The sequence below is a fragment of the Methanofastidiosum sp. genome (genome assembly GCA_035362715.1).
GTDB lineage: Archaea > Methanobacteriota_B > Thermococci > Methanofastidiosales > Methanofastidiosaceae > Methanofastidiosum.
The window spans coordinates 57,672-112,662 of the sequence record DAOSDU010000001.1 but is presented as its reverse complement, the minus strand read 5'-3'; the positions used below and the strand labels follow the sequence as shown (position 1 = coordinate 112,662).

Sequence of the window (54,991 nt, the reverse complement as noted above, 5' to 3'; positions counted from 1 at the left end):
ATAATCTCTATTGCAGTGCCCGCGGCTACCACTTTATGGGATACTTTTCCAGCAGTTATCGAATCAATTATTTCTAGAGTAACGTGAGAGCCTTCAGATATTGAAAATGTATCTTTAGCCTGTATCGCATAGCCATCCATTGCAGATCTATCAAAACCTGGTGAATCAAAAGGCGAATATATATCCTCAGAGATTATCCTATCCAAAGAATCATTAAGGGCAATGATTTCAGAATCAAAGACTTTTGAATGAGCTTTAACTAGTTCTAACGCCTTGTTGTAGGATAGCAATGATTTGAACTCTTTCATTTAGTCCCTCAGATGTTTTATCATATGCGCTGCTTCAGAAAGAATAATGTCTGTTCCAAGTTTTACCGCATTAAGGCTCCCAGGAAGGCAGAATATAACTTTTTCATCAATTGTGCCACAGATGGCTCCAGATATAATTCCGGGGTAACTTATTTCCCTAAAGCTTAAGTACCTAAATATCTCGCCGAAACCAGGTATCTCTTTGTTAAAATGCGGCCTTAGGGTCTGTATTGTAATGTCTCTTTTTGTTATCCCCGTCCCGCCTGTTGTAACAATGCAATCAACATCAGGGAGCATATCATACAAAGCCTTTTCTATAAGCTCCTTCTCGTCTGGAACGATGGCAGTCTTTACCACTATATTGTTCTTGGATAACTTCTCTTTTATGTGATTACCTGATTTGTCCTCGGCCGCTCCTTTATAACAGGAGTCTGATATGGTGATTATCCCGTAATTCAGGCTCTTTGGGGCGGTACTTTTGTGTTTTTCAGATGACATATTCACTTCTCCTTTTTTAGAACTCTTATGCCATATACCTCAGTCGAGGGGTACTGGCCCAAAGTGTCCTTTTCGTTCGATTTCACCATGTCCCATATTGTCAGAAGCGCCACAGAAACTCCGGTAAGTGCCTCCATCTCGACTCCTGTCTTGGACTCAGTCTTTACCATACATATAGCCTTTATAGAATCCTCATAGATCTCAAAATCGATATCAACCTTATTTATAGGAAGCCCGTGGCATAGCGGGATTAAGGCAGGCGTTCTCTTCACAGCTTGGATTGCTGCAATCTGCGCCGTCGTCAGGACGCTTCCCTTAGTTATCTTATTCTCTCTTATTAACCGGATAGTTTCTTTCTTTAGCTCTATTTTTCCCTCGGCAACTGCTGTCCTAACTGTTACATCCTTCGATGTTATATCCACCATTTTTACCCCTTTATCGGATAAATGTGAAAACATGACTATATCCCTCCATGCCAAAATACATTGTCTTCCATATATTCTTTTTTAAATATCGGCACTTCCTCTTTTAGCCTTTCAAGAATGTATTTACAAGCTTCAAATGATTTTGTCCTATCGATTGATTTGACTATTATTAAGACTATATTGTTTCCTACAATCAGTTCCCCATATCTGTGGATAATTGAACTTTCTATAATATCATATTTTTTCGTTGCATCAGTTTCAATTTCCCTTAATTTTTTCTCAGCCATTTCAGCGTAAACATCAAGTTCCATTTTCATAACTTTTTTTCCATCCATTTCTGATTTAACTGATCCTAAAAAAATAACTGAAGCTCCGCACTTGTCATTCTTTATTTTTTTTAATTCTTCATCAACGCTGAAATCTTCTCTTTGAAGTCTAATCATATTACCCCCCGCTTGAAGGTGTCATTAGGGCCACCTCATCGCCATCTTGTAATGGAACATCATCCTTAACATATTCTTGATTTAGTGATAAAACAATATTCTCTTTATTTTGTAGATTATATTTTTCAATAATTATTTTTAAAAGTTCAGCTATAGTTTTACCATTGCCCATTTCAATGCATTCTTGATTAACTCCCGTCTTCTCTTTAAAAAATGCAAAATACTTCACTAATATCCTCATTTTAGCACCAGTAGGGAGTTTTTGTTTTAATGGATTTAATTAGAGTATCTTTTAGTTTTTCGTGATCTGAAAAATCTTTTACTTTTATTAGATTATCATTTCTGAAGAGACAATTTTTGATTTCCCCTTCGCTTGTTAACCTGATACTTGTGCAATTTTTACAGAACACGGTGTTATGCATTGACCTTACAACTTCAATTTCTTGGGGAACAAAGTATTTTTTCCTGCGCTGCTTTTCTCTTTCGATTATTTTAATTGAATGGGATTCTAGGTGCTCCTCTATTGGTAAAAGGCTTGCATAGTTCTCTTTGTAAAAATCAGAATTAAGATCGTCTTTTGCGGATATAAGTTCAATTAACTGGAGGACCATCCCTTCTTTTGTGTAATTTATCATATCTTTTATTTCACGATAATTCCTTTGCATTACCACCATGTTGACTTTAATTGGGAATATTTTTTCCTCGTATGTCTTTTCAATCCCTTCCAATACATCTTTGAGTGCATCCTTACCCGTTATGCTCTTGTATACTTCATTGTTCATAGTATTTAGAGTAATATTGAATCTAGATATTCCCGCCTCTTTTAGATCTGATACCTTTTCAGACAAAAGAGTTCCATTGGTAGAAATTGATATATCTCCCATATACTTTGATGCAATTTCAACGATTTCAACTATGTCTTTCCTTAAGAGCGGTTCTCCGCCAGTAAACCTAACCTTTTTGATGCCCAAATCCTTTGACACTTTAAGGAGATCTTCAATATCTTCTTTCGTTATTTCTTTTCTACCGTTATCTGAATGAGAGCATTCGCCTTCGTGGTGGCAGTATATACAGTTTAAATTGCAACGTTGAGTTAATGCAACTCTAAGTACTTTTACAGGTATTTCAGACATTTTAATCTTCCAACAATAATACTTCTAATTCCTCACCTTTATCGACGAATTCAGTATTCTCGTCAATTATGGCAATACCTTCTGCTTTTAAAAAACTTGATATTGCACCGCTACCTCGAAATACTGAGGCAACTTCATTCTCTTTGATGGCAATAGGCAGGAAATCCTTCCTACCTCTTGTGGAATAAATCCTTTCACTTGAAATAAATTTCTTCATTTCAATTTTTTTCTCTAGTCCAGCCATTTTATATATAAAAGGTAATACTAAGATGTTGAACAGCACAAATGAAGATGTAGGGTGTCCGGGAAGCCCAAAAATAAGTTTGTTATCTTTTAGACCCACTAAAGTTGGTTTTCCTGGTTTTATGCTTATACCATGAATTATTAAGCTACCAAAACTATTGATTGCTTCCTCTACAAAATCCCTTTCACCTTTTGAGGCCCCAGCAGAAAGAATTATCATATCGAATTTTTTTGCTTCATTTAACTTTGAAAAAATCTCCTCTTTACTATCTTTTGCAATACCGAGATTATATGCATCGCAACCTAATTTTTCTAATTTTGAAGAGATATAAAATGAATTAACGTCATACGTTTTTCCATACTCTAGATCCTCCCAAGGGGTTATAATTTCGTTCCCTGTTGAAAAGATTCCGATTTTTAATTTTTTATATACTTTGACCTTTTTAATACCTAGGCCTGATAGCAATCCGACTATCCTGGGGGTAATAAGGGTATTTTTGGGCAGTATATGATTTCCCTTTTTTATGTCATATCCCAACTTCATTATATTTTCTCCTGGAGCAACACCTCTATTAAGCGTGATAAAATTTCCTTGAAGTTGCGTATTTTCTATCATGACAACAGAATCTGCACCTTCTGGGACAGGCGCTCCAGTTGCTACATATGAACAAGTATTATTTTTTATAGGATACCTAGGGGCGCTGCCTGCATTTACACTTTCAATTAATTTTAGTTTTACGGGAGAAGTTTCACTAGCTTCAAAGGTATCTTCTGACCTCACTGCATATCCATCCATTTGAGACTTGGGATACCCGGGAACATTAATTGGTGAAATTAGATCCTCTGATAAAATTCTGTTTAAAGAAGATGAGATGGGGATTTCCTCCGATTTTAACTCAAAGGATACGCTACCTTCAATTTTTTTTATAGCCTCTTCATAAGTATCAAGTTTTAAGAACTTCACAAAATCACTGTATCAATAATTATCTCTTAATTACCTGAAGTGCAGTAGCTTTAAAAAATATATTGATATCAGCGCCCTCTTTGATATTTAGATTCTCAATAGATTGTTTTGTGACGGCAGCTTCAACTTGAAATCCGCAGTCGATTCTTACTATGTTGTAAAATCCATGTTTTATTACATCGGTAACTTTTCCTTTGAACTCGTTTCTAGCACTTGTATTGCCCTTGCCTATCAGGATATCCTCTGGTCTTATAATTAATCTAACCTCCTCACCAACTTTAAAGTGGTCAGACAAAGCAATGATTTTTTTACCCTTTAAGTCGATAGTCATTTCATCGCCTTTTCTCTCTATTACTTTGCCTTCCCAGATGTTTTCGATTTTAACAAAGCTGGCTATCTCTTTAGTTATTGGCTTGTAGAAAATATCATCGGGAGTTCCAATTTGGACTATAGTTCCGTTCATCATTATACCGATTCTATCTGCAAGAAGTATAGCTTCTTCTTGGCTGTGGGTAACATGAATGAATGTTATGCCTTCTTTCCTGTGTAGATCTTTCATATCGGATATTAGTTTAGCTTTTGTATTCTCGTCTAATGCAGAGAAAGGTTCGTCAAGAAGTAATACCTTGGGGTTAATGGCAAGAGCTCTAGCGAGAGCCACTCTTTGCTGTTCCCCCCCACTTAACGTTGTTACATCTCTATGCATCAAATTTTGAATCTTAAACATTTTTGTTAGTTCCTTCATTTTTTCATTAATTTCTTCTTTAGATGCATTTCTAAGCTTCATTCCATATTCAATATTTTTTTTAACTGAAAAATGAGGAAAGAGTGAATAATCTTGATATAAGAATCCAAGATTCCTTTTTTCTGGAACGTCATAGGTAATATCTTTTTCGTCTATCAAAATTTTCCCCTCATTGGGGATATATAAGCCCACAATAAGTTCAAGTAATAATGTTTTTCCTGCTCCAGTTGGACCTAATATGACAAAGTATTCGCCTTGTTTAACCTCTAGTGAAACATTTTTTAGTTCAAATTCTCCCCAGTTATTGCTTAAATTTTCAACTTTTATCATATCATCACTTTTTTCTAGAAATTAGTCTTAAAAATAGAAATACAACGAAGCATAATAATATTAAAAGAACTGCAATAGGTTGTGATTCCTTAAGTCCACCTGTATTAAATCTATAGAAAATCATAGTTGAAGCGATCATAGGGTAATATGCAATTACGACAACTGCTCCGAACTCACTTATCCCCCTTGCCCAGCTCATAATTGCACCAGAAATTAGATGATGATAAGAAAGGGGAAGTGCTATTTGATAAAATGATTTGAATTGGGAGGCCCCAAGAGTTCTCGCAACACGTTCATAATTTGGATTAACACTCTTGAAACCCTCTTTTGCTGAATTTACAAATAAGGGATAACTTACAAAAAACATTGCAATAACTATTCCCCATAATGAGTCTTGAAATACTATTCCAAGATTTCCAAAGATAGTTCCTACTGTACCTCTCCTGGATAGAAGAGAAAATAAGGCAATTCCTGCAACTGTATGGGGGATTATGACTGGAATATCTATTATTGATTCGATTATATTTTTACCATAAAATTGGTTTCTTGCAATTGCATATGCAAGGGGTATTCCAAGTAATACCGCCAAGATAGTTGCAAGAAAAGATGCATATAATGTCAATCCAATTGATTTTAGAACATAAGTATCTTTTAATATCGCGATAAAATTAGACGGGCTAACAACTAGTTGTTTATATAGCATATTAAAAAGTGTTCCAACTACGAATATTATTATAAAGAATCCTATAAAGAAAAAAATGAAGGAAATAGGATTCCTTCTAAATTCAAGTTTAACTCTTTTTTCCATTAATTATCCGCCACATATTGTTGTAATATTTGTGGTACTTTTGATTTACCATTTGATTGCGCTGGAACTACTGGTGGCTGACCATCAGTAGTAAAGACTTGTTGTCCATTCTCATCAATAACATATTTAACGAATTCATTTGCAAGGTCTTTATTTGGTGCGTTTAGAGGAACTGTAATACCGTATACTATTGGACTAGCCTTTTGTGTCTTTCCATCTATGGTTTTAACTTGTACTTTCTTGTAAGTGTCTGCATAAGCTACATCGCTTAGATTGATAGATGCAGGTAATCTTACATATTTCATATTATTTTGTACTGCAACTGAAATGTATTCCCAAGCGTAATCAATTCCACCTTCTTGTACCATTGAAACTAGTTCCACTGATTTGTTTCTTATAGTTAACTTGTTTGTAGCCGGAGCTAGATCTTCTGGAGTTGTTATTACATAAGTTCCATTCACGTCGGCTATTGTTATCTTTGACTTAGAAGAAATTAGTTTTTCAAAAATTGTATCATCATTGTATGCTAGTTCGGCTAATTGTATTGTCATTGGTGTTCTGTATCCACATGGATCTAGATTTGGATTTGAAAATGCCCATACAACATCTGGTTTGTCAAGGATCTTGTACCAGTTATTTTCATTTACAATACTTGCATACTTGCTTTTATCTGAATATGTCAAAACCATTTCATTTTTTGCGAATAGTACGTACCAGTCTGCATATTTTGGAACCATCATTGAAGGTATCAAACTATAGTCTGCAGATGCAAGAACATCGGCTTCAACACCAAGTTCAGTTACTTTCTTAACACATTCTATGCTCCCAGCAGGCTCTAATTGTACATCAACGTTTGGATGGTCTGTTTCAAACTTCTGCTCTATTTTTCCCATAGGTGAAGCAAGACTTCCAGCTATAAGTACTTTTAAAACTGTTTTTTGCCCTGTAGTTTGTGTATCTTTACCTGTTGGACTTGTACAGCCTGCAAATACAAGAGCAGACACAAGGACTACTAAAAGGGCAGCTCCATAAATCTTTTTATTCAAATTATCACCTCGTTATGATTAAATAAAGATAACGTTTTATAAATATTACGAATTATTATTCAATTGGAGTAATAATTCGCTTTTTAGCTTAAAGAATATTAAATTATTCTTCGATAGAAATTATGTTTGCGGGACAGGAATTCTCTGCAGATTTTGCACATTGAGCCATATTTTCGCCAATTTCACCTTCAAATTCACTATCTAACTGGAATTCTTCTGCAATAGTTGCATTTCCGTCAGAATCAGGAACGAATACTTCAGGACATTGCTTGAAGCAAACTCCGCATTTTGTACATCCTTCAGCAATACAAATCTTCATTTAATCATCGATATGATTTATAAAACATAACGCTTAAAAGGTTTTCTAGGCTATCCCATAAAATTTATATAGATGCCTAATATAATAAAATATAGAGTTAACGGATAGTGAATTGATGAATATTGAAGGTGGAAGTTTCACACTGTGGGAAGAATTTTACAACGCGTCTATTAGGCAATTGAAGATGGAGAAATACGCAGAAGCAAAAAGACTGGCAAAAAAATCACTGAATGAAGCTATTGATATTTATGGTCCATCACATTCAACTTCTGGCATGAGTCTGTTTTTGTTAGGATTGATATCCCAATATCAGGCACAGTTTCCTGAAGCAGAATCTTTTTATGAAAAAGCGCTTTCAATATTCGAGAGAATATTCTCTAAAAATGATACCGTTGTTTTGAATGTCTTACAAAATCTTGCATTTGTTTATCAGTCACAAGGGAAATACTCGGAAGCAGAACAGCTTTACAAAAGGGTATTAAGGATTAAAGAAGAAGACTACGGAAAAGAGAATTCTCAGATTATCTCTATATTGTGTTCACTTGCCAATCTCTTAAAGCAAATGAAGAAGTTCGGTGAATCAGAGGAGCTATACACAAGAGCACTTCAAATTTTAATACATGAGTACGGTCCGGATCACCCTCAAATCGGGGATATTTACATTAATCTTCACAATATATATTCAATACTCAATAAGAGAGAAGAAGACAAGCAACTTTACAATTTCTTAAAAAAGCACTCTGACTATTTCTAAGTTATATTTTCAAATATACTTATAAAAAATATCTAAAAAATACATTCATGAAAAAAATCTGTTATTCTCCTATCGGAATTGTTCATTCAGAATTTAAAGAGAAGATTAACGTCCCAATCCAATCTGTGTTTTCTAACAAAAAAGGCATAATAGAAATATATCCTGAATTTTCCGGTGGATTAAAAGATCTAGACGGATTCTCGCATATTTTCTTGATATATCATTTTCATCTTTCTAAGGGATTTACATTAAAAGTAAAGCCTTTTCTTGACGATGTTGAAAGAGGAATATTTTCAACTAGAGCGCCTAAAAGACCGAATAATATAGGACTATCAATTCTCAGCATTGAAAGAATAGAAAATAATATGGTATATGTGTCAGACATAGATATTATTGATAATACGCCAGTATTAGACATTAAACCTTATGTGCCTGATTTTGATCAAAGACAAAATGTAAAAGATGGTTGGTTTTCTAATAAAATTGATAGAAAAGAATATCTATCCGATAACAGATTTTCGTTTTAGATAATATGAGAATAAGAGAATTTGAGTTTAACTTAAGAGAGCTCGCCGGATCAATGGGCGACTTTGGAACGCTTTTACCTTTGGCTATAAGTTATATTGTTGTAAATGGCCTTAATCCTGCAGGATTTCTTATCATGATGGGCATTGTCAATATTTTTTTGGGATTAGTTTACAAACTTCCTATGCCGTTACAACCGAAAAAAACTGTTGCAACAGTTGCAATTGCCCAAGGGTGGACACCTTCCCTTATTTACTCAACTGGATTTGGTTTGGGTATTGTATGGTTATTCCTTTATTTTACAAATCTGATTCAAATAATAGTGAAGTATACCCCTAAATCTGTTACCAGAGGGATTACTCTCGCATTGGGATTTACCCTTTTTTTAACAGGATTTGAATTCTTTAGAACTGATGTTTTAATTGGAATTATGGCTCTTTTGATAATATTAGTTTTTAGAAAAAATACCCGACTTCCGGCAGCAATACTTTTGTTTTTGTTTGGATTTGCTTTAATAATTTTTAAAGGACAACTTAATGGCATAATTGATATAGGATTCACACTTCCACCTATCACTACAGTGTCTCTCAAAGATATCTACAAAGGCATGATTTTAGTAGGGATAGCCCAAATTCCCCTTACTTTGACAAATGCTGTTATAGCAGTAACTGCATTAATCAAGGATTATTTTCCAGAGAAACCAGTAGTATCTGAGAGGAAGTTATTGCTCAATATGGGAATTGTTAATACAATAGTCCCATTTTTTGGTGGGTTTCCTATGTGCCATGGAGCAGGAGGATTGGCTGGCCAGTATACTTTCGGTGCAAGAACTGGAGGGGCAAATATCTTAGAGGGAACAGTAGAAATTTGCCTAGGATTATTTTTGTCAAAATCAATTCTAAATTTATTTACTGTGTTTCCCATGAGTATAGTTGGGGCAATGTTGTTCTATGTATCATATGAGCTTGCTAAGTTGGCTAGAGACATTAAATCTAATTCTGAGATATTTGTAATGATTCTTACGGCAGTTGTTTCTGTAATATCAAATATGGCTATAGGATTTGCAGCGGGGATTATTACGTTTAATCTAATTAAAAAATTAAGTTTATAAAATATTTTAATATTATACTTCTTTTGCTTATCAGGTATACCCCTAATATACTATACGTTTTTACAAAATAATCATAACTTTTATAAGGATATGATTTAGAACTCATATCGGTGATATCTTGAAAAAAATAATACCTTTTTTTGTATGTTCTCTTTTAGTTTTGTCAATGTTCGCTGGGTGTATCGGACAAGGTACTGATACAAAGACAGTGACAGAAGATACGAGAGATATAGTTGACATGGCCGGAAGAACTGTAACTATCCCAAAAAATATTGAGAGAGTTGCTATTTTCGGTGGGCCAATCGGACAAGTTCCATATATATTGGGCGTTGAAGACAAACTATGCGCAGTATCTAAGGGACATCAAACATCAGCTTTACTTTCAACAATGGATCCAAGAATAAGTACACTCCCTGCACCAAGAACCGTAAACGGAGTCATAAATATTGAAGAGTTATTGGCTTCGAATCCTCAATTTGTCATTGCAGGAGATGTAGATGGGGAAATAGTAACTAAAAATACAAAAATACCAGTTGTTCAATTTTTTGCTAGTTCCGATGGTAACTTTGCCCAGACAAAAAGGGAAGTTACTTTCTTGGGAGAAATTTTTGAAAGACCAGAGAAGGCAAAGAAATTCTGTGACTATCTAGACAACACTCTTAAATTTTTAGATGAAAGATTAGCAGATTTACCCGAGAATGAAAGAGTACTTGTATTTAACGGATTTGATAGCAATCACCTAGTTACATATGGTACCGGATCCTACATGGAAGAGAGGATTGAAGCTGCCGGTTGTATAAATGCAGCAAGTGATGTATCTACAGCAGGTAAGAAAGAAGGAATACACGCAGGATTGGACCAGATTTCAATGGAACAGTTGATAGCATGGAATCCAGAGATAGTCGTAATTGATTACGGAACACCTGAAGATCTATACAACGATCCAAAATGGGCAAATATTTCTGCAATTCAAAATAAAAAAGTCTACAGACTACCAAGCGCTGTTTTTATCTGGAACAGACCTTCTGCAGAGTCAGCTGTTTTACACCCCTTATGGTTAGCTAAGATTGCACACCCTGACCGATTTGAAGATGTTAACATCAGAACAGAAATTAAAAAATTCTACCGTGAAATATTTGAATATGAATTGAGCGAAGAACAAGTCGATAAAATATTGGCTGGTGAATATGCAGCTGCTGTTGGCGGATTAAGCGGTGGATATGCTGGTGGGCAACAACAGGGCGGACAACAAGGCAGTAACCAGAATAAATAATAATATTTAATTTTTTTTATTTTTTGGGGTGTTAATTTGAGTGCGCATTCAACTGAGAAAATTTTAGTTAAAACTTTAGATATTTTAGATAATTTGTACCAAGAAAATAAGATTGAAAGACCTAGAGTAAAAAAAATAATTTTAAAACAAGAGTGGAATGTAATCTTTGGAACAAATAATCTATGCGGGATGGTAATTAATTTCACTGGGGTTCACGCAGTGCATGGTGAACAAAAACTTAGGGATAGAATTGATGCAATAAAGGAATTAATAGGTAAAGATCTATTTGACCTTGCTTCAGATTACATTACTTCTAATGATATCCAAGAAAGATCTCTAGCTGTTGGCTCAATTAGCTGTATATCACAGCCTTTCTTATCATCTAATCAGATAAAAAAAAGAGGATTCAACGAATGTAGGGATATAATGGATATGCTAAAACCAACTGATACCGTTGCAATTGTTGGCTATGGGGGGTTTGTGAGAAAACTGCTAGGCAAATGCAAAGAGATTCATGTAACTGAAATGAGGCCAAGAGAAAGATTTGAATCTGTTATTATTGGAGAAAATGTTGATTTTGGGCCCAAGGAGATTTACATTCATACTGAAATAGATAATAAAAAAGTTTTATCTAAATCAGATATAGTTATGATAACTGCATCAACACTAGTCAACGGAACTTTTGATGAAGTAATAGATTATTCTAAAAATGCTAGGATAAGGGGATTGTATGGCCCAAGCGGATCAATAATTCCAGATGTACTCTTTGAGAATGGATTAAATTATCAGAGAGCTTATGAAATAACAAACACTCCTAGATTTGAGTATGATTCAATAAATGACGCTTCTTTAGAAGTTGCTTTAAAAGAAAGCCAAACTTTACATTGCATAAGCCCAAGGTCGATTTAAATGTCAGAAAAAATAAAAGAAGGCAAAATCTCTAGAAAAAATCTATTTTCAAATTCTATTAATATTTTTCTTCTATTACTACCTTTTGTCATATTGCTGTTTTCAATGTTTGTAGGGCGATATGTCATCTCGCCTATAGTTGTTATAAAAATTTTCCTTTCAAAGATTATCTACATAGAACCAACTTGGCTTCCAACTATGGAGAGCGTCATATTTGAGGTTAGACTTCCCCGAGCCATCGCAGCGATGCTTGTTGGGGCCGGGCTTTCTGTTTCCGGAGCTTCATTTCAAGGCCTTTTCAAGAACCCATTAGTTTCTCCTCAAATACTAGGAGTTTCAGCGGGTGCTGGATTTGGCGCAGCAATAGCTTTACTTCTTTTAAATAAACTTGTTTTGGTACAAATAAGTGCTTTTGTGGGAGGAATTATTGCAGTTGCATTTACATATAAAATTAGTAAAATATACAAAACAACACCTTTGCTGATGCTTGTGTTATCGGGAATGGTTACAGCGGCCTTGTTTTCTGCACTAACTTCTCTAATAAAATATGTTGCGGACCCTTTGAATAAATTACCTGCAATTGTTTTTTGGTTGATGGGATCTTTTAATGCCGTTTCTAGAAGAGATATATTATTCCTCGGGCCTTTTATAGTAATCGGACTTACAATATTAATTTTAGTAAGATGGAGGATTAACGTATTATCTTTGGGTGAAGAAGAAGCTCGCTCAATGGGTGTAAACACAGAACAACTAAAATTTATTATTATCTCTAGTGCAACAATAATAACGGCCGCTTGTGTATGTATGAGTGGGATTATAGGGTGGGTAGGCCTAGTAATACCTCATGTTGGAAGGATATTAGTTGGGCCTGACCATAAAAAACTTATACCTGTTTCATTAGTCCTAGGGGCTTCTTATTTGCTCATCGTAGATGACATTGCAAGGTCCGTTATTTCAACTGAAATTCCAATTGGAATACTTACCGCAATTTTAGGGGCACCTTTTTTCGCTTATTTAATTAGAAAATCTAAATCGGGGTGGAATTATTGAAATCAATACTCCAAATGAAAAAAGGTAGCTTTAGCTATATTGATGGCACTTACATATTTCAAGATATTGATTTCTCTTTAGAAAAAGGTGAAGTTTTGTGCCTCTTGGGCCCTAATGGTACGGGAAAATCAACATTGATAAAATGCCTTACTAAAATTTTATCTTTGGATAAAGGAACTATTTTATATGATGGGGTACATATATCTGATCTTTCTACTGAAGAAATTGCAAGAAAAGTTGGGTATGTCCCCCAGTCACATTTTTCAGCTTTTCCATATTCCGTGAAAGATTTAATCGTTATGGGCAGGGCTCCGCATTTAAGTTTGTTTTCCGTTCCTTCCCATAAAGATTTTGATTTGGTCTATGAATCAATGGAAACTGTAGGGATATCACATCTTGCAGATAGGCCCTGCACAGAACTTAGTGGAGGGGAACAGAGATTAGTTCTTTTAGCTAGAGTATTAACACAGCAACCTGAGATTCTTTTGCTCGATGAACCAACTTCTCACTTGGATATAGGTAACCAAGTAAGACTACTTAGATTAATCAATAATCTTGCAAAAACAGGGCTTAGTATCATAATGTCCTCCCATTTCCCAGACCATGCATTTATCTCCTCTCAAAAAGTTGCGCTAATGAAAGAAGGAAAACTTGTTGGATTAGGTTCGCCAGACACGACTATAAATGAAGAAAATCTTAGAAACGTATACGGGATAGATGTAAAAATAAAAGCAATTAAAGATGGGATTAATAGAAAAATATGCATACCTATTATTTGATTTTCTTTCTATCTTTGCTTTAAAATATCTTTAAATACTTGAAAAGCTAATTTGATATTGTGGTAAAATGAAAATTAGCGCAAGAAATAGCATGGAAGGAGTTATTAAAGAAATAAAAAAGGGAGAAGTTGCTGCTACAGTTAAAGTAGAGGTTACAAAACCATCTACAATTACCTCTATGATTACTCGGGATGCAATAGAATCCTTAGGATTAAAAGAAGGGCAAAAAGTAAAGGTAGTAATTAAGTCAACTGAGGTAATGATAGCAGTAGATGAGTAAATAATATATTAAAAAATTTAAAGAAATAATGATACGTATAGTGCCGTAAAGACTATGAACGTTCCGATAACTGAACCCAAATGAAGCTGTGTTGGGGATATCTTGTTCTTTTCCCTCAATTCATTTAAGACAAATTGCATCCCTGGAAGCGACAGAGTCAATCCCCATGAGAGATATCTGAAGTTCGTTGTGTTCATATTTGATTTCTGCTGTTCCTCTTTGGATTTAATAAGCTCATCCTTTAAGTCTTTGAGGTCCCAGTTCAATTCTTCATTTTTGACTCTGTAAGTTTCTACAGATCTCTGCATTTCAATTATATTCTCTGTCAATTTTGCATTTTCTTGAGTCAGTTTTGTTATTTCATTTTTCAGTGAATCAATAGAGCCGCCATAATCTTCTTCTTCATAGAATACCGAATAGAAGTTCTTTTCTAATCCCGTTAGTGATGTCGAGTAAAAGAATCTACCCTCCTGAAGCCTCCATCCCGTAGAGTCAAATGGTTTATGCCCAGCTGGGAGAGTTATTTTAATTGTAGCAAGGTCATCTGGTCCCATTTCTGAAGAAATAACATAATCGAAAGAGTTTAAGATATTTGGGGCGAGATTAAAAATGGATTGCGTATTTATAACATAGATTATATTGAATTGGTAATCTGAGGGTCCCTTTTTCCCTTCAGGGTCTATTGTAAATTTAGCGTTAGTTGAACTTTCATCAAAAATAACATTTAATTTGGTCCATGATGAATTAGAGTCTTTATAGCTTAGATCTACGTTAGTTATCATATTTTTTGGAATATTGTTCTCAAAAGTTAGGTTACCAAGTGTATCTGAAAGTATGATTTGATGGGTTAGATATGTGTACTGTTGATCTATATTGACATCCGTCAAAATATTCATTTGTACAGAAGGATCTATATCTGTTGCATCTGATGTAACGCTAAATGAATAAAGAAAACTTTCAGCTTTAACTTCAGATTGATTAATTAAAAATACTCCTAGTATGAATAATAAAGCATAAATTCTAATTTTTCTTGACATATTAACCCTTCCTTATTAATTCAATAGCATAAAAAATCTTTAAATTACTTTTCATTTTTCCCTAATAGATTATAATATACTAAGTTACGAATAATATATACAATATCAAGAAAATTACAAATGTTCCAACAACTGAACTTATCAACAGTTGTGTTGAAGTTATTACTGATTTTGTCCTAAGTTCAGCAAAGAAAAGCAGTAGTATTGGAAGTAATATAGTGAGTCCCCAAGAGAACTGCCAGAAGCTATTTGAAATCTTATCCGATACTTTTCTTTCTTCTTCAGCTTTTAGAAGTCTATCGTTAAGATTCTCTATTTCTAGTGTAAGATTATGATTTTCTGTTTTATAACTCTCTACACTCTCTTGTAGTTCAGAAATTGTTTCAGATAATTTCGCATTATCCTGCCTTAGATTTGCTATCTCCTGCTTTAGAGATTCTAAAGAACCGGAATAATCATTTTCTGTGTTAAATATAGTGTAAAAGCTCCCCGATGTCTTTGAAATTGTTCCAGAATATACAAATCTTTCATCTTCAACTCTCCAGCTTGTGTTGTTAATTGGCTCAAATCCTTTAGGTAATGCCAAGTTTATCCTTGCCATATCATTTTCGCCAAGTTTATTTATTAAAAAATATTCAAACGACAATAGAGTGTTTGGTTTAAGGGTATAGATTGAAGAAGTATTAATTTTATAATTTAACATGAAACGGTATCCATCCAAACTCTTCTTTCCTTCAGTTTCAAGAGCAAATCTTGCATTTGCTACTTCCGGATCAAAGATAATTTCAACTTCTTTCCAGCTAGAATTAGCATCTTGGTACATTAGCTGAATCTGAGTTATAATTGATTTAGGGATTGAAGTATTAAATACAAGGATTTGAGGGGCTTCTGATAAATAAATTTGATTATCAATAGCTGTATCTTGGTCTGATATATCCACATCAGATAATATCTCGATTTTGCCAAAAGGTGCCATATCTGCCGATTTTGGTGCAATATCAAAAGAATATACAAATCCTTCGGCATCTGCTCTAGGCATACTGATTATTAATGATCCTAATATTAGACATAATATAAAAACTATTGATTTATTATGCGTAATTTACACTCTCCGGTGCCTTAAGGATTGAGGCCTATATAAAAATCTTTTGCCTTTAATTTTAAGATATCCTTTTAAAGAAATAATAAAATAAAGTATTTATGGCAACTTTAGACGATGTACTGCATGTCATCTCAACAGACGATGAAAAAGCAAAAATTGTTGCCATGGAGCTGGCAAATGATAATGGAAGGCGCATAATAGACGCTTTTTTTATTGCACCACAATCGGCTAGCGACCTAGCTAAGATGTTAGATCTTCCAATGCCCACTGTGATGTTTCATATCGAAAGATTGATGGAAATTGGGATTATTGGCGTAGTTGATACAAAACTTTCAAGAAAATTCAAGGATATAAAATATTACGGGCCTAAAAAGACAGCGATCCTTATAGTTCCTTCCCAGAAGGAAGAAACTGTAAGAAGCCTATCCACTAGCCTCAAAACATCTTATATCCCTGCTACAACAGCTTTGTTAGTCATGTTCCTAGTTGTAATTCTTGGTATAGGTTTTAGCGCCCCCGGTATTTTCCAATCGTTTCAGTCAAATCAACCACAAATGATGTCTGAAGGTTTAGGGGGCAGTGATGAAATAAGACAAATGGATCACGTAGATGAAAAAATAGCCCCAGTTGCAGAAATAGTACCTAAAAGCAACCCGCTTACACCTCTAATTTATATAATAATTGGCGGTCTGGCTTCACTGTTATTAATATTAATATTATTAAGATTAAAGGGTAGATGATTTGAGAGTAGGCATTATCTCTAGAACAGACAAACAAAAAGCATTAGACATTGCTAGGGAAATATCAGAAATTTTGAAAGTAAAACATGAAGTCTATTTTGATGAAACTTTAAACAAGCACTTCCCTAACAATAATTATTCTAAAAAATCTGGCGATATAGATTTATTGATATCTGTTGGTGGCGATGGAACCATATTAAAGTCTGTTAGGAGGTATCGGGATACTCCGTTGTTGGGTATAAATATGGGGACAGTCGGATACTTAAACGAAGTACTTCCCGAAGAAATTAATTCTATACTCAATATACTAGAAAATCATACCATTGAAGAGCGTTCTATGATTTCTTGTAAGATAGGCAATAGGACTGTAGAAGCATTAAATGATATTGTAATACGCACAGAAGTTGCCACAAGGGTATCTCAAGTCAAGGTAGAGATTTCTGGGCAAGAGTACATTGTCTCAGGCGACGGAGTGATTATTACAACACCAACAGGCTCCACAGCATACTCTTTTTCCGCCGGAGGGCCTATAATAAGAACGAATTCTCAGGAATTTGGAATTACTCCTATTTGCCCTCTTTACCGTAAAGCAAGTCCGATAGTCTACCCAGATCATGAAAACGTGATTGTTACAGCATTGGACAGGCCATGCACCATTGTTACGGACGGATTCCCAGAAGGCACAATGAAACCTGGGAATAAGATAGAGATAAAAAAAAGTCTTCTTAAAGCTAGATTTGTAAAGAAGTGAATTTAGTGAAGTTCATCCTTGACTCATCAGCATTTATAGGCGGATTTTTACCAGGAGAGGATGAGTATTTTACTGTCTATGAAGTAATTGGTGAAGTTGAAGACGAGCAATCTAAAGAAAGATTGTCTTATTTTTTAAATTCTGGGAAGATTAAGATAAAGGAACCTAATTCAGAAATAGTAAAAGGAGTAATTAGAAAGTCTCAAACAACAGGAGACAATCTATCTTTGACGGATATTAAATTAATTGCGCTTGCGCTTGAGTTAGATTCTACGATTATATCCGAGGACTACGGGATACAAAATGTTTCTTCTATGATCAATGTTAAATACAAATCAATTAGGGAAGCTGGGATAAAAAAGATAATTCATTGGGAGTATTATTGCATGGGATGTAAAAAAATACACTCAAAAGACAAAAAAATCTGTCAAGACTGCGGAAATATAATAAAAAGGCGACCTATAAAAAAAAACATTGAATATTCATATTAATTAATAGGGTTTTATTATTATGCTATAACCATTAAATTTATATTTAGGAACACTTAATATTGTTAGTATGGTCAACACTACTACAAATACCGAACAAGACTATCTTAAAGCAATTTTAAATATAACAGAGAATAAAGGTTTCGCAAGAACAAAAGATGTCGCTAAGGCGTTAGGAGTAAGACCTGCAACTACAGTTGAAATGCTAAAAAAACTTGAAGAAAAAGGATTAATCAAACGAGAGCATTATGGGCCCACAGTCTTAACTGAAAAAGGAACTAGAATAGCAACGATTACATTAAAAAAACATAAAGTTCTTCTTGATTTTTTCACGATGATACTTGTGCCAGAAGAAGATGCTGAAAAAGATGCGTGTGATATGGAACACAATTTAAGTAAGGTAACGAATGAGCAGCTTATTAAGTTCATGGCGTTCTTATCTCACGAAGGATTCTTTGATATCTGGGCAAAAAAATTCAAAGATTTCTCCTCAAGCGGCAAGTTGAAACCTATCAAGATCTCTGATGAAGAGTATTATTATGATTTGGCAACCCAGAATATGAAGTAATTTCTCGATTAACAAATAAACTATTTAAGAAGAGAAATACTACCAGATTCATGATATCTCTTGGGATAGAGGGCACAGCACATACTCTTGGAATTGGGATAGTTTCTGAAGAATGTGTACTCTCAAATGTTACTGATTCTTATTGCTCAGATGGAGGAATTCATCCTAGAGAAGCTGCAGATCACCACGCCAGTGTAATAGGAAGTGTTATGGAGAAGTCTTTATCTGAAGCAGGCATTAAAAAAGGTCAAGTTGACTTAATCTCTTTTTCAATGGGGCCAGGTCTTGGCCCATGTCTTAGAATTGTTGCCAGCGCTGCAAGGTCACTTTCGATTAATTTGAATGTGCCCGTAATAGGAGTGAATCATTGTGTCGCTCATGTAGAGATTGGCAGATTCGCTACAGGTGCAAAAGACCCAGTTACTCTTTATGTTTCAGGGGGTAATACTCAAATATTGGCGTATGCGGAAGGCAAATATAGGGTGTTTGGCGAGACTCTTGATGTCGGAATAGGCAATATGCAGGATACCTTTGGCAGGGAATTAGGGATAGGTTTTCCCTGTGGAAAACAGATCGATGATCTTTCTAGCAAAGGGTGCAATTACCTACAGTTACCCTACACAATAAAAGGCATGGATTTTTCTTTCTCAGGCCTTTTGACAGAATCGATTAAAAAATTAAAAACTAACAATCAAGAAGATGTTACTTTCTCATTAATGGAAACTGCATATTCCTTGGTAGTTGAAGCGTCTGAAAGGGCAATGTCACATACTGAAAAAAATGAACTATTGCTAACAGGCGGAGTTGCATCTTCCAAAAGATTAAAAGAAATGTGCAACACTATGTGCGTTGAAAGAGACGCTACACTTTTTGTTCCTCCCCCTGCTCTATGCCGGGACAATGGGGCAATGATTGCCTATCAAGGGCTACTGGAATACTCAAATGGCAAGAGGATGGAGATTGAAGATACGATAATAAAACAAAAATGGAGAACAGACGAGGTGGAAGTGAATTGGGTATAGATAAATTAGAAAAAGCTGTAAAAATCATAAAGAAGGGTGGCGTGATAGTATACCCAACTGACACCTGTTACGGTATAGGATGCGATGCGACAAATCCACTGGCAATTGAAAAAATATTCAAAATAAAGGGCAGGGAGAAAGATAAACCACTTCCAGTGATAGCTTCTTCAATTGAAATGATAGAAAAATATGTTTTTTTAGAAGAAAGAGCAATTAAACTGTTCAAGGCTTTCCCTGGGATATCTGTAGCTCTTAAGAAAAAAGGAAATGCCATACCGGATATTGTAAACAAGGAAAAACTGGCATTTAGAATACCCTCAAATGAGATTTCTAAAAAGTTGTCCGAATTATCTGATAAACCTATCATTTCAACAAGTGCAAATAGATCAGGGGACCCATCTCCTTACTCCATAGAAGAGGTAAAATCTAGCCTCAAAAAATTCTTAGAAGAAATTGACCTATTTATCGACGGTGGAGATCTTGATAAAAATCCTCCATCGACTATAGTTGATTTAGTTGATGGCACGATAGGAAGGGTAGGCAACGTAAAAGAAAAGCAAATAAGGGATTTACTGGGGGCCAAGCTTTGATTCTAAAAAAGGGGGCGGAAGCAGACCTTTATCTTGAAGATTTCAAGGATGTTTTCGGGTTTGATTTTTATAACGAGAAGGTCGTCATCAAAAAAAGGGTAAAGAAAAATTACAGGATTAATGAAATTGACGACATGATTAGAGGATTTAGAACTGTTAAAGAAGCAAAAATAATCAATAAAGCAAAATTCTCTGGAGTATACTCTCCAGCTCTATACCTTGTTGACTTAAAAGAAAAAAGTATTGTAATGGAGTATATTAATGGAATCCGATTAAAAGAGCATTTTTCTTCAAAAGGACTCGATAAAGATATAGGGTTCCAGATAGGTAAATCAGTTGGCTCTATGCACAAAGCCGGGATAATCCACGGCGACCTCACGACATCAAATATGATACTAAATGGTGGCAAAGTATATTTCATCGACTTTGGATTATCAGAGGAATCCGAGGAAATTGAGAAACAGGGAATAGATGTACACCTATTAAGGCAGGCTTTAGAAAGTACTCATTTTGATATTTCAGAGGAGCTATTTAAAATAATAATTGAAGGGTATTCGGATGTGGTTGGAAACAAAAAGAAGGACGAAATCCTCCAAAGAATTGAACAAATAGAAAAGAGGGGAAGATATAGAAAAAGAGACTAAATTTTTTCTAATTCGCTTAATACTTCCCAGAGAATTGTTCTCGTGTGCATTGGCATGTTAGGGTCGTTTGAAATTTCGTCCAACAACTCAACTGCAGCATGGGCTCTTGATTGGGCAGATTCAGAAGTATCGAGTAATCTGTCAGCAGCTTCCTTGGCAGCCCTTCTTATATTTCTAGGAACACTGTTGTCTTCGTTAACAAATTCGTTTAAGTAATCGACTATACCTTTAATATTTTCTTCAGGCATTATATCACCTCTTCTATATACCGCATGAACATGAAATTGCTTTAAAACATTTATCTTTAGAATATTTAATTTACTACGGCTAAATAGGTTATAATTATAGACATTAACCCAAAAACAGCTCCAATAAACCAAATTACAAGGACTAAGCTTCTTTCATTGAGTTTAAAATGGGAAGTAAGCAAATTAGCCACTGAGAGATACTTTTGGGGGTGCAATAACCCTTGGCTGTCAACTTTAGTTGGACCATATTTTTTTCCGCTAAATCTTCTCATTGATTTGAATAAAAACTCCATTATTTGAGGCAGCAAAAGGATTACTCCAATTATCTCTATCTGCTTTATTATAGAAAATGATGCTATTATTGCACCAACTATCAATGTTCCTGTATCGCCTGGGAATATTTTTGCTGGGTATTTATTGTAAATTAAAAAAGCAAGGAAAGATAAGGCAAAAGTTAGGAGATAAATTGATGTTTTGAGGTCCCCTAAAAGAAATATGCAAATTGAAAGTGAAAGAGTCGATATAAATCCCAATCCGATCTCCTCACCGTTAAACCCTGCAAGAAGATTTGTTAGATTCGAAGCAGCGGTGAGGCCTATAGGAACTATAAGATAATAGAGTAGACCAATATGAATCTTGAATAAAATTAGGTTTAATGTAGTATCGTTGACAAAAAATAATAATGGTATACCTCCTAAAAGGCATGCTATTGTTTTGAGCAATTGAGGTATATTGTATAGATCATCTACCAGGCCAACTATACCTATAATTGCAACAGGAAAGACGAACATCAATATTAATGCATCACTTGATAATAAGTAATAGAGAATAAAAAAAGGGATTGTTCCTAGGAACAGAGCTACACCTCCGGCTTCAGGGATCTCGAATCTTTCTATCTTATGGAGGTCAATACCAAATAAACCGTGCTTTTTATTGATTTTGCCGATGATTGGGGTAATGATAAGTGTAGTTATGAATGAAATAATCGGAAGCAATATACTGTTCATGAAATAACTGTTATATACGCGTTCTTAAATATTGTTATTATGGAGAAACAGCTCTCTCGTTACAATCTTTTTCTATTTGACATGGACGGAACTTTAGTAAAATTTAAGCTTGACTTTGAGTATCTTAAGAGAGTCACTAGAAAGATTCTAGAGGATAATGGGATATATCTAGAGATTAGGGGGTCTTTAATTGAGACATTAAAAGAATTAAGGTCCGTATTTACAGAGGAAGAAGAATATAATGTATTTGTAAAGGGGATTGAGAATATTATAGTCCAGCATGAACTTGAAGCATCAGAAAAAGCTGAAGTTTTTCCTGATTCTATAGACTTATTAAATATCTTAAAATCAAAAGGAAAGAGCATTGGCATTATTACCCGAAATAGTAAAGCCGCCTCTATGAAGACTCTAGAAGTTTCTGGATTAATGAAATATATGGATGTTATTGTTACAAGAGAAGACGTTGCAAAAGTAAAACCTGACCCTGAGCATGTAGAAGTTGCCATCAAACTTCTAGAAAAAAAGGCAGAAGATACAGTTGTCATTGGAGACCATAGGTATGATATCTCATCTGGAAAAAGAGCCGGGTGCTTCACCATAGGAATATTGTCGGGTGTATCTTCAGAAGAGCTTCTAAACGAAGCAGACCTTATAGTCTCTTCGCTAGAGGAAATTATTTCATTTTTATAGGATATAGACAATAAAGTTTTTAAACAACAATTTAATCGTTTCGTATATATCCAAAGAAAGGAGGGTCACAATGGAATACAAAATTATTGTTTCTTACCAAGATGGTAAAACTATACAGAAAGAAGTAAAGGACAAACAGGCAGAACCCCTCTTTGGTTTAAAAATTGGCGAAGAGTTTAATGGTGAGACGATAGGACTTTCTGGCCATGTATTGAAGATTACAGGTGGATCCGATAAAGACGGGTTCCCAATGAGGCAAGACCTTGACGGTAACAGAAGAGTAAAACTTTTGCTTTCCAAGAGTGTTGGCTTTAGACCAGTAGAACAGGGCGAGAGAAGGAAAAAGAGAGTTAGAGGAAACACCATAAACGAAGACACTGTCCAAATTAACACCAAAGTAATGAAGCCTGAAAAATACGAAAATCCTGAAGAAAAGAAAGCAGAAGAAGCACCAGAAGAATCAAAATCTTAAGTGCATAATAATTTATGATAAGGAGATATAAAGTTGGGACAAGCTGAAGTAAATATAGGTCTTGTAGGGCATGTCGATCATGGTAAAACTACTTTGACACGAGCTCTATCTGGAGTCTGGACAGACAAACACAGCGAAGAGCTTAGAAGAGGTATTACAATAAGACTAGGGTATGCAGATATAGAGTTCAGAAAATGTGAAGCATGCGAAGGAGTAGAGGCCTATACTACTGAAAAAACTTGCCCTAAATGCGGTGGAGAATCTAAAGTTCTAAGGAAAGTCTCCTTTGTCGATGCACCGGGTCATGAAACCTTAATGGCAACAATGCTTTCAGGTGCCGCAATCATGGATGGGGCCATATTGGTGATTGCAGCCAATGAGAAATGTCCGCAACCACAGACAAGAGAGCATCTAATGGCCTTAAATATTGTAGGGATTAAGAATATTGTTATTGCACAGAATAAAATAGAGCTTGTTTCTAAAGAAAAAGCAATTGAAAATTATAATCAGATAAAAAATTTTATTAAAGGAACTGTAGCTGAAAATGCTCCAATTATTCCTATCTCTGCTCAACACAGGGTCAATATTGACTACTTGATAAAATCAATTGAAGATGTAATAAAAACTCCAAAAAGAGATTCAAATAAACCACCAATAATGTACATTGCAAGGTCTTTTGATACAAACAGGCCTGGCACATTCCCAGAGGACCTAAAAGGTGGAATCTTAGGGGGATCACTTATTCAAGGGAAACTAAAAGTTGGGGATAAAATAGAAATAAGGCCCGGCTTTGAAAAAGTTGAACAGAATAAGAAAGTCTTCAAGCCAATATTAACTGAAGTGTCCAGCTTAAATGTTAGCAATGAATCAGTTGAAGAGGCTTTGCCTGGTGGGCTTCTTGGAGTTGGAACTCTCCTAGATCCTGCAGTTACAAAGTCAGATACTTTGGCAGGCAGTATATTAGGACATCCTGGAGAGTTACCAAAAGTTTGGGAAAATTTAACTCTTGAAATAAATCTCCTTGAAAGAGTTGTTGGTACAGAGGATGAAATTGAAGTTGACCCTATAAGGCCTAAAGAAATGCTATTGTTAAATGTCGGAACAGCTAAAACAATAGGTACAACTACAAAGGTCGGTAAAGTCACAGAATTGATATTAAAACTTCCAGTTTGTTCTTTAGTTGGTGAAAGGGTAGCCATAAGTAGAAGGGTCGGTGCCAGATGGAGACTAATAGGCTACGGAATAATAAAATAGTTGTAATTCTAGATACAAATTTTCTTCTTCTTCCAGGTAGATTTAATCTTAGGATCGAATCAATCGAAGATGTCATAGAAAAAAAATGTAATATAGTAATACCAACAAATGTTATTTCTGAATTAAAAAAGATAGAACTTACTGGTTCCGATAAAAACGCTAAAGAAATTGCATTAATTATTTCCGAACGTTATGAAAAAATTGAGTTGGAAGGTCCTGTCGATAGATCAATTCTAGAATATGCCAAAACAAACAAATGCATTGTAGCAACAAACGACGTAAAATTAAAGTCAGATTTAAGAAAGATTCAAGTTCCAGTCGTTTTTGTAAAAAATGGAACAAGACTTGGGCTTGAAGGCTACATTGAGTGAATTCTTCTTTTGATAATGTCTATGTTGGTATTAACTGGATTAGATGTGTCTATAATTATCACATCTTCTTCAAATTCTTCAAATATTTTTTTCATTTTGAGATATACGCTATAATCTGCATCACTGAACTTATCCTTCCTTTTATCTATTCTTTTCTTAAGAAGTTCTTCAGGCGTCTCACAATAAATAAAGTAGATCTCTTCACAAAATGATTTTCCAACCTCTCTTGCCCTTTGCCTTAATCCTTTTGTATAAAAAGTTCCATCAAGAATGACATTTTTATCCATAGCCAAATATTTCCCAGTTTGTAAAAATAGTTCATTATATACAATTCTTTTATCTTCTTCATTATACACTGGCTTTTCAAAAATCATTTTTCTAATCTTGTCGGTTGAAAAAACAACAGCATCTGTTTCTTTTGCAAGTGCTTCAGCAATTGTCGTCTTTCCTGTGCCTGGAAGGCCAGTTACCACAATGAGCATGAACTATTTTCTAAGGTAAGTTTTAAATATATTACTCAAAATATAGACTGAGGGATAATTTGCCAGATAGATTTACAAAGCCGCCTTTTAAGAAGGTAAAAATAAGAGAAATACCAAATGAAAAATATGTTAGTGTTGTAGGGGCCATAATCAAAAAAGAGGGAAATGATATCCTTTTGGACGATGGCACGGGGCAAATTGAAGTCGTTTTTGGCGAAGATATTAATTTCAAAGAAGGCGACATCGTTAGAGTTTTCGGTGCTGTCATCTCAGGCTCTTTAAAAGGAGAATTAATTCAAGATATGTCTGGGCTTGATATAAAGCTCTACAGGGAAAGTTTTGACAAAATAAAAAGTCTATATTATAAATAATACTCCAATAAATTTATATAAATAATAATAACTATTGCATATAGGTTATAAGGTGAGATAATGTTTGAAGCTGTTTTGAGTGCAGAAACATGGAAAAAATGTGTCACTGCCATCGGTAGTCTCGTGGAGGAAGTTCCTTTGAAGATTACTGCCGAAGGTATTGAGTTAAGGGCTATGGATCCATCTCATGTAAGCATGATCGATTTTAAAATGAACAAGGAAGTGTTTGCAGAGTATAAAACTGATAAAGAGTCTATCATAGGCATTGATATTGAAGATATGTCAAAATTCATAAACAGAAGCCGAAGCGATGATATCCTTGTTCTAAAACTTGATGAAGAAAAAAACAAGATACTTATGGTGTTAAAAGGAACATCAACTAGGAGATTCGGGTGTCAGCTTATTGATGTCACCGAACAATCGAATCTCAAGATGCCCGCTTTAAATACCACTTCAAAGGTAAGGCTGAGTTCTCAAGCTTTTAGAGAAGGTCTAAAAGATGCAAATATTGTGTCAGATCACGTTTCCCTAAAAGCAGACGATGCATTTTATATGAATGCTGAAGGAGACACAGGGGACATTGAAGTAAAACTTGAAAAAGGTGATCCTGATCTTTATGAGATCATTGTATCTGCAGGAGCTTCTTCAACATTTAATTTGAGCTACTTAACAGACATGTCAAAGTCAATACCTGGCGAAATGTCAATCGAAATAGGAAGCGATATGCCCGTAAAGATTGAATTTGAAATCGAAGGTGCTTCGTTTGTATTCATTCTTGCCCCAAGAGTCGAAAGATGAGAAGTAATATGGGAAAAAATGACGACCCTATAAATATCTTTAGAAAAGAATACATAAAAAATGGTATTCTTGGCTCTAATGCTGAAGATAACAAAGATATTATTGATTTGTTAAGTAAATCTTATGATGAAGATTCACTTGAAGGGAAAATAAATAAATCTAAAAGTGAATATACAAAAATACAATTTGAAACTTTTTGTAGGAAAAGATTTAGATCCATAGTTGAGAAATCCCTTGAAGATGTAGGATTAGATAACGAGCTAGAAATTAGAATTTCTGAGACAATCCAAGTTCTTCTTAATGAATATAAGAGCAATATTCTTAATGTGGATATTTCCCGTAAAGAAAGAAGGGAAAAGGTTTTTAAGGAGGTAAAGCTCTCACAAGATGTACCAGAGTTCATAGGAGAGGATATGAGGGCCTATGGACCATATAAGAAAGGGGAAATAATTTCAATCCCCTTGAGAAATGCAGAGATACTTATAAGAGAGAAAGTTGCTGAGAGCTAGTCATGAGTGATTCTTATGAAAATGCCAAAAAAAATGAATACCTATTGCCCGACCTGTAAAAAGCATACGTCACATAAGGTTGAGACTGTAAAGAAAAGAAAAAGAGGAGAACTTAGTGCAGGTCAGAGAAGGTATAAAAGAAAAATTAAAGGTTACAGAGGTTTCCCAAGATCTTCAGTTAGTGGTGGAAAATCTGTAAGCAAACTTGATTTAAGATATAGATGCGAATTATGTAAAAAAGCCACTACAAGAAAAGGCTTCAGAGTTAAAAAGTTAGAGTTCGTGGAGGCATAATATGAAAAAACTTGTTTCAAAGTTTTTGAGAGTAAAATGCACTGACTGTTCAAGTGAACAGATAGTGTTTAACAGACCTGCTATCACCGTAAAATGCCTTACTTGTGGAAAATCCCTTGTTGAGTCAAAAGGTGGAGTAGGCAAGATTAATGCCGAAATACTAGAAGTATTGGAGTGATTATTCAATGCTTGAAAGGGATTACCCCGAAGAAGGGGATCTTGTCATGTGTTCCGTCAAGGAAGTATTTCCTTACGGTGCGTTCGTTATCCTTGACGAATATGACAAGGAGGGCATGATACATATAAAGGAAATCTCCTCCAGTTGGGTTAAAAATATTAGAAACCATGTGAGGGAAGGTCAAAAAATAGTATGCAAGGTTCTAAAAGTCGATGCATCTAAAAATCACATAGACTTATCCCTTAGAAGAGTTACAAGCCAACAGAAGAAAACAAAAGTTCAAGAATTCAAGAGAGAGAAAAAAGGCGAAAAACTATTGGAGCTATACGCTACAAACATTGGAGAAGATTACAAAAGTATTATCCATAATATCGGGGTGCCCATTGTTAATAAATATGGCGATTTATACGCCGCTTTTGAAGAGACTTCAACAAAAGGCAAGAGTGTTTTAGAGGGATTAATAGACGAGAAATACGTTGATGGGCTTTATGAAATCATAAAAACTAATGTTGAAAACCCATTAGTTTCCATTACAGGCCACATAGTCCTTGAATGTTTTTCCGGAGATGGAGTAAATATAGTAAAGGATGCTTTAGTCAATGCAAGGGAAAAATACAAAGACAAAGTAGAAGATGTAGAAATAAGGAATGAAGGGTCCCCAAAATATTCTATTCATATAGTCGCTGAAGATTATAAAGCAGCAGAATCTGTTTTGAGAGATATTGCAGAAATGGCAATTTCTCATGTTCAGAGTAATGAGGGTAAAGGGTCCTTTAAGAGATCATAATATGAAGATGAAAATTTGCCCTAAATGCAATAAGTATACCTTAAAGGATTTGTGTCCTTTATGTAATACTCCTGCCGTAAATCCTCACCCTCCAAAATTTTCACCTGAGGACAAGTACGGTAAATATAGGAGATTAATCAAAAAAGAGAGTGGAGTGTTATGAAAGAAACTTATATTATTGAAGAAATTAAAGATATAAAACTTGAAAATCCAATATTTGTGGAAGGTCTTCCAGGGATAGGACTTGTAGGAAAATTAGCTGCTGATCATCTTATTCAAGAATTAAAAGCCGTTAAATTTGCTGAATTATATTCTCCAAGATTTCCCCATCAAGCACTAGTTGAAAAAGACTCAACTATGAGATTAATGAAGAATGAATTCTATTACTACACCGGTGGAAAAAGAGATATATTATTCTTATCTGGAGATACTCAGCCACCGCCCACAGATGCTTATGGTCATTATGAAATATCCACTAAAATACTGGACTTTGTTGAAAAGTTTGGCATCAAAGAAATGTTTACATTAGGTGGATATTCCACAGGAGGATACCCTGTAAAAGAGCCAAAAGTATTGGGCGCAGCATCCGATGTTGAAACAGTTGAAAAATATAAAGACAAAAACATTGTTTTTAGAGAGGATCCCGGGTCTGCAATTGTTGGTGCATCAGGGCTTCTTATTGCAATGGGAAAACTTAGAAACATGAACGGCTTATGCCTTTTGGGAGAATCTCCCGGCTATATAATTGATGCTAAAGCTTCAAAGGCAGTTCTACAAGTATTAGTTGATATATTAGAACTTGAGATTAGCATGGAAGAACTGGACAAGAGGGCTGAAGAAACAGAAAAAGCACTTTCAAAGATACAAGAAATGCAGAAGAACATGACCGAATACCAACCATTGCCTTCAGGAAACGAAGAAACAGGATACATAAGGTAATTATATTTTTATTTAATTACTCCTTTTATAATTAATAATTATTCTATTTTTAGCTAAATAAGGCTAATAATACAATTTTCAATATAGTTATACCATGAACATTATTATTTATAGGGTAAACAATAAAAACGGACCTTCTTAAATTATTCGTAATTGGTGAAAATATGCCACAAGCCTTTTTAGATAGAAATCGAATGGAATCTTTAGTCGATGGAATTTTTGCAGTTAGCATGACTCTTCTAGTATTGACAATTAACTTTCCACAAGGTCTTGATATAAAAGATGATATTGTTATATTAAAGGCGATAGAAAAATTAATACCTCAAATACTTATTTATTTTGTGGCTTTTGCATTAATTGGTTTATTTTGGTGTATTTATCATAGTCGATTCCGATATGTAAAAAAATTAGATAATACGTTTATATGGATTAATTTATTTTGGTTGATGTTCATAGGATTGATGCCTTTTTCAACTTCTTTAAATGGAGATTACCCAATGTTTCATACGGCCGTCCTTGTATTTCATCTAAACTTTTTGATATTGTCCTCTCTATTATTTATACTATGGACATATGCATCTAAAAAAAATCTGATTGATGAAAGTTTAGAAAAAAAGACTGTGATGCTAAATAGAAATATACTTATCGTGATGGTTGTGGTTTGCTTATTTGCTTTGATTATTTCGTTCTTTTCACCTTCAATAAGTAATCTTTCCTATTTTTTAATTTTTCCCGGGTCCTTGCTCGTGAAAAGATACTAAATATATTAATTTACTTTTTTCTCTTGCATTAAATGATTGATTATTCTTTCATAGATATCGGGATACTGTCTATCTTCACCGCCGTCTAGAGAAGGATTATCATTTACTTCAATTACATATAGGGATCCATTACTTTCTTTTATGTCAACTCCATAAAGGCCATTTCCGATAGAATTGCCTGCTCTTATACCAAGGTCGATAATTTCCTGTGGTACCTCCTCTTTTGGAACACTTACAACATCGCAGTAGACTAAATGACCATTTACCGAAGCCTGTATTTTAAAAGTTTCATTTGGAATTATGTACTTGCATGCATACAATAACTCCCCGTTAAGGACTCCTATTCTCCAATCAAATTTGCTATCGACAAATTCTTGGACTACCACCCAGTCAGATAATTTTATGAATCTTCTTGAAACTTTTATGAACTCTTCTTTTGTGTAGACTCTTTCCACTCTTGCCGAAAAAGATGTTGACGGTTCTTTTAGAATTATGGGCGGATTAAACATTTTGAAAACTTCTTCTAGATTTTCTAAAGTAACTTCTCCCTTCTTCATGAAAACAGTTCTCGGCATAGGAACATCTTTCTTCATAAGGTGAAGGTACATGTTGACCTTATCAGAACATATCCTTATGGAGTTAGGGTCATCTATTACAGGAATTCCTTTTAATTCTGCAATTCTTGCAGCAACATAACTAATATTCATTGAATCAGTTCTGGCTCTAATAAAAAGGGCATCAAGTCCAGATATTTTTTTTATCTCTGTTGGGAAGATAAAATAGGCATAATGCCCTAACTTTTCAGCTTCTTCTCTGAATTTAATTAGAGATATGAGTTGCACTGAACTACTTAGAGTCTGCCTATCAACAAAAATTCCTAATTTCCCCATTTTCTATCCCAGTTTCGACCCTAGTTTTGAATTCTTCTTTTTCGCCATTAGATATCTCTGAATTCCTCATTGGAGATATTGAAGAAAGATAATATTTTTCTCCGTCATATATAAGAATTATTTTGGCTACTGGTATTTCAAATACTTCGTATATTTTTTCCAGAAGAGCACAAATCTCCGGATCTGTTGTAGTATTCTTTCCAAAGAGTGTCGAGAAAGTTTTTATTTCAAAATTTGCGGGTAATCTCTGGAAACAGAAAGGATATTTCCCACCATGTGTTACCTTTTTTATGGCCTCCTTTGCGGTTTCTAAGTCATTAACTACCTCATATTTTGAAGAATCCGAGTAATAGTTTATCCCATATATCATCGAAGGTAAAGGGCAATATGTATCGGATATTCCCCATTCACAGACAGGTATCCCAACCATCTCTGCTTTTGTTAGGCATATTGGAACGACGTAGGCATCAAGTACCTCGTCACTACTTGGTGTTATCTTGTATCCATTCTGATTTTCTCTTAAAACTATTCTATAATATGACTCCGTTTTATAGTGGTATTCGTTACTTAAAACGAATAAATTGTTGCCAGAGTACATCTCAGTTATATCTTTATCAAAAAGACTTGTCTTTTTATGCAAAATTCCTGCACCCCTTTTATGGGATTTAGAACTACTATCTAAATTTGCCTCTAAAGAATTAACAAAAGGCAGAACAAAATTATCAATCGTTTTTACATCACAACTATTTGACGCATCATCATCTTCTGATTCCATAAAAACAGCCAGCTGGGATTTCCCCCTACACCATCTCCGTGTTATATTCATATTGCGTAGAGCTCACCTGCAGCATTTCTTAGGTAGTTGTTTTCTTTTAGAGAAAAAACTGCCATAGAAGTTATGCCTAGATATGTCAAAATCAATACCGCAATGGTAGAGTTTTTTGCAACTTCAAAATCTAACAAAAAAGTAATGTTCGATACTATGGAGATTGTTGTCAAGAAATAACCTAATGAGATTAGAATGACTGTGGTAGCTAATGTCCAGACAAGAACAAGTCTGTTCTTATCCTCGTCTAGCAAATTTATGTAGTGTAATGGTGTTTCCATTGTACCTAATAATGATTACCGGAAACTACTTTTAAATCTTTCTATCGACATTTCTGTAAGTCGAATAACATTTATATAACAAATTAAGCTATTCTTATTGATGGTATCGATAAAAAGTAAGAAGAATATACAAATTAAACCAAGAGATCCATATAAAACATTTAGAATTCTAACTTTTTTTATAGGAGTATTATTTTTACTTGTGGGAATTAGATCTCTATCATTTGGAGATTCAGCAGGCGCACTTTTAAACGGTATAGCTGGATTATTTTTCTTTATGGCTTCGTATGTCTTTTTTAAGAAGAAAAAAGAGGAGAGTAAATGAAGGATCTTACAATTCCGTATCTAGTTGTTGGGGCATTGATATATATCCAAGGGATAAGAGTTTATTTTGGAGGAGACTTTACTTCAATGATTATTTACACTTCTTTTGCTTGGGTATTATTCCTGATGGCATTTTTTTCGTATAAGAAGAAGAAAAAGCCAAAAGATACAGATATCCTAGGTGAACCATTTCTTACTGGAGGAGACGTTTCATAAATAGTTTAATATTTTAAAAGTCAATACTTTTATATATAATTAAATAAAGTTGGTGCTGTGATATAATGAAACTCCATTTAAACGCCGAGTACCTCCTGAGCAAACCACTAACAGGAGACGGAGTTCAAAAAGTAAAAAAGTATCTTGCTGAAGAAACTAAGGAATTATTGATTAAAGGAGTACCTAAAGACAAACTTTCAGAATCTCCAAAAATAATTGACTCAAATATATCAAATGACACAGTCTTAATTACTATTGAAAGTGGTACTTATGTTAGATCACATGCAGTTGCCATAAGACTAAAGAATGCTCTGTCTTTACTTCTCGGAAAGGAGTTTAAAGTTGGGATTAAAAAACTAGTGGGAAAAAGTTATACACTCACTCTTGAACTTGAAAAAATTCCAAAAGACCCTATTAAGATACCTTTTGTCGATAAAATATCTATAGAAGGAAACAATGCAATTTTATCTTTAAATGATTTGGACGAAGATTTCCTTACCAAAAATCATGTTGACCGTATAATTAATTTGTTCTATGAAAAAGTAGAAGCGCAGTTTTGGGGCGGCAAGGGTGAGCACTGGGAATTAATTTCAAAGAGCGATAACATAGAACCTTTGACTACAAAAGACCCAACCCTAGAATTATTGGCTTTAGGGTGGCTAAAACAAGGTCCAAGTCAAGGCCAATGGTTTTATCATGCTCCAATCGCGGCGCTACTCAGAACAATGGAAAGGATTGCAGTTGAAGAAGTTTTAAAGCCGCTAGGTTTCATTGAAGTAATTGCCCCGAAGCTTGTTCCTTTTGAAATTTGGGAAAAGACTGGCCATTTATCTGGCAGTGAACCAGAAATTTATTATGTATCGCCCCCTATCTCTAGGGATGTTTCCGTCTGGGAAGAAGTAATCGACCTATATAAAATAACAAAAAAGGCCCATGTTGATAAGATAAGAGAAAGAATGAGAGACCCTATAGGTGGAATGACATATGCTCAGTGCCCTCCAATGTACTGGGCTTTTGATGGGAAGACTATTGACGATTCAGAATTCCCAGTATTAATATATGATAAAAGTGGACCTTCATATAGGTGGGAAGCTGGTGGGAGACAAGGTATTGAACGAGTAAATGAATTCTGGAGAATAGAACCTGTATTCATAGGATATCCTGATCAGTTAATTGAACTTAAAGAGAAGATGATGGAAAGATATGCTTATGTTTTTGATAAAATATTTGAGATTGAATGGAGAACAGCTTGGGTAACACCTTTTTATATGGCACAATCAGGACAGACAGGAATTGAAAAAGAAACTGAGAGAATTAAAGGGACTGTGGACTACGAATCCTGGATTCCTTCAAGGGGTAATAGAGAAGAGAGTGAATGGCTGGAATTCCAGAATCTTTCCATAGTTGGGGATAAGTATACTAAAGCTTTCTCTATTAAATCTTCAAAAAACAAGGAGTTGTGGTCTGGATGTTCGGGGATTGGTCTTCAAAGGTGGACAGTATCTTTCTTGGCTCAAAAGGGGCTTGATTCCGACAAATGGCCTAAAGAATTCAAAAAATATTTAGGAGAATTCCCAAAAAATATCAAGTTTGTTTAATATCTTCTTTTTTTTCTCTTTTAAGATTAATTAAAAAAACATCTATTAAGGCAAATATGGCAAGCATATAGAAAGCAGCCCTCCACGTTAAAACATCAGCAATATATCCTCCAACTGAGGCTGCAAAAGACCCAAAGCCAAATATGCAAAGAGAACTAAATCCATAAAGCAGACCTCGTATTTTTGTACTGCTCATCGAAGCGGTAAGCATATTTTGTGCAGGCTGCGCGGCAAAATATGAAAATCCCATAGCAATTGAAAAAATTAAAAATACAATTGCACTTGTGGTATTAGCAATAAGAGCAATTGAAATAGAACTAATCGCAGTGAAAACAAGAAGTGGTTTTTTGTAACCAAGTTTGTCAGATATTTTTCCACCAATTATTTGTCCTGGCATACCCGAAACTATCAGTATTGTTGTGATTAAACCACCTATTAAAACTTTAAGTGATAAAACATCTTTTGCAAAAGTAGTTAATAATAAAACTGTTCCAGTGTAAAACAATCCTCTAAAAAGTAGGATTAGGATATATAATACAAATTCTTTTGATATCAATTTCCTTGTTTCTTCAAGATACTTAAAGTCACGATTTTCTTCATCCTGGATATGACGTTTGATCTTAGAATCTTTAATTGAAAAACTAATAGACAATAATATTAATATTGGGATACTCCATAATAGGTAAGGATATTTCCATCCAATGTATACTCCAACTGCGGCAGCTATTATGGGAGATGAGGATTCACCGAAGTTCCCTAACAAACCATTAAATCCCATGGCTTTGCCCATATCCTTTGGATAAAGCTTAGACACAAGAGAGAGTCCTGCAGGATGGTAAGTTCCTGCCCCAACGCCCAACAATAATAAAGACAACCACAGACCAAGAGGGCCGTTTGATAACACTATGCCTACTATTGATAATAAGAATAAACCTAGTCCAATTTTCATAACTTTTAAAGAGCCTACCTTATCGGAAAGCAGTCCTGATGGTAAAGCAAGGGCACCAAAAGCCAAAAAAGAAATAAAAGCAAAAGAGGTAGTTTCTGCGTTTGTAAGATTTAGCTCTGACCTTATCAAGGGCAAAAGTGGTGCAAGAGTCAAAGTCATTGCGTGTGTTATTGTATGGCAAAAAGAAGCAAAATATAAGACTCTTTTTTTAGATATCATATAAATTAATTAAAATAATATATTAAAAAAGTTGTGTTTAGCTTCTGAGCGCTGGATAATACTTCTCTTTTTTCCTCTTCTTGAAATTAACCTTCTGAGGGTATGCTCCACTTTTCTTGACGCTCCTCAAAAGATTTTTGATTCTTCTCTTCATGAACTCACCTTTTTCTTAAAGCCTTTTCATTGCTTTATAAAACTTTTTATTAAAATATTGTGAATTAGCTCGTTTTATGCTCTAAGAGATATTTTCTATCATCTTAAGGCTTATAAATCTTCTTTTTATTCCTTTTTTATGGGCCGAGTTTCAGTAGTTATCCCTTCATTCAATGTAGAGCGAAGTATTCGTGAGGTAGTAGAAAGAATACCAAAAGATATCTTTGAAAAAATAGTTGTGGACGATGGAAGTAGAGACAGAACTGGAGAGATGGCCAAAAAAGCAGGCGCAAGGGTTGTAGTCCATGATGTTAATTATGGCAAAGGGAGAGCTATTAGAACAGGGGCCTCGATAGCAAAAGGAGATATTATTGTTTTTCTTGATGCGGATCTTCAACATAGACCAGAAGACATTTATAAACTTGTTGAACCTATTCAAAAAGATAGGGCCGATATCACAATAGGTTCAAGATTTTTAGGAAATACAAAAGCCATGCCGTTTGTTAGGAAGATATCAAACTTTATTTCGACTGCATTGATAAGATTATTTTTTGGCATTAATATTGGAGATACTCAATCAGGATATAGGGCCATCAAGAGAGAGTTTTTAGAGAAGATGAATTTAGAATCAGAAAGATACAATATAGAAACAGAGGTTTTGTCTTACGCAGGAAAGTTTCATATGAGAATTGAAGAAGTACCTATTGAAACAATTTATGGAGATGAAAAATCACATTTCACCGCTTTAGACATTCCAAAATTTATTTATCTGTTATTCTACCTTAAATTTCATGAAATGAGAAAGAAATAAATACTAATAATATAGGTGTTCGCCATGGACAATAGATTAGAGATTATAACTAGAAATGCTGAAGAAGTTGTAACAGAAGAAGAGCTACTTGAGCTATTGAATAATAAAAATCAGCCTGTATGCTACTGTGGTTATGAAACTTCAGGTGATGTTCATCTTGGTCATCTCGTGACAATGTCAAAATTGAAAGATATGGAAAAAGCTGGCTTTAAAGTAAAAGTCTTATTTGCAGATTGGCACACGTGGCTCAATAGAAAAGGTGACTGGGAATGGATACACGAGCAGACCTCGATATGGGAAGAGACCTTTAAATCATTTGGATTGAAGTCTACAGAGTATGTATTGGGATCATCTTTTGAAAGATCATTAGAATATATTGACGATGTATTTGCTCTTTCGTTGGACACAACTATTAATAGGGCCCTTAGAAGTATGCAGGTAATTGCAAGAGACATTGAGCATGCAAGAGTCTCTCAGGTTCTATACCCATTTTTACAGATTGTGGACATAAAGTATTTGGGGGTAGATGTGGCCATTGGAGGAATTGAGCAGAGGAAGATCCATATGCTCGGCAGAGAACTTTCTTCAAAAATAGACTATAAGCCGTTTGTATGTCTACATACCCCACTTATTTCTTCACTTACGGGGCCTGGTGACAAAATGAGTTCATCAAAGCCTGAAAGTATGATTTCAGTTAGGGATGAAGAACAAGCTATTAAGGAAAAAATTAATAAGGCATATTGCCCTATGGGAGTAAAGGAGGAGAATCCTCTACTTCAAATAGCCCGCCTTATACTCTTTCCAAAGATTACCGGTGCTTTTGAAATTAAAAGATCGGAGAAATACGGGGGCAATGTAGAGTTTGATTCATACGACTCACTTGAAAGGGCTTACTTATCGAAGGAAGTCCATCCAATGGATTTGAAAAAATCCGTTATTGATTATCTTGTTGAAATTATAAGTGAGATACGGTCTATATAGGAGGGATTATCTGAAATATCAACCTAGAACTACTGGTGATGAGGAACAGGTCCAGAGAACGAGAACTCCTCAAAAAGGAGAAGTATTGGGCGTTGTCGATCAGATGCTTGGCGCAGGCAGAATGAAAGTTAGATGTACAGATGGAAAAGAGAGGATTTGCTCTGTTCCAGGGAAATTTAAGAGAAGACTATGGATTAAAATGGGCATGGTTGTCCTAGTAGAACCATGGGAACTTAAGGGTGATGAAAGAGGAAATATCATATACCGATATTCAAGGGCCCAGACAAAATGGCTAATTGATAACGGCTACATGACTCTTTAGATTATGGGCGACATTGAAGATCATATAGAAGTTTATGAAAGAAAAGAAGAAATCAAGAATCTAAAGCGTGAAAGGGTAGATAGAGATTCTGATATCTTTAAAGTCAGGGATGAAGTTTTTGACCAATCAACTCGTCTCACACTCTTTAAGCTTATGAATAACGGTTATATTGAATCTTTAAATGGTGAGATTGCAACCGGAAAAGAAGCAAACGTCTTTTATGGAAAAGACGGAGAAGGAAAAGAGATTGCCGTTAAAATTTATCGTATTGCAACTTCTAACTTTAATAAGATGTATGAATATCTCGTAGGAGATCCGCGATTTTATTATACAAAAAAAGACAAGAGAAGTACAGTTTTTTCCTGGGCAAAAAGAGAGTTTAAGAATTTGAAAATAGCAAGCGAAGTCATTAATGTTCCTAAACCAATCCTAACGCGAAACAATATTTTGATAATGGAATTTTTAGGCAAGAATACAAAGGCATATCCTACTCTAAAAGATAATAAATCAAGAGATCCTGAAAAGGACTTCAATATTATAATAGAAAATGTTGATAAATTGTACAAAGCAGGATTAATTCATGCTGATTTAAGTGAGTATAATATACTTATGGGTAAAAAGATTTACTTCATTGATTTTGCACAGGGAACTATAAAAGATAGCATTATGGCACAGGATTTTCTCAAAAGAGATATCGAAAACATCACTAGATATTTTTCAAATTATATTGAAGTGCCTGAAGTGAATGAAACGTTAAAGGGGATTTTAAATGAGTGAAGAATTTGTAAAGATACCTCAGGATAGATTAGGCGTTCTTATTGGAAAAGAAGGCGAAGTTAAGAGGCATATTGAGAAGAGGCTTTCAGTAAAACTTGAAATTGATAGTGAAGAAGGTCTTGTCAGAATTTTTCAAAAAGACGGTGCAGAAGAGCCTTTAAATCTATGGAAGGCGCGAGACATTGTCAGAGCCATAGGAAGGGGATTTCCTTTTGAAAAAGCTTCTAAGATTTTTAGCGATATTTTTATTTTTGAAATGCTTTACCTTCCAGATTATCTCGGTAAATCTTCCAAAGCATGGGAAAGACAAAGGGGCAGAATCATTGGGAAGGATGGCAGCACAAGAAAAACAATTGAAGACCTTACAAGTACAGATATCTGTGTTTATGGTAAGACTGTTTCTATCATAGGGGATTATGATGGCGCCGCAGATGCAAAAGAAGCTTTAGAGATGATATTGGAAGGAAAACCACATTCAATTGTATACAAGTATTTAGAGAAAAGAAAAAAAGATAAAGTGAGAGATATTGGAGATAATTTAGATTTTTAACCTTCAATTACTTCATATTGTTTTTTTAATGTATCGATGACTTCAGGTTCTGTAAGTGTTGTTGTATCGCCAAGAACTTTACCTTCTGCAATGTCCTTAAGGAGTCTTCTCATTATTTTTCCACTTCTAGTCTTTGGTAGTTCACTTGTAAATATTATTTTCCTTGGTCTTGCAATAGGGCCTATTTTTTTTACAACATGTTCCCTTATGGCATCTTCAAGATCAAAGTCCTTGTCTATGTTATCTCTCAAAACGATGAATCCCACTATCGCCTGTCCCGTTATTTCATGAGTAATTCCCACAACAGCAGCTTCTGCAACTGCAGGATGCGATACCAATGCGCTTTCAACTTCCATAGTCCCTACTCTGTGACCTGCTATTGAAAGAACATCATCTACTCTTCCAAGAAGCATTAGATATCCTTCGCTATCTCGTCTTGCACCATCACCTGTAAAGTAGCACTTTCCGTTCCACTTGCTCCAGTATTTTTCAAGATACTTTTCTTCATCTCCGTATATACCTTTTAACATCGAGGGCCAAGGATTTTTTAAAACAAGATATCCTCCCTCGTCAGGCTCGACCGGATTTCCTGCTTCATTTAATATGTCCAAAGAAACTCCTGGAAAAGGAAATCCAGCATGCCCTGGTTTCATTGTATGGTATCCTGGGAGAGTTGTTATCATTACCATTCCTGTTTCAGTTTGCCACCAAGTATCAACGATAGGACATCTTTTCTTCCCTATATGGGTATAATACCATATCCATGCTTCTGGATTTATAGGTTCTCCAACACTTCCCAATAATCTTAATGTTTCCAAGGAGAAAGGCTTTAGAAATTCTGTTCCAGCTTTCATGAAAGCTCTAATCGCAGTAGGTGCGGTGTAAAATATCGTAACTCCGTATTTGTCTATAATTCTCCAGTATCTATCCATTTCTGGCCAATCAGGAGCGCCTTCATACATGAAAAGAGTAGCCCCAACTGCAAGAGGCCCATAGACGATGTAGCTGTGACCTGTTATCCAACCTATATCTGCGGTACACCAAAAAACATCTTGATCCTTCATGTCAAATATTAGTTTGCTTGTAGTATACACACCAGTCAGATATCCCCCCGTAGAATGGACAACTCCCTTTGGTTTGCCTGTTGTCCCTGATGTATATAAAATAAACAAACTGTCATCTGAATTCATAGGCTCAGGTTCACAATAAGGATCAACTTCATCTGCTAGCTCATGCCACCAGACATCTCTGCCTTTCTTAATTCTAAGAGGAAATTCTCCTCTCTTTATGATTAATACATTTTCAATAGATGGAGTATCCTTGACTGCATAATCTGAATCATGTTTTAGTGGGATTAAACTACCTCGCCTATACCCTCCGTCTGCAGTAATTAATAATTTTGCTTTGCAATCATTTATTCTGTCTCTTAAAGCCTCAGAACTAAAACCGCCAAATACAACCATATGTATTGCGCCAATTCTTGCACACGCTAACATGGCGATTACAGCTTCAGGAACCATTGGCATGTATATAGCTACTCTGTCGCCTTTTGCAACTCCAAGTTTTTTTAGAACATTAGAAAATTTATTTACTTCTCTGTAAAGGTCCCAGTAAGTTAGAGTTTTAGTGTCACCTGGCTCTCCTTCCCATATTATTGCCGCCTTGTTTCTACCACCATTTTTGATATGCCTATCCACGCAGTTGTAACATACATTTATCTCTCCATTCACGAACCATTTTGAATGGGGTGGATTCCAATCCAACACTTTGTCCCATTTTTTATACCAGTGGAGTTCAGAAGCATAACTTGCCCAAAATTTTTCAGGATCTTTTTCGGACGTTTCAAATATTTCTTTATTTGTTATATATGCATTTTCCTTAAATTCTGTTGAAGGATAAAATCTTCTAAATTCAGTTAATAATCCCTCAAGGGACTTCCCCTTTACAGATACCATACTTAACTCCTCATACTTTCAAATAATATAACGACTACTTACTTAATTTTTGAACCCTTTATAAGTTTTTCTAATATTTAATAAAAAATTAAAACAATATACGTTAATAATATATAATTGTCGGATAATGTTCTAAAAAAAATATTTTATTAAGTAGAATACTTTAAAAGTAATTCTGAAAGGTCAATGACTTCCATTTCTGAAGCATCCTTTAGATTTCTCTTACAGAAAGGGCAGGTAGATACTATAACATCTGCTTTAACTTCCTTTGCATCATTAATTCTTTCATTAGCCATGGCAATAGATAATTCCCAAAATAGTGATTTCACTCCACCACCCGCGCCACAGCATCTTGAGTCTTCCTTCACTCTTTTCATTTCCACAAATTCGACATTGGGAAGTTCTTTAATTATTTCCCTTGGTTCGTCATATATCTTAAGATGTCTGCCCATGTGGCAAGGGTCATGGAAAGTCAATTTCAGCTTTTTTCCGTTCTTCAATTTTAATCTTCTTTCTTTGATAAGTTCAAGGAAGTATTGCGATGAATGAAGAAGTTTTAGATTTCTATCTCCAAAGTTTGGGTAATCCTTAATAAATGTTCTAAGACAACCAGCACACGAAAATATGACAGTATCGACTCCGGTCTGTTTAATCTTCTCTAAATTTTCTTTTGCAAGCTCTTTAGCAATTTCTTTATTTCCAGTCCTAAGTGCAACTGAACCGCAGCAAACTTCATCGACAAGAGCATATGAAACATTTGCTTTATCAAGGAGTTTCATTGTAGAGTCGGCGATGCCTTTTTCTCGATATAATCCCATGCAACCTCTGAAATATACAACTTCATTTCCTTTCTTCAATTGTTTTGGAGAATATTCATTAAAAGGATTTTTAGAATTTTTTATATTTTCAATTATTTTTTCATGAGTTGGGAAATTCATTCCACTTGAAGAAACATTTTCTCTTAGCCTTTCCGAATAATCTGCATTTCCGATATCAACGGGGCATGATACTTGACAGTTATTGCACGTAGTGCAGAAAAATAGTCCATTCTCTAAAGATGCGTCTTGATCTTCCAAAAAATAAGATGCAGAAGTTCCTCTCCCACCAAGATACCCTTTGTAACCATACTCGTTTCCCACGACATGGTATACTGGGCAGTCTAGAAGACAGTTACCGCATCCTATACAGTAGAATAGATTTTTGTAGCCCTTTTCAAAAGCTTCAGTTCTTCCATTATCGACTAGAACTAAAATGACTTCTCCAGGTCCCTGCATTCCCTTGAAAAGCATTTTTTCTATATCGGCCGTCTTTGATATTCCTGCAATAATTTCAATATATGATGTGATAGAAGCTCCAGTAGCGTAATATGTGCAGAGCTTTAGCATGTTAATAGCTTCTTCAATATTGGGATAAAGCTTATCTATCGAAGTCACAATTATATGTTTTTTCTCCCTCATTTGCACAAGATTAATATTGCCTTCATTGTTTATTATTATGGCAGCGCCTTCTTCAGCACATATCGCATTTGCACCAGTAATACCTATCTTTGCCTTTTCTATATAATTTCTGATTTTTTCTTTTCCTATTTTTGTAAGAACAAGAGGGTCAGGTTCGAAATTTTCTCCAAAAGCCTCAGAGAATATCTTTGCAATATCATATCTCGAAAGGTGGCATGCGGGACCGGTAGGGTGTGCAGGTTTTTCTGTAGAAAGTTGAATTATGTAATCTCCAAGGTCTGTTTCAATAACTTCAATTCCCCTTTCTTCTAATTTTTCATGAAGGCATATTTCTTTCGTGACATTTGATTTAGACTTTACTACTAATTTCTCTTCACCTATCTCTTTTAGTATAAAGTCAATAGCATCCTCTTTGGTCTTGGAGTAGAATACTTTGAAACCATTTTTTTCAAAATTTTTTATAGCTTGACAAAGAAGATCTTTATTCCCAATTGAAAAGTCTCTAGATTTTTTTAATCTTTCCTTTCTCTGATCTAAATCAGGGAATAAAAATTTATTATCATTTTGTCTATCTCTTGTTGTTTTGAATGCCTTTCTTAATGCAATAAGTTTTTCCTTATTTTTTAAAGGTGTATCAATTTTATTTTTTAGATAATCTTCAGTGACCACTCTGGACTAGAATTAAACCTATATTATAAGTTTTACTACATAGTCGCTCAAGAATCAAATACCAAAAGTTTTAAATATATATTCATAAAAATCGGATGATGTGGTTAATACTTTCGATATTACTTTCAAGGCATATCGAAAGTTTTATAAAAGTGTTGAATATTAGTCAAAATCAAATATAAATATTGAGATTAGTTCCAAATACTATCTTAAAAATATGGAGGCAGTTAAATGGATGTCAAAGTTTACAAAAACTATGTAAACGGAAAATGGATCGAACCTGAAAACAACGGATATGTTGATATTGTTAATCCAAGTAATGGAGATATAATTGCAAAAGCACCTCTTTCAACAAAAGCCGAAGCAGATAAGGCTATTGAGGCTGCTCACAAAGCTTTCAAATCTTGGAGCAAAACCCCTGGACCAAGGAGGGCTAAACCATTATTTGAATTAAGAAAAATATTCATGGACAACGAAGAAGAAATATCCAGAATATTAGTTGAAGAAATGGGAAAATCTTTACCTGACGCAAGGGCAGAGATGAAAAGGTCTTTTGAGAATATAGAAGTTGCATGTGCAATGCCAATGCTTCAACAAGGGGATAAATTAGTAGATAGCTCTTTTGGAATTGACGGTGAAGTTCTAAGATTGCCCATGGGAGTTTTTACCATGGTAGCACCATTTAACTTCCCTGCAATGGTTCCATTTTGGTTTATACCTTATGCAATTGCAACTGGAAATACAATAGTCGTTAAACCATCAAAACAAGTCCCAGGGACAATGGTAAAAATCACTGAATATATAGATAAGATTGGACTCCCGCCAGGTGTATTCAATCTTGTTAATGGTGACAGAGTAGTTGCTGATGCATTTATTGACCATCCAAATGTAAAGGGATTCTCTCTTGTAGGGTCTACAAACGTATGCAGAACTGTAGCCGAAAAATGTGCAAGAAACAATAAGAGATTCCAGGCAATGGGAAGTGCTAAAAATCATCTTGTAGCAATGCCAGATGCAAAAGTGGACGAAGTCGTAAGAAATATGCTTACTTCGTGCTTTGGTTGCGCTGGGCAGAGATGTATGGCCTCTTCAGTACTTGTTGGTGTCGGAGACGAAATGTACAAAACAATTTGTGACAAATTCGTTAATGAAGCAAAGGACGTTATTTTAGCAAACCCACTAGATCCAAAATATGCCGAGGAGCCATTAGTAATGGGGCCAGTTATATCTAAAAAGGCATACGACTTTATTTACAAAATGATTGATGTTGGAATCAAGGAAGGGGCAAAACTTCTTTTAGATGGAAGAGGTGCTAAAGTACAAGGTCACGAAAAGGGATTCTTCATTGGGCCAACAGTCTTTGCAGATGTAAAGGAAGGCATGGAAATACATAAGACAGAAATCTTTGGGCCAGTAGTCTGCATAATGAAGGCAAAGAATCTTGATGAAGCTATAGGAATAATCAACAGACATCAGTACGGTAACGGTGCATCAATTTACACACAAAACGGATACTGGGCTAGAAAATTCAAGTTAGAAGCAGAAGCTGGAATGATCGGAGTTAACATAGGCATACCTGCTCCTGTAGCATTCTTGCCATTTGGGGGAATGAAGAACTCTCAGTTTGCAGATATAAAGGCACAGAGCAAAGCAATTGTGAATTTCTATACTGAAGATAAAATCATCACAGAAAGATTCTGGCCAGAAAAAGATTAAAATTTTTATTTATTATTTTTAATATTTAGATATCAACACGGATATCCTCTTTTATCTTTTTTATTATAACATGCGTATTTGATCTTTCAATCTCTTTCATTGAGATAAATGTTTCAACAATCCTATTGAGGTCTTCTTTATCTTTTGCTCTTATTAAAACAACAAAATCATGCTCACCTATTAAAAAATATACTCCCCAAACACCTTGAATATTCTTGAGTTTATCTCCTATATATTCAACGTATCCTGGATTGTAGTGAGCTCTTATCAAAGATACGGCAAGAATCCCCATACCCACTTTTTCAGGATCTACTATGGCTGAAAATTTTTTTATGATGCCTTTTTCTTTTAAATTCATGACCCTGTAATGGATTGTTGATTTTGAAACGCCTAGTTCTTTACCTAGTGATTCAAAACTAATTTCTGAATTATCTTGTAAAGCGTTCAATATTTTTATATCAATTTCATCTAATTTATCGTTTTCCATGACTAACTTAAATCAATGTTCATTTAAAAGATTATTTATGGATAAATATGTGCCAGAAAAAGAATGGATTAATAAAATCTTATTTTCTTAATTTTATATTCTTCGTTTGATATTTCGAAAGTAACTGTTATGGCAACATTATCTCTAGTTTCAAATATGCCTTTATAATGAATTAAGACGCCATTCTCAATTGGCTTGACATCATATACTTCTCGAGATATATATTTTCCTGGATTTTTATAGAATCCCTTTGTAAAATTTAAAAAAGCACTTTCAGGAAATGACTTTTTGTATGAAGCAGTATAGTATTCTGTAAATTTGTCATAATTGTTTTCATTTAATCCTTCCATAGTTCTATCCATAATTGGATCTGTTATTTTTATTGCTGATTCTTTATCAAAATCCTTGATTACTGTGCATCCTGCAAATAGTATTATAAGCGACAATAGCAAAAAAACAATTAATTTCTTCATATACTTGCTTAGATGATTTACTTTTAAGACTTATTGAGAAATTTTATCTAAATTAGGAAACAATTAATTTTATAAATATGTTATAAATTTCAGCGTCAAGTGAAATTGAATGCATCTACTATTTCTAATAGGGATTGGAGGTTTCATAGGGGCAATCCTAAGGTATCTGATAAGTGGCTGGGCTCAAAATGGAGCTACGACATTTCCATTGGGCACATTAACAGTTAATGTGTTAGGAAGCTTTATTTTAAGTTCGATTCTTTTTATCTCTGAATATAGGGGGGTCATAAGTGATGAAACAAGAATATTTCTAACTATAGGCCTTCTAGGGGCTTTCACGACTATGTCAACTTTTAGCTATGAGTCGTTTAGATTATTAGAATCTAGGGATTTTTTTTACTTTACTCTCAACATTATAGGCACTATCTTTTTAACTATGTTTGCCATATACATGGGTAAGATTTTAGTAATAACGTTGGGAGGCGTTAAATGAAAAAAGAATCTGAGGCAACGCTCCTTAGGATTTTTATTGGTGAATCTGATAGATATGAAGGAAAGCCATTACATAGATACCTTGTTGAATTATTCAGAAAAGAAGGATTGGCAGGTGCCACAGTACTAAGGGGTGTAGAGGGATTTGGGAAAAATAGCAGATTTCGTACTACTTCTATCCTAAGATTATCAACAGATTTGCCTATAGTAGTTGAAGTTGTTGACTCAAAGGAGAGAATTGATAGAATTAAACCATTACTTAACGATATAATCAAGCAAGGACTAATTACTGAGGAAAAAGTCAGAATTATAATGTACGAAGGTAGCGAAAAGGAAAATATATCTTATAACGAATATTAATCCCGATTATTCTCATCAATAATAATTTATATTCTAAAATAATTAATAATACAAATTTTCAAGGGTCTTAAAAAATAATTATAAGCGCCGAGGAAGGGATTTGAACCCTTGTGGTGGCGAGCACCAGCGGTTTTCGAGACCGCCGCCTTACCTAGCTAGACTACCTCGGCCTAAAATGGTATTCTGAAATTCTTTCCAGAGTAGACTGCACTTTCTCCTAGATATTCTTCTATCCTTAGTAATCTATTGTATTTTGCACAACGTTCGCTTCTAGAGGGGGCTCCTGTTTTTATTTGTCCAGATGATATCCCAACAGCAATATCTGCTATCATTGTATCTTCAGTTTCACCACTTCTGTGGCTCACAACAACGGAATAACCGCTTCTATATGCAAGACTTGCAGTATCAATAGCTTCTGTAAGAGAACCTATTTGATTTACTTTTAATAGTAGGGAGTTACAAGCTCCTTTTTTTATGCCCATTGACAATCTATTCTTGTTAGTAACAAAAAGATCATCACCCACAATTTGTATTTTTTTGCCTAACTTTTTTGTTATCTCTACAAACCCTTCAAAGTCATCTTCTGCCATTGGATCTTCTATCGAAATAATTGGATATTTTGAGCTTACATCTGCAAATAAATCAACTAAATCTCCGGAGCTCATCTTCTTTCCCATTGTATTGTAAGTATTTGTTTTCTCATCATAGAATGTAGAAGATGCAGTATCTAGTGCAATTTTAACAACATCTTTATACGATAGCTCTTCAAGAGTTGACATTATTACTTCCAGAGGTTCAGATATTTCTTTCATTGGAGGGGCATATCCTCCTTCATCCCCCACATTAGTTGAACTCCTCCCATATTTTTTTGCAATGATTTTTTTCATATGATGATAAACTTCAGCACAAATTCTCAAAGCCTCTGAAAAAGAGTTAGCGCCTACTGGCATTATCATGAATTCTTGGAAATCAAGTTCATTTCCAGCATGTTCTCCACCATTTATTACATTCATCATAGGTACTGGTAGAATATAGGTGTTTAACCCACCAATATACTGGTAAAGAGGAATATTAATTGTATCCGCAGCACATCTTGCAGCAGCAAGAGAAACAGACAATATGGCATTGGCACCAAAATTATTTTTATTTTCCGTTCCGTCTTCTTCTATCATTACTCTGTCTATTTCCCTCTGTTTTCTGATATCCATTCCTATTAGTAAAGGAGTAATAGTTTCATTAACATTTCTGACAGTGTTCAAAACGCCTTTTCCACCATATCGATCATTTTTATCTCTGAGCTCTAAAGCTTCATGTTTTCCAGTTGAAGCGCCAGAAGGAACTATCGCTGAACCATAACCCCCTCCCGTAATAATTTCTGTTTCAATAGTTGGATTTCCTCGGGAATCTAGAACTTCTCGAGCTTTTATGTCTATAATCTCAAACATCTCAAAATCTTTTGCACTGAGCATCAAAACACCTTCATTAATTTAATAAATAGGTAAATTTTAAGGTTTTCCATGAACATTGAAGGTCTTCCCCTCACAAAAGGAGATATTTGTCTTCTTCAATCAAAGGGATATAGCAAATTATATCCTCCTCAAGAAGAGGCGGTTATTAAAGGTCTTCTATCGGATAAAAATCTTATTCTCGCAATACCTACTGCATCAGGTAAAACCCTAATCGCAATTCTAGCTATCTTAAAATCACTAAAAGAAGGCAAGAAGGCCATATATTTAGTACCATTAAGAGCATTAGCCGATGAAAAATATAGGGAATTCAAAGAATTGGGATTGAACGTCGGGATATCAACGGGAGATTATGATCATCTTGATTATACCCTAAAAAAATATTCTGTATTAATCCTAACTATTGAACGTTGTGATTCTCTTTTAAGAAATGATACTGATTTTTTCAATGATTTTTCATTAGTTATTTATGATGAAATTCACTTAATCGATTCTCCCAACAGGGGAGCAACACTTGAGATAGTTATTTCAAAGTTATCAGATAAAAGAATAATCGGATTATCTGCAACAATCTCAAATGCAGATGAAATAGCTTCATGGCTAAAAGCAGTTTTAGTGAAATCTGAATGGAGACCCGTACCTTTGAAGAAAGGAGTTCTCCTAAATAAGATAATATTTTTTGAAAATGAAGAAAAAGATATTGGGCCTGTAGAAGACCCAGTTTACCAGTTATCAAAAGATTCTATAGATGACGAAGGCCAGGTTTTAATTTTTGTAAATAGTAGAAGAGCAGCCGAATCTACATCAGAAAAGCTCGCAAAAAGATTTTCTATACTTAATAACGAAGGAGGATTTTCAGATACTACATCTGGCAAGAAGCTAGAAAAATTATTTCGGCATGGGATAGGATTTCATCACGCTGGTTTATTATCCGAAGACAGAAAAAAAGTTGAAGATTTTTTCATTAATAATTTAATAAAAATCATCGTAGCAACTCCTACTCTTGCAGCTGGCGTAAATCTACCTGCAAGGAGAGTTATAATAAAGGATTATTTTCGATTTGATTCAAATTTTGGATCAATAAAGATACCTAGAATTGAAATAGCCCAAATGATGGGGAGGGCTGGAAGGCCAAAATATGATTCTACTGGTGAGGCTATATTAATTGCAAAAAGAGAAGAAGAAAAAGATTTTTTGTTTAAAGAATATATAGAATCTGAACCCTTCCCAATATCGTCAAAACTTGCAACTGAAGGTGGATTAAGGGCACATGTTCTTTCTCTTATTGCATCAGAATTCGTTAAAGACAGAGGAGACCTACACAATTTCTTCAATAGAACATTTTATGCCTTTAAGGAAGATCCTGAATTAATTGTTCCCTTAATCGATAAGAACCTTGATTTTTTAATAGAAAATAGCCTTTTAGAAAAAGATTTTTCATCAACTCCTTTGGGTTCTGTAGTCTCAAAACTATACATTGACCCTAAATCTGCAATTATAATGAGAGATGGCATACTGAAAGACAGATTTAATGATATAGGAATCCTTCATTTACTATGTGCTACTCCTGATATGCCAACGCTTTACTTAAGAAAAAAAGAGTTTGAAGTTTATCATGAAGCACTTTCAGAGTTCTGGGAGAAGATTATTACAGATATTCCTGATTCCACTTACGAAGAAGCAGAATTTGAATTTTTCATATCCCAATTCAAAACGGCAATGCTTTTTTATGATTGGATAAACGAAGAAAAAGAAGAGGTATTAGTATTAAAATATGGGATTGGCGAGGGAGATTTACAGAGACTTAGAGATAATATGGATTGGCTTTTGTATTCACTTGAAAGAATAGGCCATATATTTAGGAGAAATGTTTCCCAAATAAAAACTTTAAGAACGAGAGTCAAATATGGTATTAAAGAAGAATTAATAGATCTTGTTGAACTAAAAGGTATTGGAAGGATAAGAGCCAGAAGATTATATAACGAGGGAATAAAAAATAGAAATATGGTGAACATCGATAATCTACCTTCTATTAAAAAAATATTGGGAGAAAGAATTTCCGAAGCTCTAGTTTCTGGAAAACATTATGATGAAAGAGGATTAAAGCAAACTAAGATAGACGAATTTTAGAAAAATAAACCATAAGTTTAAATAATATATTCACTTATAAACATTATATTTTAATGATTAAAGAGGGATATATATGGATTTAATGTCGGGTGCTGAAGGTCAGTTTACCAATAAACTATTAGTGGATATTTCTGGTACGATAAAAGGATTTGTAAAAAATGTTGACATTGAGATGGTCGAAGGTAAAATTCTTATTCATATGAAACTTGGGCAGAGTGCCGAGAGTTATGGCCTTTCTCGTTCAGAATCAAAACTTTTGAGATTTGAAACAAAGATAACTTTGGTAGCAGATGAAATAGTATCTGTAGGAAAAGATTGTATAGTGGTATCAAAGGGGAAACTTCCTCCATTAGAAGAAATAAAAAAAGCGAAAATGTACAAAGCAGAAAATGATAGTCTGAAAATAAAGCTCAACGAGTTAAATGATGAAGTTGAAAACTCATTAAGAAAACTGAAAGTCTTAAAAGAAGATAAATCTGAACTTGAATTTAAATTGAATAAAATGCTTAAAATGGAAGAAGAATTTAACGAATTAAGACTGAAATGTGCAAAACAAGAGGGAGAACTAGAAGCATCTAAAAGATTTATTCAAAAACTTGATGCTAACGATCCCATAATCAAATCTTCTCCATTTGTTGTTTCTGAACCATCGTACAAACCAATTGAAGATGAGATTGAAGAAACACTTGATCTAGATAAACAAACTAAATTTGATGAGATAATGAAGGACGAATTTGCTCTTTTTGGAGAAGAAGAGAAGTTAGAAGATGAACCAAGAGAGTTAAATTTTACAAAAGAAAGAAATATTTCGGTAAACGAAACTTCTACTGATGGTGACGAATGTGTATCTAACAATTCATTTGGGAAAGAAAATCCATTCAAGAAATTTAGTAAAGAATATAAAAAAGAGGACGACCTATAAAATATATTAAAAGCCTAATAGTTCTGCCCCAAAAATCTGTAATAGTATGCCGACTACAATGACGAAAACACAGATCACGACTACTATTTCAGGACGGATTTTTAATCCTCCTTCATCTTCATCAAAATATCTGATGAGTCCAGCACCAGTTGCGGGCATAGCACCCCCAACAGCCTGCGGTTTTCTCTTTACCATATAATCACTAACAAAAAAAAGTTTATTCATTATATAAATTTATCGTAATGAGGGAGTAAAATGAATTTAGACGAAATTATAATAAGGGATTTCTTAAAATTCAGTATACCTAGCGATAGGGCCCTTGCAATAGAAACAATGAAGAAAAATGATATATCTGAGCTAATCGCATTAAAAGAAGGCACTGACACATTTCTTGGTATTATTACTATTAATGACATACTTTCAAAACCAGAAGAAGAACAATTGGCCTTAATAATGAGGAGAGAAATCCCAGTTATAAATAAGAAAGATAATATTGAAAAAGTCATTTCATTATTTTTAAGTGGAGATTTTTATTATCTGCCCATAGTCGATAATGGCAATGTTATTGGTATTATCTCTTTAAAACAACTACTTCCTTTAGTCAGTAAAAAGTATAAACTTAAAAAATCAATCACCGAGTATATCGATCACAATTATTTTATGAGCGTATGGGAAAAAACTCCCACGTATATTGCTTCTAAAGTAATGTTGAACTTTAAAGTTTCATTTCTTGGCGTTCTTGACGAAAAAGGAAAATTTGTAGGGTTATTAGATACGACAGATATGATTCATTCAGGAGAAATAATAAGTGGGATAACCGAATCAGATGCTACAAAAGGCGAGTCTGGAGATGATTGGGATTGGAACTGGAAATCCTCAGTGCTAATAGGCACTAGTAATTTCTATTTGCCAAATAAACCAGTTTCAAACTATTTGAAAAAGGAATATTCGACAATTAATCAGAATTTATCAATATCTCAAGCTATTGAAACGCTTCAAAAAGACGGAACAAGATATATTGCCGTAATTGGGGAAGATAATGCGCTTATTGGTATCCTGAGAGATGTTGACATTCTCAAGGCTTTTAAAGGCTTAATCTAGCCAGATTATAAGAGAAACATTTATATGCAATCTTAAGACAACAACTTTAAATTTTGAAGGGGTAAAAATGGTAGAAACCATTATCAATGACAGTGTTATAGAGAGAGTTTCAGAAATTGCTAGATTAAAGCTTTCTGATAAAGAAAAAGAAAAATTCCGCGAAGAATTTGAGAGAATTCTTGAAGAATTTTCAATTATTGATGAGATTAAAGTTGGCGAAAAAGAACTTTATTATGTAGTAGAAAACGTCAATGTTTTGAGAAAAGATTCAGAACCAAAACCCTTCAATAATATTAATAGAATTAGATCTAACTTTAATAAAATAGAAGACGATTTTATAGTCGTTCCAAGAAATCTTTGATTTAGTGATATCATGTTTACTAGAGATCTCATTGAGGATTTATTATCCAAGTCAGTAGAAGAACATCTTCATAAAAAAATTGAAGAGATTGAAAAAAGGAATAAGGAAATAAACGCTTTTATTACCTTGGGTACCGAGGAAGCCGAAAAATCTTCAAAGGAAATCCAAAAAAAAATAAATAATGGAACTCAGGGAAAGCTTTCTGGTCTTGTTGTTTCTATTAAAGATAATATTGCAGTCTATAATACTAGAATGACTTGTGGTTCAAAAGTATTGGAGAATTATATAGCGCCCTACGATGCAACTGTTACTAACTTGATTAAGAAGGAAGATGGAATCATAATTGGTAAGTGTAACATGGATGAATTTGCATGTGGCTCAGATGGGACTTCTTCTTATTTTGGGCCAACTAAAAATCCTAGAAATATTGATTATGTGCCTGGGGGGAGTTCTTCAGGAAGTGCAGCCTCAGTTGCTGCTGATTTTTCTGATCTATCTATAGGTAGCGATACAGGCGGTTCAATAAGATGCCCCGCAAGTTTTTGTGGGGTATATGGTTTCAAACCAAGTTATGGATTAGTTTCTAGATATGGTCTTTCCGATATGGCCATGAGTCTAGAAGGCCCAGGCCCTTTTGCAAAAGATACTTATGGAATAGCACTTTTACTTGACGTCATTTCTGGTAAAGACCCCAGAGATACTGTAACTGTTCAAAGTAATAACTCATACCTCAAAACAGTTGAAAACTTCAAAGATGGCGATATTAAAAACATGAAAATTGCATACGCTAAAGAGTTCTTTGAAGGGGTAGATGAAAACATAAAAAACATGATACTTGACAAAATTGGAATGCTTGAATCCCAAGGCGCAAGAATAGAAGAAGTTTCCCTTCCAAATATTAAATACTCTATACCTATATACTATTTAGTTGTGTTCAGTGAGTTTTCATCAGCAATGTCGAAATTTGATGGATTTAAATACGGCCATTATGCAGGAGGCCAAGATATAGTAGAAGCCGTTTCTAATACAAGAGAAACTTCAATGGGGACTGAAGTCAAGAGAAGGGTTCTGCTTGGAACATTTATAACAATGGAAGAGTTTAAAGGAAGATGGTACACAAAAGCTTTGAAGGCAAGAAGCGCCATTAAAGAGGATTTTAAAAGAATTTTTAATTCATATGATTTACTTATTGGCCCAACTATGCCTACGCTCCCTTGGAAAATAGGAGAAAGAATCTCCGATCCCCTAGCTATGTATTCTTCAGACATACTTACTGTGAGTGCAAATCTTGCAGGTATTTGCGCCTCAAGTCAGCCTGTCGGCGAAGTAAAAGGTCTTCCCGTGGGATTACAACTTCACGCCGATAGCTTATCTGAATCTAAATTGCTTAAAGGCATGAGGGCAGTAGAAATAGCATGCGGGGGAATGTAATTGCAGATTCACGAAGACAAATACAAAGATTTGAACCTAAAAATAGGTCTTGAAATACATGTCCAATTGAAAACTAATCAAAAGATTTTTTGTGAGTGCTCATCAGACTATATTAATTCCCCTCCAAACAATAATATTTGCCCAATATGCACGTCACAACCTGGATCAAAGCCTATGGGGATAAATGAAACGGCATTAGAAAATCTCCTAAAAATAGGTTTATTCTTAGGTTGCAAAGCATACGAAAAACCTTTCTATGTCCAAAGAAAACATTATTTTTATCCTGATCTACCTTCAAACTATCAGAGGACATCCCAACCTATTTTAGGAAACGGTGTCTTTATGGGCGTTGGCATATGGGAGATACATATTGAAGAAGACCCAGGTAGGTACGAACTCAGAGAGGGTAAAGTTGACTTTAACAGATCGGGTGTACCCCTGGCAGAAATAGTAACTGCACCCGATATAAAATCCCCTGAGTATGCAAGAGAATTTTTGAGAGACCTTTTGTTATCCCTTGAATATTTAGGTGTGATAAGAGGAGAATCAGGATCCATTAGAGCAGATGTTAACATCTCGATAATGGGTGGAAATAGAATTGAAATAAAAAATGTCAACTCTGTGAAGGGTATCTACAAAGCTTTGAAATATGAGATTGTTAGGCAGAAAGCTGTTCTACAGAGAGGCGGAACAATAACGATGGAGACAAGGCATTTTGATGAAGCAAGCATGATAACTAAAACCTTGAGGAAAAAAGAAACAGTTGCTGACTATAGGTATATCCCTGACCCAGATCTAGTTCCAGTTTATATTAGCCCTGAGATGCTAAATGAAATTGAGTCAGTACTCCCAGAATCCCCTCATGCGAAAAAGAAGAGATTTATGGAAGAATATTCATTAGGGGAAGAAATAGTTGATTCTTTGATATCTGATCTTTATCTATCTGATTTATTTGAAGAGTCTGCAAAAAATTCAAATCCTCTTGAAGCGGGTAAGTGGTGCGCAACTGAACTTAAACGAAGATTAAA

General features: G+C 34.6%; 71 protein-coding genes and 1 tRNA gene (2 of these 72 only partly in view). 45 read left to right on the top strand and 27 right to left on the bottom strand.

Features of this window, described 5'->3' with window-relative positions; translation table 11 throughout:
• From PLI06_00645 to PLI06_00595, 11 genes are all read right to left on the bottom strand, one after another.
• A protein-coding gene (locus tag PLI06_00645; GenBank protein ID HOI76107.1) for a molybdopterin molybdotransferase MoeA crosses the window boundary here: on the bottom strand, window positions 1-308 show its 5' portion. Its footprint begins 886 nt before the window's first position; 308 of the gene's 1,194 nt are visible here — the first part of the coding sequence; its start codon is at window positions 306-308; its stop codon lies beyond the left edge, outside the window.
• Entirely contained in the window at window positions 309-806 is a 498-nt protein-coding gene (locus PLI06_00640) for a MogA/MoaB family molybdenum cofactor biosynthesis protein (protein HOI76106.1), read from the bottom strand.
• A 2-nt stretch (window positions 807-808) separates the two neighbouring features.
• On the bottom strand, window positions 809-1,264 hold the full coding sequence (moaC, locus tag PLI06_00635; protein HOI76105.1) for a cyclic pyranopterin monophosphate synthase MoaC: 456 nt from the start codon (window positions 1,262-1,264) through the stop codon (window positions 809-811).
• A 2-nt stretch (window positions 1,265-1,266) separates the two neighbouring features.
• Window positions 1,267-1,674 carry a molybdenum cofactor biosynthesis protein MoaE gene (locus PLI06_00630; GenBank protein HOI76104.1) on the bottom strand — a complete coding sequence of 136 codons (408 nt, stop codon included), beginning with the start codon at window positions 1,672-1,674 and terminating at the stop codon, window positions 1,267-1,269.
• Between the two features lies 1 nt (window position 1,675).
• Window positions 1,676-1,915, bottom strand: a complete 240-nt coding sequence (locus PLI06_00625) for a MoaD/ThiS family protein (protein HOI76103.1) — start codon at window positions 1,913-1,915, stop codon at window positions 1,676-1,678.
• Between the two features lies 1 nt (window position 1,916).
• Window positions 1,917-2,807 (bottom strand): GTP 3',8-cyclase MoaA, encoded by an 891-nt coding sequence (gene moaA, locus PLI06_00620; GenBank protein HOI76102.1) that lies wholly within the window; start codon window positions 2,805-2,807, stop codon window positions 1,917-1,919.
• A 1-nt stretch (window position 2,808) separates the two neighbouring features.
• Window positions 2,809-4,014, bottom strand: coding sequence for a molybdopterin molybdotransferase MoeA (locus PLI06_00615; GenBank protein ID HOI76101.1), 1,206 nt, complete (start codon window positions 4,012-4,014; stop codon window positions 2,809-2,811).
• Window positions 4,015-4,033: 19 nt separating this feature from the next.
• Window positions 4,034-5,089 carry an ATP-binding cassette domain-containing protein gene (locus tag PLI06_00610; GenBank protein ID HOI76100.1) on the bottom strand — a complete coding sequence of 352 codons (1,056 nt, stop codon included), beginning with the start codon at window positions 5,087-5,089 and terminating at the stop codon, window positions 4,034-4,036.
• Between the two features lie 4 nt (window positions 5,090-5,093).
• A complete protein-coding gene (locus PLI06_00605; GenBank protein HOI76099.1) occupies window positions 5,094-5,897 on the bottom strand; it encodes an ABC transporter permease in 804 nt (267 codons plus the stop codon).
• Entirely contained in the window at window positions 5,897-6,943 is a 1,047-nt protein-coding gene (gene wtpA / locus PLI06_00600) for a tungstate ABC transporter substrate-binding protein WtpA (protein ID HOI76098.1), read from the bottom strand. Before wtpA ends, PLI06_00605 begins: the two co-directional genes overlap by 1 nt.
• Window positions 6,944-7,046: 103 nt before the next feature.
• The gene (locus PLI06_00595) at window positions 7,047-7,262 is read right to left on the bottom strand and encodes a ferredoxin (GenBank protein ID HOI76097.1); all 216 of its coding nucleotides are present in this window, start codon (window positions 7,260-7,262) and stop codon (window positions 7,047-7,049) included.
• A gap of 115 nt (window positions 7,263-7,377) precedes the next feature.
• Here PLI06_00595 and PLI06_00590 point away from each other — a divergent pair, with 115 nt between their 5' ends.
• The 8 genes from PLI06_00590 (at window position 7,378) to PLI06_00555 (ending at window position 13,943) form a co-directional block, all read left to right on the top strand.
• Window positions 7,378-8,016 carry a tetratricopeptide repeat protein gene (locus PLI06_00590; GenBank protein ID HOI76096.1) on the top strand — a complete coding sequence of 213 codons (639 nt, stop codon included), beginning with the start codon at window positions 7,378-7,380 and terminating at the stop codon, window positions 8,014-8,016.
• A gap of 47 nt (window positions 8,017-8,063) precedes the next feature.
• Window positions 8,064-8,543, top strand: a complete 480-nt coding sequence (tsaA, locus tag PLI06_00585; GenBank protein HOI76095.1) for a tRNA (N6-threonylcarbamoyladenosine(37)-N6)-methyltransferase TrmO — start codon at window positions 8,064-8,066, stop codon at window positions 8,541-8,543.
• A 5-nt stretch (window positions 8,544-8,548) separates the two neighbouring features.
• On the top strand, window positions 8,549-9,652 hold the full coding sequence (locus PLI06_00580) for a putative sulfate/molybdate transporter (GenBank protein ID HOI76094.1): 1,104 nt from the start codon (window positions 8,549-8,551) through the stop codon (window positions 9,650-9,652).
• 118 nt (window positions 9,653-9,770) lie between these two features.
• Complete coding sequence (locus tag PLI06_00575; GenBank protein ID HOI76093.1) at window positions 9,771-10,925, top strand: ABC transporter substrate-binding protein; 1,155 nt, start codon at window positions 9,771-9,773, stop codon at window positions 10,923-10,925.
• Window positions 10,926-10,961: 36 nt separating this feature from the next.
• A complete protein-coding gene (locus PLI06_00570; GenBank protein ID HOI76092.1) occupies window positions 10,962-11,834 on the top strand; it encodes a DUF364 domain-containing protein in 873 nt (290 codons plus the stop codon).
• The gene (locus tag PLI06_00565) at window positions 11,835-12,884 is read left to right on the top strand and encodes an iron ABC transporter permease (protein HOI76091.1); all 1,050 of its coding nucleotides are present in this window, start codon (window positions 11,835-11,837) and stop codon (window positions 12,882-12,884) included.
• Window positions 12,885-12,898: 14 nt separating this feature from the next.
• Window positions 12,899-13,663, top strand: a complete 765-nt coding sequence (locus tag PLI06_00560; GenBank protein ID HOI76090.1) for an ABC transporter ATP-binding protein — start codon at window positions 12,899-12,901, stop codon at window positions 13,661-13,663.
• 67 nt (window positions 13,664-13,730) lie between these two features.
• Window positions 13,731-13,943: a TOBE domain-containing protein gene (locus PLI06_00555; protein ID HOI76089.1), complete on the top strand. Its 213-nt coding sequence runs from the start codon at window positions 13,731-13,733 to the stop codon at window positions 13,941-13,943.
• A 17-nt stretch (window positions 13,944-13,960) separates the two neighbouring features.
• Here the strand turns inward: PLI06_00555 and PLI06_00550 are convergent, their stop codons facing one another.
• Together PLI06_00550 and PLI06_00545 are read right to left on the bottom strand one after the other, a co-directional pair.
• Complete coding sequence (locus PLI06_00550; protein ID HOI76088.1) at window positions 13,961-14,980, bottom strand: hypothetical protein; 1,020 nt, start codon at window positions 14,978-14,980, stop codon at window positions 13,961-13,963.
• A gap of 79 nt (window positions 14,981-15,059) precedes the next feature.
• The gene (locus PLI06_00545; protein HOI76087.1) at window positions 15,060-16,019 is read right to left on the bottom strand and encodes a hypothetical protein; all 960 of its coding nucleotides are present in this window, start codon (window positions 16,017-16,019) and stop codon (window positions 15,060-15,062) included.
• Between the two features lie 161 nt (window positions 16,020-16,180).
• Here PLI06_00545 and PLI06_00540 point away from each other — a divergent pair, with 161 nt between their 5' ends.
• From PLI06_00540 to PLI06_00510, 7 genes are all read left to right on the top strand, one after another.
• The gene (locus PLI06_00540) at window positions 16,181-16,822 is read left to right on the top strand and encodes a helix-turn-helix domain-containing protein (GenBank protein HOI76086.1); all 642 of its coding nucleotides are present in this window, start codon (window positions 16,181-16,183) and stop codon (window positions 16,820-16,822) included.
• 1 nt (window position 16,823) lies between these two features.
• Window positions 16,824-17,573 (top strand): NAD(+)/NADH kinase, encoded by a 750-nt coding sequence (locus PLI06_00535; protein ID HOI76085.1) that lies wholly within the window; start codon window positions 16,824-16,826, stop codon window positions 17,571-17,573.
• A gap of 5 nt (window positions 17,574-17,578) precedes the next feature.
• A complete protein-coding gene (locus PLI06_00530) occupies window positions 17,579-18,064 on the top strand; it encodes a ribonuclease VapC (protein ID HOI76084.1) in 486 nt (161 codons plus the stop codon).
• A 67-nt stretch (window positions 18,065-18,131) separates the two neighbouring features.
• Complete coding sequence (locus PLI06_00525) at window positions 18,132-18,629, top strand: metal-dependent transcriptional regulator (GenBank protein ID HOI76083.1); 498 nt, start codon at window positions 18,132-18,134, stop codon at window positions 18,627-18,629.
• 50 nt (window positions 18,630-18,679) lie between these two features.
• Window positions 18,680-19,651: a bifunctional N(6)-L-threonylcarbamoyladenine synthase/serine/threonine protein kinase gene (locus PLI06_00520; protein ID HOI76082.1), complete on the top strand. Its 972-nt coding sequence runs from the start codon at window positions 18,680-18,682 to the stop codon at window positions 19,649-19,651.
• The gene (locus PLI06_00515; protein ID HOI76081.1) at window positions 19,642-20,241 is read left to right on the top strand and encodes an L-threonylcarbamoyladenylate synthase; all 600 of its coding nucleotides are present in this window, start codon (window positions 19,642-19,644) and stop codon (window positions 20,239-20,241) included. The genes PLI06_00520 and PLI06_00515 overlap by 10 nt, the downstream gene beginning before the upstream one ends.
• Window positions 20,238-20,885 carry a Kae1-associated kinase Bud32 gene (locus PLI06_00510; GenBank protein ID HOI76080.1) on the top strand — a complete coding sequence of 216 codons (648 nt, stop codon included), beginning with the start codon at window positions 20,238-20,240 and terminating at the stop codon, window positions 20,883-20,885. Before PLI06_00515 ends, PLI06_00510 begins: the two co-directional genes overlap by 4 nt.
• On the opposite strand, the gene PLI06_00505 is transcribed toward PLI06_00510, so the two are convergent.
• Both PLI06_00505 and PLI06_00500 read right to left on the bottom strand, forming a co-directional pair.
• Window positions 20,882-21,133, bottom strand: a complete 252-nt coding sequence (locus PLI06_00505) for a UPF0147 family protein (GenBank protein ID HOI76079.1) — start codon at window positions 21,131-21,133, stop codon at window positions 20,882-20,884. The genes PLI06_00510 and PLI06_00505 overlap by 4 nt on opposite strands.
• Window positions 21,134-21,198: 65 nt before the next feature.
• A complete protein-coding gene (locus tag PLI06_00500) occupies window positions 21,199-22,140 on the bottom strand; it encodes a hypothetical protein (protein HOI76078.1) in 942 nt (313 codons plus the stop codon).
• 39 nt (window positions 22,141-22,179) lie between these two features.
• Here PLI06_00500 and PLI06_00495 point away from each other — a divergent pair, with 39 nt between their 5' ends.
• From PLI06_00495 to PLI06_00480, 4 genes are all read left to right on the top strand, one after another.
• A complete protein-coding gene (locus tag PLI06_00495; GenBank protein HOI76077.1) occupies window positions 22,180-22,830 on the top strand; it encodes an HAD family hydrolase in 651 nt (216 codons plus the stop codon).
• 70 nt (window positions 22,831-22,900) lie between these two features.
• The gene (locus PLI06_00490; protein ID HOI76076.1) at window positions 22,901-23,302 is read left to right on the top strand and encodes a 30S ribosomal protein S6e; all 402 of its coding nucleotides are present in this window, start codon (window positions 22,901-22,903) and stop codon (window positions 23,300-23,302) included.
• A 27-nt stretch (window positions 23,303-23,329) separates the two neighbouring features.
• Window positions 23,330-24,556 (top strand): translation initiation factor IF-2 subunit gamma, encoded by a 1,227-nt coding sequence (locus PLI06_00485; GenBank protein HOI76075.1) that lies wholly within the window; start codon window positions 23,330-23,332, stop codon window positions 24,554-24,556.
• On the top strand, window positions 24,523-24,927 hold the full coding sequence (locus tag PLI06_00480; GenBank protein HOI76074.1) for a nucleotide-binding protein: 405 nt from the start codon (window positions 24,523-24,525) through the stop codon (window positions 24,925-24,927). Before PLI06_00485 ends, PLI06_00480 begins: the two co-directional genes overlap by 34 nt.
• Here the strand turns inward: PLI06_00480 and PLI06_00475 are convergent.
• Complete coding sequence (locus tag PLI06_00475; protein ID HOI76073.1) at window positions 24,915-25,409, bottom strand: AAA family ATPase; 495 nt, start codon at window positions 25,407-25,409, stop codon at window positions 24,915-24,917. The genes PLI06_00480 and PLI06_00475 overlap by 13 nt on opposite strands.
• 59 nt (window positions 25,410-25,468) lie before the next feature.
• Here PLI06_00475 and PLI06_00470 point away from each other — a divergent pair, with 59 nt between their 5' ends.
• The 9 genes from PLI06_00470 (at window position 25,469) to PLI06_00430 (ending at window position 30,046) form a co-directional block, all read left to right on the top strand.
• The gene (locus PLI06_00470; GenBank protein HOI76072.1) at window positions 25,469-25,780 is read left to right on the top strand and encodes a hypothetical protein; all 312 of its coding nucleotides are present in this window, start codon (window positions 25,469-25,471) and stop codon (window positions 25,778-25,780) included.
• A gap of 60 nt (window positions 25,781-25,840) precedes the next feature.
• Entirely contained in the window at window positions 25,841-26,578 is a 738-nt protein-coding gene (gene pcn, locus PLI06_00465) for a proliferating cell nuclear antigen (pcna) (GenBank protein ID HOI76071.1), read from the top strand.
• Between the two features lie 8 nt (window positions 26,579-26,586).
• On the top strand, window positions 26,587-27,087 hold the full coding sequence (locus PLI06_00460) for a hypothetical protein (GenBank protein ID HOI76070.1): 501 nt from the start codon (window positions 26,587-26,589) through the stop codon (window positions 27,085-27,087).
• A gap of 15 nt (window positions 27,088-27,102) precedes the next feature.
• Window positions 27,103-27,381 (top strand): 50S ribosomal protein L44e, encoded by a 279-nt coding sequence (locus tag PLI06_00455; GenBank protein HOI76069.1) that lies wholly within the window; start codon window positions 27,103-27,105, stop codon window positions 27,379-27,381.
• Between the two features lies 1 nt (window position 27,382).
• On the top strand, window positions 27,383-27,559 hold the full coding sequence (locus PLI06_00450) for a 30S ribosomal protein S27e (protein HOI76068.1): 177 nt from the start codon (window positions 27,383-27,385) through the stop codon (window positions 27,557-27,559).
• Between the two features lie 7 nt (window positions 27,560-27,566).
• Window positions 27,567-28,346 carry a translation initiation factor IF-2 subunit alpha gene (locus PLI06_00445; GenBank protein ID HOI76067.1) on the top strand — a complete coding sequence of 260 codons (780 nt, stop codon included), beginning with the start codon at window positions 27,567-27,569 and terminating at the stop codon, window positions 28,344-28,346.
• A gap of 1 nt (window position 28,347) precedes the next feature.
• Window positions 28,348-28,509, top strand: coding sequence for an RNA-protein complex protein Nop10 (locus tag PLI06_00440; GenBank protein HOI76066.1), 162 nt, complete (start codon window positions 28,348-28,350; stop codon window positions 28,507-28,509).
• Entirely contained in the window at window positions 28,506-29,285 is a 780-nt protein-coding gene (locus tag PLI06_00435; GenBank protein HOI76065.1) for a proteasome assembly chaperone family protein, read from the top strand. Before PLI06_00440 ends, PLI06_00435 begins: the two co-directional genes overlap by 4 nt.
• Window positions 29,286-29,449: 164 nt before the next feature.
• A complete protein-coding gene (locus PLI06_00430; protein HOI76064.1) occupies window positions 29,450-30,046 on the top strand; it encodes a TMEM175 family protein in 597 nt (198 codons plus the stop codon).
• A 5-nt stretch (window positions 30,047-30,051) separates the two neighbouring features.
• Here the strand turns inward: PLI06_00430 and PLI06_00425 are convergent, their stop codons facing one another.
• Genes PLI06_00425 through PLI06_00415 form a run of 3 tightly spaced genes read right to left on the bottom strand, consistent with a single transcriptional unit; the run spans window position 30,052 to window position 32,043 of the window.
• Complete coding sequence (locus PLI06_00425; protein HOI76063.1) at window positions 30,052-30,936, bottom strand: RimK family alpha-L-glutamate ligase; 885 nt, start codon at window positions 30,934-30,936, stop codon at window positions 30,052-30,054.
• Window positions 30,911-31,711, bottom strand: coding sequence for a RimK-like ATPgrasp N-terminal domain-containing protein (locus PLI06_00420; protein ID HOI76062.1), 801 nt, complete (start codon window positions 31,709-31,711; stop codon window positions 30,911-30,913). The genes PLI06_00425 and PLI06_00420 overlap by 26 nt, the downstream gene beginning before the upstream one ends.
• A gap of 47 nt (window positions 31,712-31,758) precedes the next feature.
• Window positions 31,759-32,043: a hypothetical protein gene (locus tag PLI06_00415; GenBank protein ID HOI76061.1), complete on the bottom strand. Its 285-nt coding sequence runs from the start codon at window positions 32,041-32,043 to the stop codon at window positions 31,759-31,761.
• 100 nt (window positions 32,044-32,143) lie between these two features.
• Between PLI06_00415 and PLI06_00410 the strand changes: the two genes are divergently transcribed.
• The 3 genes from PLI06_00410 to PLI06_00400 all read left to right on the top strand — a co-directional run bounded on the left by PLI06_00410 (window position 32,144) and on the right by PLI06_00400 (window position 34,181).
• Window positions 32,144-32,368 (top strand): hypothetical protein, encoded by a 225-nt coding sequence (locus PLI06_00410; protein ID HOI76060.1) that lies wholly within the window; start codon window positions 32,144-32,146, stop codon window positions 32,366-32,368.
• Window positions 32,365-32,583 carry a hypothetical protein gene (locus tag PLI06_00405; protein ID HOI76059.1) on the top strand — a complete coding sequence of 73 codons (219 nt, stop codon included), beginning with the start codon at window positions 32,365-32,367 and terminating at the stop codon, window positions 32,581-32,583. The genes PLI06_00410 and PLI06_00405 overlap by 4 nt, the downstream gene beginning before the upstream one ends.
• 65 nt (window positions 32,584-32,648) lie before the next feature.
• A complete protein-coding gene (locus tag PLI06_00400) occupies window positions 32,649-34,181 on the top strand; it encodes a serine--tRNA ligase (protein HOI76058.1) in 1,533 nt (510 codons plus the stop codon).
• On the opposite strand, the gene PLI06_00395 is transcribed toward PLI06_00400, so the two are convergent.
• Window positions 34,168-35,349 carry an MFS transporter gene (locus PLI06_00395; GenBank protein HOI76057.1) on the bottom strand — a complete coding sequence of 394 codons (1,182 nt, stop codon included), beginning with the start codon at window positions 35,347-35,349 and terminating at the stop codon, window positions 34,168-34,170. The two genes, PLI06_00400 and PLI06_00395, sit on opposite strands and share 14 nt — an antisense overlap.
• Window positions 35,350-35,641: 292 nt before the next feature.
• Between PLI06_00395 and PLI06_00390 the strand changes: the two genes are divergently transcribed.
• Genes PLI06_00390 through PLI06_00370 form a run of 5 tightly spaced genes read left to right on the top strand, consistent with a single transcriptional unit; the run spans window position 35,642 to window position 38,943 of the window.
• The gene (locus PLI06_00390; protein ID HOI76056.1) at window positions 35,642-36,313 is read left to right on the top strand and encodes a glycosyltransferase family 2 protein; all 672 of its coding nucleotides are present in this window, start codon (window positions 35,642-35,644) and stop codon (window positions 36,311-36,313) included.
• A 24-nt stretch (window positions 36,314-36,337) separates the two neighbouring features.
• Window positions 36,338-37,294: a tyrosine--tRNA ligase gene (locus PLI06_00385; protein ID HOI76055.1), complete on the top strand. Its 957-nt coding sequence runs from the start codon at window positions 36,338-36,340 to the stop codon at window positions 37,292-37,294.
• Window positions 37,275-37,616 carry a translation initiation factor eIF-1A gene (eif1A, locus tag PLI06_00380; GenBank protein HOI76054.1) on the top strand — a complete coding sequence of 114 codons (342 nt, stop codon included), beginning with the start codon at window positions 37,275-37,277 and terminating at the stop codon, window positions 37,614-37,616. Before PLI06_00385 ends, eif1A begins: the two co-directional genes overlap by 20 nt.
• A gap of 3 nt (window positions 37,617-37,619) precedes the next feature.
• A complete protein-coding gene (locus PLI06_00375) occupies window positions 37,620-38,393 on the top strand; it encodes a serine protein kinase RIO (protein HOI76053.1) in 774 nt (257 codons plus the stop codon).
• Window positions 38,386-38,943 carry a KH domain-containing protein gene (locus PLI06_00370; GenBank protein ID HOI76052.1) on the top strand — a complete coding sequence of 186 codons (558 nt, stop codon included), beginning with the start codon at window positions 38,386-38,388 and terminating at the stop codon, window positions 38,941-38,943. Before PLI06_00375 ends, PLI06_00370 begins: the two co-directional genes overlap by 8 nt.
• On the opposite strand, the gene acs is transcribed toward PLI06_00370, so the two are convergent.
• Entirely contained in the window at window positions 38,940-40,898 is a 1,959-nt protein-coding gene (acs, locus tag PLI06_00365) for an acetate--CoA ligase (GenBank protein HOI76051.1), read from the bottom strand. The genes PLI06_00370 and acs overlap by 4 nt on opposite strands.
• 149 nt (window positions 40,899-41,047) lie before the next feature.
• On the bottom strand, window positions 41,048-43,024 hold the full coding sequence (locus PLI06_00360) for an LUD domain-containing protein (GenBank protein ID HOI76050.1): 1,977 nt from the start codon (window positions 43,022-43,024) through the stop codon (window positions 41,048-41,050).
• Between the two features lie 231 nt (window positions 43,025-43,255).
• On the opposite strand from PLI06_00360, the gene mmsA reads away from it, so the two are divergent.
• Window positions 43,256-44,740: a CoA-acylating methylmalonate-semialdehyde dehydrogenase gene (mmsA, locus tag PLI06_00355; GenBank protein ID HOI76049.1), complete on the top strand. Its 1,485-nt coding sequence runs from the start codon at window positions 43,256-43,258 to the stop codon at window positions 44,738-44,740.
• Window positions 44,741-44,765: 25 nt separating this feature from the next.
• Here the strand turns inward: mmsA and PLI06_00350 are convergent, their stop codons facing one another.
• Together PLI06_00350 and PLI06_00345 are read right to left on the bottom strand one after the other, a co-directional pair.
• Window positions 44,766-45,227, bottom strand: a complete 462-nt coding sequence (locus tag PLI06_00350; protein ID HOI76048.1) for an Lrp/AsnC family transcriptional regulator — start codon at window positions 45,225-45,227, stop codon at window positions 44,766-44,768.
• Window positions 45,228-45,295: 68 nt separating this feature from the next.
• Window positions 45,296-45,700, bottom strand: coding sequence for a DUF3887 domain-containing protein (locus tag PLI06_00345; GenBank protein ID HOI76047.1), 405 nt, complete (start codon window positions 45,698-45,700; stop codon window positions 45,296-45,298).
• Between the two features lie 109 nt (window positions 45,701-45,809).
• On the opposite strand from PLI06_00345, the gene crcB reads away from it, so the two are divergent.
• On the top strand, window positions 45,810-46,193 hold the full coding sequence (gene crcB / locus PLI06_00340) for a fluoride efflux transporter CrcB (protein ID HOI76046.1): 384 nt from the start codon (window positions 45,810-45,812) through the stop codon (window positions 46,191-46,193).
• Complete coding sequence (locus PLI06_00335; protein ID HOI76045.1) at window positions 46,190-46,552, top strand: DUF190 domain-containing protein; 363 nt, start codon at window positions 46,190-46,192, stop codon at window positions 46,550-46,552. The genes crcB and PLI06_00335 overlap by 4 nt, the downstream gene beginning before the upstream one ends.
• Before the next feature lie 85 nt (window positions 46,553-46,637).
• Here the strand turns inward: PLI06_00335 and PLI06_00330 are convergent.
• Window positions 46,638-46,722 (bottom strand) — tRNA-Ser (locus PLI06_00330).
• Window positions 46,723-47,997: a phosphopyruvate hydratase gene (gene eno / locus PLI06_00325; GenBank protein ID HOI76044.1), complete on the bottom strand. Its 1,275-nt coding sequence runs from the start codon at window positions 47,995-47,997 to the stop codon at window positions 46,723-46,725. It abuts the tRNA gene before it with no gap.
• A gap of 72 nt (window positions 47,998-48,069) precedes the next feature.
• Between eno and PLI06_00320 the strand changes: the two genes are divergently transcribed.
• Both PLI06_00320 and PLI06_00315 read left to right on the top strand, forming a co-directional pair.
• Window positions 48,070-50,148: a DEAD/DEAH box helicase gene (locus tag PLI06_00320; GenBank protein ID HOI76043.1), complete on the top strand. Its 2,079-nt coding sequence runs from the start codon at window positions 48,070-48,072 to the stop codon at window positions 50,146-50,148.
• Between the two features lie 73 nt (window positions 50,149-50,221).
• On the top strand, window positions 50,222-51,070 hold the full coding sequence (locus PLI06_00315; protein ID HOI76042.1) for a hypothetical protein: 849 nt from the start codon (window positions 50,222-50,224) through the stop codon (window positions 51,068-51,070).
• A gap of 6 nt (window positions 51,071-51,076) precedes the next feature.
• Here PLI06_00315 and PLI06_00310 read toward each other — a convergent pair whose 3' ends face one another.
• Window positions 51,077-51,265, bottom strand: coding sequence for a preprotein translocase subunit Sec61beta (locus tag PLI06_00310; protein ID HOI76041.1), 189 nt, complete (start codon window positions 51,263-51,265; stop codon window positions 51,077-51,079).
• Window positions 51,266-51,325: 60 nt separating this feature from the next.
• Between PLI06_00310 and PLI06_00305 the strand changes: the two genes are divergently transcribed.
• From PLI06_00305 to gatB, 4 genes are all read left to right on the top strand, one after another.
• The gene (locus PLI06_00305; protein HOI76040.1) at window positions 51,326-52,171 is read left to right on the top strand and encodes a CBS domain-containing protein; all 846 of its coding nucleotides are present in this window, start codon (window positions 51,326-51,328) and stop codon (window positions 52,169-52,171) included.
• Between the two features lie 67 nt (window positions 52,172-52,238).
• Window positions 52,239-52,532, top strand: a complete 294-nt coding sequence (gene gatC, locus PLI06_00300) for an Asp-tRNA(Asn)/Glu-tRNA(Gln) amidotransferase subunit GatC (GenBank protein ID HOI76039.1) — start codon at window positions 52,239-52,241, stop codon at window positions 52,530-52,532.
• A 12-nt stretch (window positions 52,533-52,544) separates the two neighbouring features.
• The gene (gatA, locus tag PLI06_00295) at window positions 52,545-53,963 is read left to right on the top strand and encodes an Asp-tRNA(Asn)/Glu-tRNA(Gln) amidotransferase subunit GatA (GenBank protein HOI76038.1); all 1,419 of its coding nucleotides are present in this window, start codon (window positions 52,545-52,547) and stop codon (window positions 53,961-53,963) included.
• Window positions 53,964-54,991, top strand: partial view of an Asp-tRNA(Asn)/Glu-tRNA(Gln) amidotransferase subunit GatB gene (gene gatB, locus PLI06_00290; GenBank protein ID HOI76037.1) — the 5' portion only. It continues 373 nt past the right edge of the window; 1,028 of the gene's 1,401 nt are visible here — the first part of the coding sequence; the start codon lies at window positions 53,964-53,966; its stop codon lies beyond the right edge, outside the window.

What these genes read in the sequence shown, in the direction of transcription:
- PLI06_00405 (HOI76059.1), top strand. Translation starts at nt 32,365, where the DNA reads ATGAAGGATCTTACAATTCCGTATCTAGTTGTTGGGGCATTGATATAT.
- PLI06_00350 (HOI76048.1), bottom strand. Translation starts at nt 45,227, where the DNA reads ATGGAAAACGATAAATTAGATGAAATTGATATAAAAATATTGAACGCT.
- PLI06_00560 (HOI76090.1), top strand. Translation starts at nt 12,899, where the DNA reads ATGAAAAAAGGTAGCTTTAGCTATATTGATGGCACTTACATATTTCAA.
- tsaA (HOI76095.1), top strand. Translation starts at nt 8,064, where the DNA reads ATGAAAAAAATCTGTTATTCTCCTATCGGAATTGTTCATTCAGAATTT.
- acs (HOI76051.1), bottom strand. Translation starts at nt 40,898, where the DNA reads ATGGTATCTGTAAAGGGGAAGTCCCTTGAGGGATTATTAACTGAATTT.
- PLI06_00320 (HOI76043.1), top strand. Translation starts at nt 48,070, where the DNA reads ATGAACATTGAAGGTCTTCCCCTCACAAAAGGAGATATTTGTCTTCTT.
- PLI06_00555 (HOI76089.1), top strand. Translation starts at nt 13,731, where the DNA reads ATGAAAATTAGCGCAAGAAATAGCATGGAAGGAGTTATTAAAGAAATA.
- PLI06_00345 (HOI76047.1), bottom strand. Translation starts at nt 45,700, where the DNA reads ATGAAGAAATTAATTGTTTTTTTGCTATTGTCGCTTATAATACTATTT.
- PLI06_00415 (HOI76061.1), bottom strand. Translation starts at nt 32,043, where the DNA reads ATGGAAACACCATTACACTACATAAATTTGCTAGACGAGGATAAGAAC.
- PLI06_00395 (HOI76057.1), bottom strand. Translation starts at nt 35,349, where the DNA reads ATGATATCTAAAAAAAGAGTCTTATATTTTGCTTCTTTTTGCCATACA.
- PLI06_00565 (HOI76091.1), top strand. Translation starts at nt 11,835, where the DNA reads ATGTCAGAAAAAATAAAAGAAGGCAAAATCTCTAGAAAAAATCTATTT.
- PLI06_00610 (HOI76100.1), bottom strand. Translation starts at nt 5,089, where the DNA reads ATGATAAAAGTTGAAAATTTAAGCAATAACTGGGGAGAATTTGAACTA.
- PLI06_00500 (HOI76078.1), bottom strand. Translation starts at nt 22,140, where the DNA reads ATGAACAGTATATTGCTTCCGATTATTTCATTCATAACTACACTTATC.
- PLI06_00310 (HOI76041.1), bottom strand. Translation starts at nt 51,265, where the DNA reads ATGGTAAAGAGAAAACCGCAGGCTGTTGGGGGTGCTATGCCCGCAACT.
- PLI06_00370 (HOI76052.1), top strand. Translation starts at nt 38,386, where the DNA reads ATGAGTGAAGAATTTGTAAAGATACCTCAGGATAGATTAGGCGTTCTT.
- PLI06_00545 (HOI76087.1), bottom strand. Translation starts at nt 16,019, where the DNA reads ATGCCTAGAGCAGATGCCGAAGGATTTGTATATTCTTTTGATATTGCA.
- PLI06_00460 (HOI76070.1), top strand. Translation starts at nt 26,587, where the DNA reads ATGGGAAAAAATGACGACCCTATAAATATCTTTAGAAAAGAATACATA.
- eno (HOI76044.1), bottom strand. Translation starts at nt 47,997, where the DNA reads ATGTTTGAGATTATAGACATAAAAGCTCGAGAAGTTCTAGATTCCCGA.
- PLI06_00450 (HOI76068.1), top strand. Translation starts at nt 27,383, where the DNA reads ATGAAAAAACTTGTTTCAAAGTTTTTGAGAGTAAAATGCACTGACTGT.
- gatC (HOI76039.1), top strand. Translation starts at nt 52,239, where the DNA reads ATGGTAGAAACCATTATCAATGACAGTGTTATAGAGAGAGTTTCAGAA.
- PLI06_00505 (HOI76079.1), bottom strand. Translation starts at nt 21,133, where the DNA reads ATGCCTGAAGAAAATATTAAAGGTATAGTCGATTACTTAAACGAATTT.
- PLI06_00315 (HOI76042.1), top strand. Translation starts at nt 50,222, where the DNA reads ATGGATTTAATGTCGGGTGCTGAAGGTCAGTTTACCAATAAACTATTA.
- PLI06_00490 (HOI76076.1), top strand. Translation starts at nt 22,901, where the DNA reads ATGGAATACAAAATTATTGTTTCTTACCAAGATGGTAAAACTATACAG.
- PLI06_00550 (HOI76088.1), bottom strand. Translation starts at nt 14,980, where the DNA reads ATGTCAAGAAAAATTAGAATTTATGCTTTATTATTCATACTAGGAGTA.
- PLI06_00440 (HOI76066.1), top strand. Translation starts at nt 28,348, where the DNA reads ATGAAGATGAAAATTTGCCCTAAATGCAATAAGTATACCTTAAAGGAT.
- PLI06_00480 (HOI76074.1), top strand. Translation starts at nt 24,523, where the DNA reads ATGGAGACTAATAGGCTACGGAATAATAAAATAGTTGTAATTCTAGAT.
- PLI06_00630 (HOI76104.1), bottom strand. Translation starts at nt 1,674, where the DNA reads ATGATTAGACTTCAAAGAGAAGATTTCAGCGTTGATGAAGAATTAAAA.
- PLI06_00525 (HOI76083.1), top strand. Translation starts at nt 18,132, where the DNA reads ATGGTCAACACTACTACAAATACCGAACAAGACTATCTTAAAGCAATT.
- PLI06_00410 (HOI76060.1), top strand. Translation starts at nt 32,144, where the DNA reads ATGGTATCGATAAAAAGTAAGAAGAATATACAAATTAAACCAAGAGAT.
- PLI06_00425 (HOI76063.1), bottom strand. Translation starts at nt 30,936, where the DNA reads ATGGGGAAATTAGGAATTTTTGTTGATAGGCAGACTCTAAGTAGTTCA.
- PLI06_00400 (HOI76058.1), top strand. Translation starts at nt 32,649, where the DNA reads ATGAAACTCCATTTAAACGCCGAGTACCTCCTGAGCAAACCACTAACA.
- PLI06_00420 (HOI76062.1), bottom strand. Translation starts at nt 31,711, where the DNA reads ATGGAATCAGAAGATGATGATGCGTCAAATAGTTGTGATGTAAAAACG.
- pcn (HOI76071.1), top strand. Translation starts at nt 25,841, where the DNA reads ATGTTTGAAGCTGTTTTGAGTGCAGAAACATGGAAAAAATGTGTCACT.
- PLI06_00445 (HOI76067.1), top strand. Translation starts at nt 27,567, where the DNA reads ATGCTTGAAAGGGATTACCCCGAAGAAGGGGATCTTGTCATGTGTTCC.
- PLI06_00375 (HOI76053.1), top strand. Translation starts at nt 37,620, where the DNA reads ATGGGCGACATTGAAGATCATATAGAAGTTTATGAAAGAAAAGAAGAA.
- PLI06_00385 (HOI76055.1), top strand. Translation starts at nt 36,338, where the DNA reads ATGGACAATAGATTAGAGATTATAACTAGAAATGCTGAAGAAGTTGTA.
- PLI06_00455 (HOI76069.1), top strand. Translation starts at nt 27,103, where the DNA reads ATGAAAATGCCAAAAAAAATGAATACCTATTGCCCGACCTGTAAAAAG.
- PLI06_00430 (HOI76064.1), top strand. Translation starts at nt 29,450, where the DNA reads ATGCCACAAGCCTTTTTAGATAGAAATCGAATGGAATCTTTAGTCGAT.
- PLI06_00435 (HOI76065.1), top strand. Translation starts at nt 28,506, where the DNA reads ATGAAAGAAACTTATATTATTGAAGAAATTAAAGATATAAAACTTGAA.
- gatA (HOI76038.1), top strand. Translation starts at nt 52,545, where the DNA reads ATGTTTACTAGAGATCTCATTGAGGATTTATTATCCAAGTCAGTAGAA.
- PLI06_00580 (HOI76094.1), top strand. Translation starts at nt 8,549, where the DNA reads ATGAGAATAAGAGAATTTGAGTTTAACTTAAGAGAGCTCGCCGGATCA.
- PLI06_00605 (HOI76099.1), bottom strand. Translation starts at nt 5,897, where the DNA reads ATGGAAAAAAGAGTTAAACTTGAATTTAGAAGGAATCCTATTTCCTTC.
- crcB (HOI76046.1), top strand. Translation starts at nt 45,810, where the DNA reads ATGCATCTACTATTTCTAATAGGGATTGGAGGTTTCATAGGGGCAATC.
- moaA (HOI76102.1), bottom strand. Translation starts at nt 2,807, where the DNA reads ATGTCTGAAATACCTGTAAAAGTACTTAGAGTTGCATTAACTCAACGT.
- PLI06_00520 (HOI76082.1), top strand. Translation starts at nt 18,680, where the DNA reads ATGATATCTCTTGGGATAGAGGGCACAGCACATACTCTTGGAATTGGG.
- moaC (HOI76105.1), bottom strand. Translation starts at nt 1,264, where the DNA reads ATGTTTTCACATTTATCCGATAAAGGGGTAAAAATGGTGGATATAACA.
- PLI06_00540 (HOI76086.1), top strand. Translation starts at nt 16,181, where the DNA reads ATGGCAACTTTAGACGATGTACTGCATGTCATCTCAACAGACGATGAA.
- PLI06_00625 (HOI76103.1), bottom strand. Translation starts at nt 1,915, where the DNA reads ATGAGGATATTAGTGAAGTATTTTGCATTTTTTAAAGAGAAGACGGGA.
- PLI06_00305 (HOI76040.1), top strand. Translation starts at nt 51,326, where the DNA reads ATGAATTTAGACGAAATTATAATAAGGGATTTCTTAAAATTCAGTATA.
- PLI06_00475 (HOI76073.1), bottom strand. Translation starts at nt 25,409, where the DNA reads ATGCTCATTGTGGTAACTGGCCTTCCAGGCACAGGAAAGACGACAATT.
- PLI06_00640 (HOI76106.1), bottom strand. Translation starts at nt 806, where the DNA reads ATGTCATCTGAAAAACACAAAAGTACCGCCCCAAAGAGCCTGAATTAC.
- mmsA (HOI76049.1), top strand. Translation starts at nt 43,256, where the DNA reads ATGGATGTCAAAGTTTACAAAAACTATGTAAACGGAAAATGGATCGAA.
- PLI06_00590 (HOI76096.1), top strand. Translation starts at nt 7,378, where the DNA reads ATGAATATTGAAGGTGGAAGTTTCACACTGTGGGAAGAATTTTACAAC.
- PLI06_00390 (HOI76056.1), top strand. Translation starts at nt 35,642, where the DNA reads ATGGGCCGAGTTTCAGTAGTTATCCCTTCATTCAATGTAGAGCGAAGT.
- PLI06_00595 (HOI76097.1), bottom strand. Translation starts at nt 7,262, where the DNA reads ATGAAGATTTGTATTGCTGAAGGATGTACAAAATGCGGAGTTTGCTTC.
- PLI06_00335 (HOI76045.1), top strand. Translation starts at nt 46,190, where the DNA reads ATGAAAAAAGAATCTGAGGCAACGCTCCTTAGGATTTTTATTGGTGAA.
- PLI06_00495 (HOI76077.1), top strand. Translation starts at nt 22,180, where the DNA reads ATGGAGAAACAGCTCTCTCGTTACAATCTTTTTCTATTTGACATGGAC.